General features: G+C 72.8%; 51 protein-coding genes and 2 pseudogenes (2 of these 53 only partly in view). 26 read left to right on the top strand and 27 right to left on the bottom strand.

Translation table 11 applies throughout. The annotated features are described in order from the left end of the window. Positions 1-195: the final stretch of an intradiol ring-cleavage dioxygenase gene (locus tag FDO69_RS09040; protein ID WP_104779210.1), read on the top strand. Its footprint begins 777 nt before the window's first position; the window shows 195 of its 972 coding nt (coding positions 778-972); the start codon falls outside the window, past its left edge; the stop codon is at positions 193-195. A gap of 169 nt (positions 196-364) precedes the next feature. Beyond that, positions 365-1,720 (top strand): MFS transporter, encoded by a 1,356-nt coding sequence (locus FDO69_RS09045; RefSeq protein ID WP_104779211.1) that lies wholly within the window; start codon positions 365-367, stop codon positions 1,718-1,720. A gap of 67 nt (positions 1,721-1,787) precedes the next feature. On the opposite strand, the gene FDO69_RS09050 is transcribed toward FDO69_RS09045, so the two are convergent. After that, positions 1,788-2,666 (bottom strand): hypothetical protein, encoded by an 879-nt coding sequence (locus tag FDO69_RS09050; RefSeq protein ID WP_104779212.1) that lies wholly within the window; start codon positions 2,664-2,666, stop codon positions 1,788-1,790. 154 nt (positions 2,667-2,820) lie between these two features. Here FDO69_RS09050 and FDO69_RS09055 point away from each other — a divergent pair, with 154 nt between their 5' ends. Beyond that, the gene (locus FDO69_RS09055) at positions 2,821-3,240 is read left to right on the top strand and encodes a hypothetical protein (protein ID WP_104779213.1); all 420 of its coding nucleotides are present in this window, start codon (positions 2,821-2,823) and stop codon (positions 3,238-3,240) included. 91 nt (positions 3,241-3,331) lie between these two features. Here FDO69_RS09055 and FDO69_RS09060 read toward each other — a convergent pair whose 3' ends face one another. From FDO69_RS09060 to FDO69_RS09075, 4 genes are all read right to left on the bottom strand, one after another. Next, on the bottom strand, positions 3,332-3,835 hold the full coding sequence (locus FDO69_RS09060) for a hypothetical protein (RefSeq protein ID WP_138430078.1): 504 nt from the start codon (positions 3,833-3,835) through the stop codon (positions 3,332-3,334). A gap of 91 nt (positions 3,836-3,926) precedes the next feature. Further along, positions 3,927-4,292, bottom strand: a complete 366-nt coding sequence (locus FDO69_RS09065; protein WP_104779215.1) for a PH domain-containing protein — start codon at positions 4,290-4,292, stop codon at positions 3,927-3,929. Between the two features lie 164 nt (positions 4,293-4,456). Further along, positions 4,457-6,172, bottom strand: a complete 1,716-nt coding sequence (gene metG / locus FDO69_RS09070; RefSeq protein WP_104779216.1) for a methionine--tRNA ligase — start codon at positions 6,170-6,172, stop codon at positions 4,457-4,459. Positions 6,173-6,319: 147 nt separating this feature from the next. Then, on the bottom strand, positions 6,320-8,362 hold the full coding sequence (locus tag FDO69_RS09075) for a VWA domain-containing protein (RefSeq protein WP_104779217.1): 2,043 nt from the start codon (positions 8,360-8,362) through the stop codon (positions 6,320-6,322). A gap of 279 nt (positions 8,363-8,641) precedes the next feature. On the opposite strand from FDO69_RS09075, the gene FDO69_RS09080 reads away from it, so the two are divergent. Continuing rightward, complete coding sequence (locus FDO69_RS09080) at positions 8,642-10,738, top strand: PhoX family protein (protein ID WP_104779218.1); 2,097 nt, start codon at positions 8,642-8,644, stop codon at positions 10,736-10,738. 154 nt (positions 10,739-10,892) lie between these two features. Here the strand turns inward: FDO69_RS09080 and FDO69_RS09085 are convergent, their stop codons facing one another. Further along, positions 10,893-11,852 (bottom strand): LysR family transcriptional regulator, encoded by a 960-nt coding sequence (locus FDO69_RS09085; protein WP_104779219.1) that lies wholly within the window; start codon positions 11,850-11,852, stop codon positions 10,893-10,895. Between the two features lie 172 nt (positions 11,853-12,024). Between FDO69_RS09085 and snpA the strand changes: the two genes are divergently transcribed. Continuing rightward, on the top strand, positions 12,025-12,708 hold the full coding sequence (gene snpA, locus FDO69_RS09090; protein WP_104779220.1) for a snapalysin: 684 nt from the start codon (positions 12,025-12,027) through the stop codon (positions 12,706-12,708). Between the two features lie 66 nt (positions 12,709-12,774). On the opposite strand, the gene FDO69_RS09095 is transcribed toward snpA, so the two are convergent. Beyond that, on the bottom strand, positions 12,775-13,776 hold the full coding sequence (locus tag FDO69_RS09095) for an endonuclease/exonuclease/phosphatase family protein (protein WP_104779221.1): 1,002 nt from the start codon (positions 13,774-13,776) through the stop codon (positions 12,775-12,777). Positions 13,777-13,819: 43 nt separating this feature from the next. After that, on the bottom strand, positions 13,820-14,629 hold the full coding sequence (locus FDO69_RS09100; protein WP_104779222.1) for an alpha/beta fold hydrolase: 810 nt from the start codon (positions 14,627-14,629) through the stop codon (positions 13,820-13,822). 79 nt (positions 14,630-14,708) lie between these two features. On the opposite strand from FDO69_RS09100, the gene FDO69_RS09105 reads away from it, so the two are divergent. Then, the gene (locus tag FDO69_RS09105; protein WP_104779223.1) at positions 14,709-16,055 is read left to right on the top strand and encodes an aminotransferase-like domain-containing protein; all 1,347 of its coding nucleotides are present in this window, start codon (positions 14,709-14,711) and stop codon (positions 16,053-16,055) included. Here FDO69_RS09105 and FDO69_RS09110 read toward each other — a convergent pair. Beyond that, positions 15,952-16,920, bottom strand: coding sequence for a hypothetical protein (locus FDO69_RS09110; RefSeq protein WP_234387879.1), 969 nt, complete (start codon positions 16,918-16,920; stop codon positions 15,952-15,954). The two genes, FDO69_RS09105 and FDO69_RS09110, sit on opposite strands and share 104 nt — an antisense overlap. A gap of 150 nt (positions 16,921-17,070) precedes the next feature. Then, the gene (locus FDO69_RS09115) at positions 17,071-17,511 is read right to left on the bottom strand and encodes a hypothetical protein (protein WP_104779224.1); all 441 of its coding nucleotides are present in this window, start codon (positions 17,509-17,511) and stop codon (positions 17,071-17,073) included. Between the two features lie 274 nt (positions 17,512-17,785). Here FDO69_RS09115 and FDO69_RS09120 point away from each other — a divergent pair, with 274 nt between their 5' ends. The 4 genes from FDO69_RS09120 to FDO69_RS09135 all read left to right on the top strand — a co-directional run bounded on the left by FDO69_RS09120 (position 17,786) and on the right by FDO69_RS09135 (position 23,255). Next, positions 17,786-18,847 (top strand): hypothetical protein, encoded by a 1,062-nt coding sequence (locus tag FDO69_RS09120; RefSeq protein ID WP_104779225.1) that lies wholly within the window; start codon positions 17,786-17,788, stop codon positions 18,845-18,847. A gap of 124 nt (positions 18,848-18,971) precedes the next feature. After that, positions 18,972-19,307 carry a hypothetical protein gene (locus FDO69_RS09125; RefSeq protein ID WP_234387880.1) on the top strand — a complete coding sequence of 112 codons (336 nt, stop codon included), beginning with the start codon at positions 18,972-18,974 and terminating at the stop codon, positions 19,305-19,307. A 4-nt stretch (positions 19,308-19,311) separates the two neighbouring features. Continuing rightward, positions 19,312-21,843 carry a vWA domain-containing protein gene (locus tag FDO69_RS09130; protein ID WP_104779226.1) on the top strand — a complete coding sequence of 844 codons (2,532 nt, stop codon included), beginning with the start codon at positions 19,312-19,314 and terminating at the stop codon, positions 21,841-21,843. Then, positions 21,843-23,255, top strand: a complete 1,413-nt coding sequence (locus tag FDO69_RS09135; protein WP_104779227.1) for an extracellular solute-binding protein — start codon at positions 21,843-21,845, stop codon at positions 23,253-23,255. The genes FDO69_RS09130 and FDO69_RS09135 overlap by 1 nt, the downstream gene beginning before the upstream one ends. Before the next feature lie 16 nt (positions 23,256-23,271). Here the strand turns inward: FDO69_RS09135 and FDO69_RS09140 are convergent, their stop codons facing one another. From FDO69_RS09140 to FDO69_RS41085, 5 genes are all read right to left on the bottom strand, one after another. Beyond that, a complete protein-coding gene (locus FDO69_RS09140) occupies positions 23,272-26,373 on the bottom strand; it encodes an SAV_2336 N-terminal domain-related protein (RefSeq protein ID WP_104779228.1) in 3,102 nt (1,033 codons plus the stop codon). After that, complete coding sequence (locus tag FDO69_RS09145; RefSeq protein WP_104779229.1) at positions 26,374-27,324, bottom strand: AAA family ATPase; 951 nt, start codon at positions 27,322-27,324, stop codon at positions 26,374-26,376. It lies immediately after the preceding gene. A gap of 8 nt (positions 27,325-27,332) precedes the next feature. After that, positions 27,333-29,441 (bottom strand): VMAP-C domain-containing protein, encoded by a 2,109-nt coding sequence (locus FDO69_RS09150; RefSeq protein ID WP_159030597.1) that lies wholly within the window; start codon positions 29,439-29,441, stop codon positions 27,333-27,335. Between the two features lie 51 nt (positions 29,442-29,492). Then, positions 29,493-29,900, bottom strand: a complete 408-nt coding sequence (locus tag FDO69_RS09155; protein ID WP_104779231.1) for a CU044_2847 family protein — start codon at positions 29,898-29,900, stop codon at positions 29,493-29,495. 106 nt (positions 29,901-30,006) lie between these two features. Next, positions 30,007-30,168: a hypothetical protein gene (locus tag FDO69_RS41085; RefSeq protein WP_167526549.1), complete on the bottom strand. Its 162-nt coding sequence runs from the start codon at positions 30,166-30,168 to the stop codon at positions 30,007-30,009. Positions 30,169-30,296: 128 nt separating this feature from the next. On the opposite strand from FDO69_RS41085, the gene FDO69_RS09160 reads away from it, so the two are divergent. The 3 genes from FDO69_RS09160 to FDO69_RS09170 all read left to right on the top strand — a co-directional run bounded on the left by FDO69_RS09160 (position 30,297) and on the right by FDO69_RS09170 (position 32,911). Beyond that, positions 30,297-31,640 carry a helix-turn-helix domain-containing protein gene (locus FDO69_RS09160; protein ID WP_104779232.1) on the top strand — a complete coding sequence of 448 codons (1,344 nt, stop codon included), beginning with the start codon at positions 30,297-30,299 and terminating at the stop codon, positions 31,638-31,640. Between the two features lie 63 nt (positions 31,641-31,703). Continuing rightward, positions 31,704-31,946, top strand: a complete 243-nt coding sequence (locus FDO69_RS09165) for a hypothetical protein (RefSeq protein WP_104779233.1) — start codon at positions 31,704-31,706, stop codon at positions 31,944-31,946. 167 nt (positions 31,947-32,113) lie between these two features. Further along, positions 32,114-32,911, top strand: a complete 798-nt coding sequence (locus FDO69_RS09170; RefSeq protein WP_104779234.1) for a GAF and ANTAR domain-containing protein — start codon at positions 32,114-32,116, stop codon at positions 32,909-32,911. A 223-nt stretch (positions 32,912-33,134) separates the two neighbouring features. Here the strand turns inward: FDO69_RS09170 and FDO69_RS09175 are convergent, their stop codons facing one another. Then, entirely contained in the window at positions 33,135-33,926 is a 792-nt protein-coding gene (locus FDO69_RS09175; RefSeq protein ID WP_104779235.1) for a hypothetical protein, read from the bottom strand. A 478-nt stretch (positions 33,927-34,404) separates the two neighbouring features. Here FDO69_RS09175 and thrS point away from each other — a divergent pair, with 478 nt between their 5' ends. Next, entirely contained in the window at positions 34,405-35,625 is a 1,221-nt protein-coding gene (thrS, locus tag FDO69_RS09180; protein ID WP_104779236.1) for a threonine--tRNA ligase, read from the top strand. 7 nt (positions 35,626-35,632) lie between these two features. Here thrS and FDO69_RS09185 read toward each other — a convergent pair whose 3' ends face one another. Together FDO69_RS09185 and FDO69_RS41845 are read right to left on the bottom strand one after the other, a co-directional pair. Further along, complete coding sequence (locus tag FDO69_RS09185; RefSeq protein ID WP_104779237.1) at positions 35,633-36,178, bottom strand: pyridoxamine 5'-phosphate oxidase family protein; 546 nt, start codon at positions 36,176-36,178, stop codon at positions 35,633-35,635. 126 nt (positions 36,179-36,304) lie between these two features. Then, positions 36,305-36,541, bottom strand: a pseudogene (locus FDO69_RS41845) (RNA polymerase subunit sigma-24); the annotation flags it as partial. Positions 36,542-36,833: 292 nt separating this feature from the next. On the opposite strand from FDO69_RS41845, the gene FDO69_RS09195 reads away from it, so the two are divergent. Then, positions 36,834-37,808, top strand: coding sequence for a nucleoside hydrolase (locus FDO69_RS09195; protein ID WP_104779238.1), 975 nt, complete (start codon positions 36,834-36,836; stop codon positions 37,806-37,808). 140 nt (positions 37,809-37,948) lie between these two features. Here the strand turns inward: FDO69_RS09195 and FDO69_RS09200 are convergent, their stop codons facing one another. Beyond that, entirely contained in the window at positions 37,949-38,887 is a 939-nt protein-coding gene (locus tag FDO69_RS09200; RefSeq protein WP_104779239.1) for an LAETG motif-containing sortase-dependent surface protein, read from the bottom strand. Positions 38,888-39,194: 307 nt separating this feature from the next. Between FDO69_RS09200 and FDO69_RS09205 the strand changes: the two genes are divergently transcribed. Together FDO69_RS09205 and FDO69_RS09210 are read left to right on the top strand one after the other, a co-directional pair. Continuing rightward, complete coding sequence (locus tag FDO69_RS09205; RefSeq protein WP_104779240.1) at positions 39,195-40,856, top strand: glycoside hydrolase family 13 protein; 1,662 nt, start codon at positions 39,195-39,197, stop codon at positions 40,854-40,856. A 360-nt stretch (positions 40,857-41,216) separates the two neighbouring features. Beyond that, positions 41,217-41,948 carry an Ig-like domain-containing protein gene (locus FDO69_RS09210; RefSeq protein WP_167526550.1) on the top strand — a complete coding sequence of 244 codons (732 nt, stop codon included), beginning with the start codon at positions 41,217-41,219 and terminating at the stop codon, positions 41,946-41,948. Here FDO69_RS09210 and FDO69_RS09215 read toward each other — a convergent pair. Both FDO69_RS09215 and FDO69_RS09220 read right to left on the bottom strand, forming a co-directional pair. Further along, positions 41,942-42,475 carry a hypothetical protein gene (locus FDO69_RS09215; RefSeq protein WP_234387881.1) on the bottom strand — a complete coding sequence of 178 codons (534 nt, stop codon included), beginning with the start codon at positions 42,473-42,475 and terminating at the stop codon, positions 41,942-41,944. The two genes, FDO69_RS09210 and FDO69_RS09215, sit on opposite strands and share 7 nt — an antisense overlap. After that, entirely contained in the window at positions 42,472-42,846 is a 375-nt protein-coding gene (locus FDO69_RS09220) for a DUF6479 family protein (RefSeq protein WP_104779242.1), read from the bottom strand. Before FDO69_RS09220 ends, FDO69_RS09215 begins: the two co-directional genes overlap by 4 nt. A gap of 144 nt (positions 42,847-42,990) precedes the next feature. On the opposite strand from FDO69_RS09220, the gene FDO69_RS09225 reads away from it, so the two are divergent. Next, positions 42,991-43,407: a DUF5994 family protein gene (locus FDO69_RS09225; protein ID WP_104779243.1), complete on the top strand. Its 417-nt coding sequence runs from the start codon at positions 42,991-42,993 to the stop codon at positions 43,405-43,407. Between the two features lie 16 nt (positions 43,408-43,423). Here the strand turns inward: FDO69_RS09225 and FDO69_RS09230 are convergent, their stop codons facing one another. Further along, positions 43,424-43,786, bottom strand: coding sequence for a DUF1304 domain-containing protein (locus FDO69_RS09230; RefSeq protein ID WP_104779244.1), 363 nt, complete (start codon positions 43,784-43,786; stop codon positions 43,424-43,426). Between the two features lie 335 nt (positions 43,787-44,121). Here FDO69_RS09230 and FDO69_RS41095 point away from each other — a divergent pair, with 335 nt between their 5' ends. From FDO69_RS41095 to FDO69_RS09250, 4 genes are all read left to right on the top strand, one after another. Beyond that, positions 44,122-46,050 (top strand): glycine-rich domain-containing protein, encoded by a 1,929-nt coding sequence (locus tag FDO69_RS41095; protein ID WP_159030599.1) that lies wholly within the window; start codon positions 44,122-44,124, stop codon positions 46,048-46,050. A 282-nt stretch (positions 46,051-46,332) separates the two neighbouring features. Then, entirely contained in the window at positions 46,333-46,884 is a 552-nt protein-coding gene (locus FDO69_RS09240) for a tellurite resistance TerB family protein (protein WP_104779248.1), read from the top strand. A gap of 128 nt (positions 46,885-47,012) precedes the next feature. Next, positions 47,013-47,375 carry a DUF952 domain-containing protein gene (locus FDO69_RS09245; protein ID WP_104779249.1) on the top strand — a complete coding sequence of 121 codons (363 nt, stop codon included), beginning with the start codon at positions 47,013-47,015 and terminating at the stop codon, positions 47,373-47,375. A gap of 4 nt (positions 47,376-47,379) precedes the next feature. Further along, positions 47,380-48,054 carry a DUF4328 domain-containing protein gene (locus tag FDO69_RS09250; RefSeq protein WP_104779250.1) on the top strand — a complete coding sequence of 225 codons (675 nt, stop codon included), beginning with the start codon at positions 47,380-47,382 and terminating at the stop codon, positions 48,052-48,054. On the opposite strand, the gene FDO69_RS09255 is transcribed toward FDO69_RS09250, so the two are convergent. Beyond that, positions 48,048-48,899 (bottom strand): putative RNA methyltransferase, encoded by an 852-nt coding sequence (locus tag FDO69_RS09255; RefSeq protein ID WP_104779251.1) that lies wholly within the window; start codon positions 48,897-48,899, stop codon positions 48,048-48,050. The genes FDO69_RS09250 and FDO69_RS09255 overlap by 7 nt on opposite strands. A gap of 312 nt (positions 48,900-49,211) precedes the next feature. On the opposite strand from FDO69_RS09255, the gene FDO69_RS09260 reads away from it, so the two are divergent. Continuing rightward, complete coding sequence (locus FDO69_RS09260; protein WP_104779252.1) at positions 49,212-50,195, top strand: cytochrome c oxidase assembly protein; 984 nt, start codon at positions 49,212-49,214, stop codon at positions 50,193-50,195. A gap of 21 nt (positions 50,196-50,216) precedes the next feature. Here the strand turns inward: FDO69_RS09260 and FDO69_RS09265 are convergent, their stop codons facing one another. Genes FDO69_RS09265 through FDO69_RS09280 form a run of 4 tightly spaced genes read right to left on the bottom strand, consistent with a single transcriptional unit; the run spans position 50,217 to position 52,285 of the window. Further along, positions 50,217-50,744: a hypothetical protein gene (locus FDO69_RS09265; protein ID WP_104779253.1), complete on the bottom strand. Its 528-nt coding sequence runs from the start codon at positions 50,742-50,744 to the stop codon at positions 50,217-50,219. Continuing rightward, positions 50,728-51,219 (bottom strand): RNA polymerase sigma factor, encoded by a 492-nt coding sequence (locus tag FDO69_RS09270; RefSeq protein WP_104779254.1) that lies wholly within the window; start codon positions 51,217-51,219, stop codon positions 50,728-50,730. Before FDO69_RS09270 ends, FDO69_RS09265 begins: the two co-directional genes overlap by 17 nt. After that, positions 51,216-51,884 carry a class F sortase gene (locus FDO69_RS09275; protein ID WP_104779255.1) on the bottom strand — a complete coding sequence of 223 codons (669 nt, stop codon included), beginning with the start codon at positions 51,882-51,884 and terminating at the stop codon, positions 51,216-51,218. The genes FDO69_RS09270 and FDO69_RS09275 overlap by 4 nt, the downstream gene beginning before the upstream one ends. Continuing rightward, complete coding sequence (locus FDO69_RS09280) at positions 51,881-52,285, bottom strand: Tat pathway signal sequence domain protein (RefSeq protein ID WP_104779256.1); 405 nt, start codon at positions 52,283-52,285, stop codon at positions 51,881-51,883. Before FDO69_RS09280 ends, FDO69_RS09275 begins: the two co-directional genes overlap by 4 nt. 224 nt (positions 52,286-52,509) lie before the next feature. Here FDO69_RS09280 and FDO69_RS41850 point away from each other — a divergent pair, with 224 nt between their 5' ends. The 3 genes and pseudogenes from FDO69_RS41850 to FDO69_RS09295 form a co-directional block, all read left to right on the top strand. Beyond that, complete coding sequence (locus tag FDO69_RS41850; protein ID WP_420878496.1) at positions 52,510-54,024, top strand: hypothetical protein; 1,515 nt, start codon at positions 52,510-52,512, stop codon at positions 54,022-54,024. Between the two features lie 93 nt (positions 54,025-54,117). Next, the gene (locus tag FDO69_RS09290) at positions 54,118-55,362 is read left to right on the top strand and encodes an AAA family ATPase (RefSeq protein WP_104779257.1); all 1,245 of its coding nucleotides are present in this window, start codon (positions 54,118-54,120) and stop codon (positions 55,360-55,362) included. Beyond that, positions 55,359-55,807: pseudogene (locus FDO69_RS09295) on the top strand (vWA domain-containing protein) (it continues 921 nt past the right edge of the window). The gene FDO69_RS09290 and the pseudogene FDO69_RS09295 overlap by 4 nt, the downstream one beginning before the upstream one ends.

Genomic DNA, 55,807 nt, shown 5'->3' on the forward strand with positions numbered 1-55,807 from the left:
CTCGACGAGGACACCATCTACCCGGGCAACGGTACCGAGGGCGGGCTGCTGAAGCTGAAGTACAAGAAGGGGGCCATCGCGAAGGGCGTCGTCGCCACGCTCACCATGGGCGTCGACCCCGAGGCGACGCAGGACGGCACGGGGGACTCGGTCCAGCCGGGCACGTCGGCGTCGGCTTCGGCGACCGTGGGCTGACGCGTACTTGTGGGGCGGACGTGAGCAGGCAGGCCCTGACCGTCCGCCCCGCATTCACATACATGGACTTCTGTCCCACCCGTTGACCCGGAAGGCGGGCCTCCCTAAGGTCCCTTCGGAACGCGTACGTGATTGCTGTTCATGTACGTGTACAGCAAGGGAGACAACGATGTCAGACGCCGCGACAGCGATACCCGAGGCCGAGCAACGGGCGGTGCGCAAGTTCCTGCGCCGCATGCTGCCGATCCTGGTCCTGATGCTGCTGGTCAACCAGATGGACCGGACGAACGTGGGCTTCGTCCAGGACGAACTACGGGCCGACGTCGGAGTCAGCGCCACAGCCTACGGACTCGGCGCGGGCCTGTTCTTCATCGGCTACGCGCTGTTCGAAGTGCCGAGCAACATGTGGCTGGAGCGGTTCGGCGCCCGGGTCTGGCTGACCCGCATCATGATCACGTGGGGTCTGGTGATCGTGGCGATGTGCTTCATCCACAACGTGTGGATGTTCTACGGGCTGCGGTTCCTGCTCGGCGTCGCGGAGGCCGGCTTCTTCCCCGGTGTGCTGCTCTACTTCACCCAGTGGCTGCCGGACTCCAGCCGGGGCCGGGCCAGTGCGATCTTCCTGGGCGGCTCGGCGACGGCGTACATCGTGACGGGCCCGATCACGGGCGCGCTTCTCGAACTGCACGGCGCGGGCGGCATCGCGGGCTGGCGCTGGATGTTCGCCCTGGAAGGCGCCTTCTCCATCCTGGTCGGCTTCATCGCCGGGTTCTTCCTGGTCTCCCGCATCCAGGACGCGAAGTGGCTGACGCCGGAGGAGAAGGACGCGCTGAGCGAGGCGGTGGCGCGGGACAGGGAGGTGCGTGACCGTGCCCCGTCGGTGTCGCGCCGGAAGCTGATCTTCCACCCGCAGGTGGCCGTACTGACCTCCGTCTTCTTCGCGATGGCGCTCACCGGCTACGCGATCACGTTCTGGCTGCCGAGTCTGGTGGAGGAGATCGGCGGGCTGTCGCCCTTCCAGGTCGGGCTGCTGTCGGCGATCCCCTGGATCTGCGCGGTGATCGCGATGTACACGACGAGCCACTTCACGGACCGGGCCCCCGACCGCCGCCCCTATCTGGCGATCGCCCTGGTCCTGTCCGCCATCGGCACGTTCCTCGCCACGCTGGGCTCCCCCTGGTTCGGCCTCGCCGCGCTCACCTTGGCGGCGGTGGGCGGCAAGTGCGCGGCCACCCTGTTCTGGCCGATGGCCCAGTCCGGCCTCGACCTGAAGATCGCGGCGCCGGGTCTGGCCCTGGTCAACTCCATAGGAAACCTCGGCGGTTTCGTGTCGCCGACCTTGTTCGGCTACCTGAAGGACACGACGGGGAGTACGAACGGCGGCCTGTACACGCTGTCGGCGGCGTCGATCCTGGCGGTGCTGGGGGTGGCGTTCGTGCGGCACACGCAGCGTGGTGAGCGGACGGGGTCGGGCGGGAAGATCGCGGCGGTGACGGGGAAGCCGGCAGTGGGCGAGGCCCGCTGACCCACCCCGACTCAGGCCTGGGGCCGGCCTCCTGTGGAGGGGGCGGGCCCTTGCCGTTCCCGCCCGATCACGCCTCGGCGAACAGGTCCTCCGCCGTGGTGGCCGTCAGGGAGCGGTCGAACCAGAGGGTGAGGGTGTCGAGGTCGGTGCAGGTGGTGATGCGGTCGCGGGTGTCCTGGGGGATGCCGATGCCGCGTTTCTCCAGGATGCTCAGGATGGATTCGGCCTTGCCCTCGGCCTTGCCCTCCAGGTACGTCTCCTCGAAGAGGGTTCCCCTGCCCGGGAAGTAAGTGGCGACCATCTTCTCCAGCTCTCTCCATGTCTCCAGGACCGGAGTATCCTCCAGTCCGACTTCCAGCCATTCGCACCAGTACTTCGCCGTTGCCTTGTCGAACGACCGCATCCCGCGGGCCAGCAATTCCACTATGGCGGCGGCGTTTGCGCTTTCGCTATGGACGACGGCCGAGAGTGTGGCCAGCGCCGGTTGCCGGGCTACGACGGACTCGTCGGTGATCTCCGGAACGTTGTTGGGGCCCAGCACGAAGGGGCGGGTGCTCTGCGTCGTCCAAGTTCGGACGCTGCACTCGAAGGGTCCGGCAGCCCAGGACGCGGTCGGCCGATTCTTGCAGACGGCGACGAGCAGCACGGGCATGCCGTACTTCGCGTGCAGGTGCGCCACGTAATAGGGCCAGCTGAACCCCTTGTCAGGGGCCGGAGCGGTCTGGGCCTCGACAGCGATGAGGAAGCCGTCTCCCTCGGACGGCTCGACCTTGAGCACCGTATCCACCCGGCGCTCCAGCGGCTTGATCTCCGTGGCGTCGGACGACAGGACCTCGATAATCGCCTTGGCGGGCGGCGGCAGACCCAATGCCTCGAAAACGGGGGTGAGAACCTCCGGATGGTCCTGGAAGATCCGGTGCGAGGTCTCATGGGTTGATGTGACCATGTGTGCAAGCTAGATCCATCGGAGAGGAACGCATCGGGTGAACGAAATGCGTTCACTCTTTCGGGAGTGGCAAAACGATCCATCGTGCGTTCGCAGACCGGCGGCCGATGGAGAAGGTGACCGAAGCTGGGGGCCGAAGGAGAACGGGGGGCGTGTGGACGACCACGAGGACCAGATCCTGGCCGACGAGCTTGCCGCTCTGGCTGCCTCTGTCGGGGCTTGGGGTGGCTTGACTCGTTTCGTGGCCAAGCTGATGAGGAAGAACGTGCACGAGATCGACCTGGTGGTCGCCTTGCCGTTCGAAGACACCGTCGAGCGCGTTGCCCACGTGCTCGAACGAGCAGGGCGAAGGGTCGGCCCCGTGGTTGAACGCGTTAGGGATCAACGGACGATCCGTGTCGTAACCGGAGGTGGCGCCGGCGGCATGAACCCTGTCGTGGTCACCGCACTGGTGACGAAGAGCGGGGCGTCCGACTCGCAGGTCAGGCTCCGTGCTGCTGCCAAAGAGGGCTTGATCAGGCAGCGGGCGGGCGAGCAGACCGCTACCCGGCTTGCGGCGTTGCTGGACACTTAGACCGTGGCGTGGATTGCCGGCTGCCGACGCGCGCATCGTCGCTGCGAACGCAAGCCCGAACACTCCGCGAATCCACGAATCGGATGCTCAGTCAGGTATCGGTTCCTAACGCCCGCCGTGCGGCGACCTGGAACGCGACCTCCAGGGGCTTCTTGGCCTCGAACCCAGCCATGAAGTGCCGGTCGTGCTCCGCGAGACTCCCAGTACCCTGCTGGATCGCGGCTTGAATCCAGATGCCAGTCGCCAGCTCCCAATGCCTCAGAGCTTCTCGCAAATCCTCAGCGGCCGCAGCCACAGTATGCGGGCCGGCCATGGTGACTGCCGCTGACGCGGCACTGAACTGAGTCCAGGCGTCGTGCACGCTGCGGCGGGCACTTGCCCAGTCTTCGACACCGCTTTCGCCGTGAAGTAGATCGGACGCCTTCCAGGCGGCATTGGAAAGTTGCTTCGCGCAGGTGACAAAGCCTGTATAGGTCTCGCGGCGCAAATCCGCGAGCCAACGCCTCTCCTCTGCGCGATGCTGAGCATCGAGACTCCGGAGCTGCGTGCTCAGGGTGAGCAGTCCTCCGCCTACACCGCCGGCAGCACCGATCACTGCACCAAGTATCGCTGCAACGCTGGCATCCACTCGGCACGCCCTCTCCGCCTTCGATGGCAAGACGAGGTCTTACCCAGGACTGACGCCTCTACCTCGCCACGAACTGGGTCAGGATCGCCTGGACCTCGTAGATGTCGACGCCCTTGGTGAAGGTCTTCTCGATGGGGGTCGGGGTGCCGGAGATCCAGATCTTCAACTCGGCGTCCAGGTCGAACGTGCCCGCCGTCTCCACCGAGAAGTGGGTGATGCTGCGGTACGGGACCGAGTGGTACTCGACCTTCTTGCCGGTGATGCCCTGCTTGTCGATCAGGATCAGGCGGCGGTCCGTGAAGAGGATGGTGTCGCGGATCAGCAGGAACGCGGCGTGCACCTGCTCGCCGTGGCCGAGGAGGCGGGCGTAGTCCTGCTGGGCCGACTGCGGATTCACGGTGTGCGCGTTGCCGAACAGTGCCATGGTGTCCCCCCGTTTGGTTGTCCGGACCGTTCGGTCGGCCGGATGCCTTGCTCAATCCTACGAACAGAGGCCCTCGTAGGGCGATGAGCCTGGGGACGAGCCGGTCGGAGAAACACGTCCGCCCCCAGGAGGAGATCCCCCTAGGGGCGGGTGCGGGGCGGGAGTTACGCCGACTCGCCGCCGAAGCGCTCCTTGTACGACTCCAGGTCCTCGTCCGTGAGCTTGGCGAACAGCACCGGCGGGATGGTGAAGGGGGTGCCGGCCGGGACGGAGGTGAGGGAGCGGGCCTCGTCCGCTGTGGCCCAGGTCGCCGTGTCGTTCTCCAGGGAGAACGCCTCGCGCATCTTCTTCGCCGACGTCGGGATGAACGGCTCGGAGACCACCGCGTAGAGGTGGATCAGGTTCATCGCCGTACGCAGGGTCAGCGCGGCGCCCTCCGGGTTGGTCTTGATCTCCAGCCAGGGGGCCTTCTCCTCCAGGTAGGAGTTGCCTGCCGACCACAGGGCGCGCAGCGCGGCCGCCGCCTTGCGGAACTGGATGGCCTCCATCTGGGCCTCGTACTCCGCGAGCAGGCGGGCGATCTCGTCGCCCAGCTTCGCCTCCGCCTCGCCGGGCTCGGCGCCCGCCGGGACCTCCTCGCCGAAGCGCTTCTTGGAGAAGGACAGGACGCGGTTGACGAAGTTGCCGAGGGTGTCGGCCAGGTCCTTGTTCACCGTGGCCGTGAAGTGCTCCCAGGTGAAGGACGAGTCGTCCGACTCCGGGGCGTTCGCCATCATGAAGTAACGCCAGTAGTCGGCGGGCAGGATGTCGAGGGCGTCGTGCGTGAAGACGCCACGGCGCTGGGACGTGGAGAACTTGCCGCCGTAGTAGTTCAGCCAGTTGAAGGCCTTGATGACGTCGACCTTCTTCCACGGGGCGCGGGTGCCCAGCAGGGTCGCCGGGAACATCACGCTGTGGAAGGGGACGTTGTCCTTGCCCATGAACTGCGTGTAGTGGACGTCGGCGTCCGACTCCCACCACCAGGAGCGCCAGTCGCGGTTGGCCGGGTCCTGGTCCGCCCACTCCTTCGTGGCACCGATGTACTCGATCGGGGCGTCGAACCAGACGTAGAAGACCTTGCCCTCCGCGGCGAGGTCCGGCCAGGTGTCGGCCGGGACCGGGACGCCCCAGTCCAGGTCGCGAGTGATCGCGCGGTCGTGCAGGCCCTCCGTGAGCCACTTGCGGGCGATGGAGGAGGCGAGGACGGGCCAGTTGTCCGCCCGCTCGTCGACCCACGCCTCGACCTCGCCGGCCAGCACCGACTGCAGGAGGAACAGGTGCTTGGTCTCGCGGACCTCCAGGTCGCTGCTGCCGCTGATCGCCGAGCGGGCGTCGATCAGGTCCGTCGGGTCCAGGACGCGCGTGCAGTTCTCGCACTGGTCGCCGCGGGCCTTGTCGTAGCCGCAGTGCGGGCAGGTGCCGATGATGTAGCGGTCGGGCAGGAAGCGGTCGTCGGCGTTCGAGTACACCTGGCGGATCGAACGCTCCTCGATGAAGCCGTTCGCTTTCAGCTCGCGGGCGATCTCCTGCGTGATCTCGTGGTTCTGCGGGGAGGAGCTGCGGCCGAAGTAGTCGAAGGCCAGGCTGAAGCCGTCGTAGATCGCCTTCTGCTGGTGGTGCGCCTCGGTGCAGAACGCGTCCACCGGCACGCCCTGCTCCTTGGCGGCCAGCTCCGCGGGGGTGCCGTGCTCGTCCGTCGCGCAGATGTAGAGGACCTCGTGGCCCCGCTGGCGCAGGTAACGGGAGTAGACGTCCGCCGGGAGCATGGACCCCACCATGTTGCCCAGGTGCTTGATCCCGTTGATGTACGGAAGGGCGCTGGTGATGAGGTGTCGAGCCATCGCGGGCTGCTCCCAAGTCGCTACGTGGAGTGACGATCTCGTGGTCTCGGTCGTCTACGGAACCTTGAAATCGTAGCTGACACGGGTACGCCGCCCGCCTCCCGTTTTACGGGGTGGGAAGCGGGCGGCGTCGTGAGCGGTGGACGGCTACGGGCGCCAGTTCGCCAGTACGCCCTCGTAGAGCTCCGTGTCCGTGAGCTCACGGGGGGTTTCGCCGGCGAGGAAGTGGGACGTGTTGGGGGTCTTGAGCTTGCGGAGGTAGTCGAAGGCCTTGTTCTCCGGGTCTCCGAAGGCGACGAAGGAGAAGAAGACGGCGGGGTGGGTCTTGGCGGCGTCGGTGAGGGCCTGGGTGGCGGGGGTCTTCGCGTCCGGGGCACCGTCGGTCTGGAAGATCACCAGGGCGGGGGTGGTGGATTCCGCCGTCTTGTCGTGGTGGGCGAGGACCGCTTCCACTGCCGCGTGGTAGCTGGTGCGGCCCATGCGGCCGAAGCTCGCGTGCAGGTCGTCGATCTTGTTCTCGTGCTCGGTGAGGGTGATCTCGCCGGTGCCGTCGAGTTCGGTGGAGAAGAAGACGACCGGGACGGTTGCCTCGGGGTCGAGGTGGGCCGCGAGGGCGAGGGTCTGCTCGGCGAGGGCCTGGGCGGAGCCGTCCTTGTAGTACGGGCGCATGGAGGCGGAGCGGTCGAGGACGAGGTAGACCTTGGCGCGGGTGCCGGTGAGGTTGTTCTTCTCGAGGGTGGTGATGGCGGCCTTGTAGGCGGTGGTGAGGCCGGGGGCGTGCTTCTTGAGGGCGGTGAGGGTGAGGGCGGGGCCGGCCTCGGCTGCGGCCTCGCCTGCGGCTTCGGCCGTGTTCTTCTTCCCACCCGCACCACCCGTGCTGCTTTCGTCGCCGGGTGCGGGTGGCCCCTGCGGGGCGGTGTCGCCGTCGGCGGCCGCGGATTCGGGGGCCTTCTCGGACTTCGTCCCCTGATCGGCCTTGGCCGCGGACCCGGCCGCCTTCGTCTTGGCCTTCGGCGCGGCCTTCCGCGTGGCCTTGGGCTCGGCCTTCGGCTTCGCGTCGGCTGTGGGCTCGGCCTTCGGCTTGGCGTCGGCTGTGGGCTCGGGCTCGGCCTTCGGCTTGGCGTCGGCTGTGGGCTCGGGCTCGGCCTTCGGCTTGGCGTCGGCTGTGGGCTCGGGCTCGGCCTTCGGCTTCGCCTCGGCTGTGGGCTCGGGCTTGGGCGTCGGCTCAGCCTTGGCCGTCGGCTCGGGCTCGGGCGTCGGCTCAGCCTTGGCCGTCGGCTCGGGCTTCGGCTCCGCGGGGGTCTCTGCCTGCGGCTCGGGCTTGGCTTCCGCCTTCGTGTCAGCCTCCGCCGCTGCGTCGGACTCGGTCGTCGTCTTCGCGTCGGTCGTCGTCTTCGCGTCGGTCGTCGCCGCGGGCTCGGACTGCGCCTCGTCCGCGGGGCTGCTCTCAGGCTTCTCCGGCGTCGTCGACTCCGGCTCCTCGGCCGTCGCCGGGGCGGCTGCAGCCTGCTTCGGCTCCGACTTCTCCGCCGTGGCCTCGTCCGTCACCGCAGGCTCCTCGGCGACGGGCGTCTGCGCGGAAGCAGCCTCCGCATCTGCGGCCTTCTTGGCCACGGGCGGCTCCGCCACGGCCTTCTGCGCCGCCTCCGGTTCCTCGACAGCAGTCGGCTCTGCGACAACCGCCGGTTCCTCAGTAGCGGCCGGCTTCTCAGCAGCCGCCTTCTCAGCAACAGCAGCCTTCTCAGCCGCCGCCGGTTCCTCAGTAGCGGTCGGCTTCTCAGCAGCCGCCTTCTCAGCCCCCGCCGATTCCTCAGCCCCCGTCGGCTCCCCCGCGTCCGGCCGCTCCGGCGCAGTGGTCTGCTCCCCCTCCGTCGAGCGTGTCGGCCTCGGGACCGCCACGTTGTCGAAGGCCGCCGAGACGAGGTCGTGTTCCCCGGAGTCCGACGTGCGGGGCTCGGGGACGCTTGCCGAAGGCGTGGGGTTCGGTTCCTTGGAGGGGGACGGGACCTTCGGGTCCGGGGCGGGGGGCGCCGGTGCGAGGGTGGCGTCGCGGCCGGTGTCCTCGCTGGTCAGGCCCTCGGTCCCGCCGGTCTCACCGGCGGCCGCCGTACGCGCCGCACCCTCCGCCTCGGCGGTTTGTGTCTTGCGGGATCGTCCGAACGCGTTCCGCAACCGAGTGAGAATGCCCATGTGCGCGCAACCCTTCGCGTGAGTTGAAGCCCGTCAATCCCTGGCCAGGACGGACACGTAAGGTTAGCGGCCCTCCTGCGTGATCTTGGGCAGGGTCTGTCGTCCCAGGTCCACCCTGTCAAGAGCGCATCCGGCCGGTGCAGGTGTCGCCGGGCTGAATCGCCGCAACACCCGTACGGCAGCCGGGGGTTCATTCGTTGTTCACCAGGGCGCCCGGCCACCGCACGTATGTACCCCTACGGTCACGCTGAAACCAAGGGCATCCCAGGGGAGAGTAAAGTGCGCAAGCTGCTGCCGTTGATCGGAACTCCGTCCGGTTCGCACCCCGGCGGCCGGTCCGCCATGACCTGTCGCTTCCGATGTGGTGACGCCTGCTTCCACGAGGTGCCCAACACCAGCTCCAACGAGTACGTCGGCGACGTGATCGCCGGTGCGATCGACCGCCGGTCGATGATGCGTGCCGCGGCCGTGGTGACCGTGGCCGCCGCCGGAGCGGGTGCCGCCGGTCTCGCGCGCGCTCCGCAGGCCGCCGCCTCCCCGGCTGCCGGCGCCCCGTCCGCCGCTGCCGCGTCCGACGTCGCCCGGCGCAAGCACAAGGGTGCGCGCGGGCTGCGCTTCGCGCCCGTCGCGCCCAACACCGCCGACACGGTCACCGTGCCGGAGGGATACCGGCAGAACGTCGTCATCCGCTGGGGCGAGCCCATCCTGCGCGGCGCGCCCGCCTTCGACCCGGAGAAGCAGACCGCCAAGGCCCAGGCCGGGCAGTTCGGGTACAACTGCGACTTCCTCGCCCTGCTGCCGCTGCCCGGGGAGCCCGGCCGGCAGCTGCTCGTCGCCAATCACGAGTACACCGACGAGATCCTGATGTTCCGCGGGTACGACGCCGCCCGTCCGACCCGGGAGCAGGTCGAGGTCGCCTGGGCCGCGCACGGGCTGTCCGCCGTCGTCGTCGAGGGGGACCGGAAGACGGGCAAGCTCACCCCCGTCCCCCGGCACCGGCTGAACCGGCGCGTCACCGCCACCACCGAGTTCCGGCTCACCGGTCCCGTCGCCGGTTCCGAGCTCGTGAAGACCTCCGCCGACCCGACCGGCACCAAGGTGCTCGGCACGCTCAACAACTGCTCGGGCGGTGTCACCCCGTGGGGCACGACCCTGCACGGCGAGGAGAACTTCAACCAGTACTTCGCCAACAGCGGCCGGGCGACCGACAAGCGGTACGGCATCGGCACTGGGGCGAGCGAGCGGAAGTGGGAGAGGTTCGACAAGCGGTTCGACGTCGCCCAGGAGCCGAACGAGGTGCACCGGTTCGGGTACGTCGTGGAGTTCGATCCGTACGATCCCGAGTCCACGCCTCGTAAGCACACCGCTCTCGGGCGGTTCAAGCACGAGGCGGCGACCGTGCGGCTCACGCAGGACGGCCGTCCCGTCGTGTACTCCGGTGACGACGAGCGGTTCGACTACTTCTACAAGTTCGTCGGCAGCAAGCGGATGCGCCACGGCTCCTCCCGGGCCGTCCGCGAGCACAACCTCTCCCTGCTCGACGAGGGCACGCTGTACGTCGCCAAGCTCACCGGTGACTCCCCGGCGATCGAGATCGACGGCACGGGCAAGCTGCCCGGCGACGACGAGTTCGACGGGAGCGGTGAATGGATCCCGCTGGCCACCGCCACCGCGAAGGGTGCCGTCTCGCACGTGGAGGGGATGAGTGCCGAGGAGGTGTTCGTCTTCACGCGGCTCGCCGGTGACAAGGTCGGCGCCACCAAGATGGACCGGCCCGAGGACATCGAGCCCAACCCGGTGACCGGCAAGGTGTACGTCGCCCTGACCAACAACACCAACCGGGGCGTCGGCTCGAACGCCACGGCGGACGAGGCCAACCCGCGCAACGCCAACAAGCACGGGCACGTGCTGGAGCTCACCGAGCGGTGGAACCGGCCCGAGAGCACCCGGTTCGCCTGGTCGCTGTTCCTCGTCGCCGGTGACCCGGACGACCCGGCGACCTACTTCGCCGGGTTCCCGAAGGACGCCGTCAGCCAGATCTCCTGCCCGGACAACGTGGCCTTCGACCCGTACGGCAACCTGTGGATCTCCACCGACGGTGCCCAGCTCGGCTCGCACGACGGCCTGTTCGGTGTGGCGACCCGGGGTGAGCGGCGCGGCGAGCTCAAGCAGTTCCTGACCGTGCCGAAGGGTGCCGAGACCTGCGGGCCGATCATCCAGGACCGGCGCGTCCTGGTCTCCGTGCAGCACCCGGGCGAGATCGACGGCGCGTCCGTGGAGAAGCCGGCCAGCACCTGGCCCGACGGGCCCGGGACGTACGTCCGGCCGGCGGTCGTGGCCGTCTGGCGTGCCGACGGGCGCGACATCGGCGTCTGAGTCACCTGGCAGCAGTCATCCGTCCGAGCTGCTTGGCAGCAGCCGATCGTTCGAGCTGCTTGGCAGCAGCCCATCGTCGGAGCCGCCCGGCAGCAGCGGTTCGTCCGAGCCGCCCGGCAGCAGCGGTTCGTCCGAGCCGCCCGGCAGCAGCCGTTCACGGAAGGGCTGGGCTCGGGGGTCTGAGAGGGCCCCCGGGTTCCGGCCGTTCCCGCGCCGGCCACTCCCGGTAGGCCGGTGCCTGCCGGGCCACCTCCCCGTACGCCTCCTCCAGCGCGGGGTAGACACCGTCCAGGACGGTCTCCGTGCGGGCCGCGGCGAGCAGCCGCACGCCGAGCGGGTCGCCCTTCAGGCGGCGTACCGCCATGTCGGGGCGCGGGGTGCGGGTGGGCTGGCAGACGGTGACGACCTCGCCGGTCGCGACCATGGCGTCGGCCGTGTGGTAGTCGCCGTGCAGGACGTGCGGGCTGACGCGGGCGTCGCGGAACATCCGCTGGACGGCGTCCCATTCGCCGTCGACCGTGGGGTCGATCATCCAGCGGTCGCCGGCCAGGTCGGCCAGCTCGACCTCCTGCTTCACGGCTGCCGGATGGTCGACGGGCAGGGACACGCACTGCGGTTCGCGTTCCACCAGGACGCGCAGCCGGAGCTCCGCGGGGATGCGCAGCGGGCAACCCTCCACCTCGTGCACGAAGGCGACGTCGAGCTGGCCGTCGGCGACCATGCGGAGCAGGGCGTTGGGGGAGACGTTCATGTGGAGGCTGGGGTTTCGGCCGTGGGCGCGCAGTCGGCGCAGCCAGCCCGCGAGGGCCTTGCTCGCCGTCGAGCCGATGCGGAGCCCGGTGCCGCCGGACGCCGCCGCCCTCGCCTCGGTGACCAGCAGGTGCAGGTCGGCCATCAGCGGCCGGGCCCGGCTGAGGACCAGGCGGCCCAGCGGGGTGGGGCGGCAGCCGGTGTGGGAGCGCAGGAAGAGCGGTCCGCCCAGCTCCTGCTCGATACGGCGCAGTTGAGTGCTCAACGACGGCTGGGCGACGCCCAGCTGCCGGGCGGCACGGTGCAGACTGCCGGTGTCGGCTATGGCGCACAGCGCGCGGAGGTGCCTCACCTCGAGCTCCATGCTCTGTGAGGCTAAAGCGGAATCGCGGCGTTAACCAGCCACATAATCCATCGCTAAACCAGGTGAATTGGGCAGCCGATAGTCCCGTCCTATCCCTGGTTGCCATCATCACAGGCGCCGCACAGGCATCGAGACTCGCCGGTGAGACTCAACCCCACCCAAGGAGTCCTCGATGCGAAAGTCCCTGTCCTCCCTGGCGGTTCTCGGTCTCGGCCTCACGATGGCCGGACTCGGAACGGCTGCCCCCGCCGCGGCGTCCCCGGTCGCGGAGTCCCACGCCGGGTTCGTCGCCAAGTCGTCCGCGTCCGCGTCCGCCGCCGCCGCCGACTCCGACGCGAGCAGAGCCTTCTTCCAGGCGGTCCTGAAGTCCGTCGCCGAGAAGCGCGCCGCGAACCCGAGTGCCACCGCGGCCGTCACCGTCGTCTACGACGCCTCCCGCGCGCCGACGTTCAGTGCCCAGATAGCGCGCAGCACCCAGATATGGAACAGCTCGGTGTCGAACGTGAAGCTCCAGTCGGGCTCCGCTTCGGCGGCCGACTTCAGCTACCGGGAGGGCAACGACTCCCGCGGCTCGTACGCCTCCACGGACGGCCACGGCAGCGGCTACATCTTCCTGGACTACCGGCAGAACCAGCAGTACGACTCCACGCGGGTCACCGCCCACGAGACGGGTCACGTCCTCGGTCTTCCCGACCACTACTCGGGCCCGTGCAGTGAGCTGATGTCCGGCGGCGGGCCCGGCCCGTCCTGCACCAACGCGATCCCGAACGCGACCGAGCGGTCCCGCGTCAACCGGCTGTGGGCCAACGGCTTCGCGGCGGCGATGGACAAGGCCCTGGAGAAGTCGGCCCGTTGAGACCCCATGCGGATGCGGCCGCCCTGCCACGAGGGGCGGCCGCATTCGTGTGCGCCCACGTTCCGGTCAGCGGCGCTCGTGGAGCGTGAGGTCCGTGACGACGGCCCGGTGGTCGGTGTCGGCCAGGTCCAGGATGCGGGTGCGGCTCGCGCCGAAGTCCTCGGACACCAGGACGTGGTCGATCTGCGCGCCGAACGTGGGGGCCGTCCGGGCCGGCCAGGTGGCCGTGCGGTCGGCGCCGTCCAGGCGGGAGGCGTCGCGCAGGCCGGTGTCGAGGATGCGGCGGAAGGCCGCGTGGTCCTGGGAGGCGTTGAAGTCACCGGCCAGGACCAGAGGGGTGCCCGGGTCGGCGCCGGCCGCCTGGCGCAGGGCGCCGAGCTCCCGGCGCCAGAGGTCCACCTGGCCGGGCAGCGGCGGCATGGGGTGGGCGAGCTGGAGGCGTACGGCGTGCCCGTCGACGTCGGCGACCGCCCCGGGCATGCCCATCGTGCCGGGCACGCCCGCGGTGGGCCGGAGCGGGAAGCGGCTGAGGATGACGGAGCCTTCGGAGCCGCCGCCCTCCACGGCCCGGCGGTGCGGGTAGTCCTGGGAGAGGTCCCGCTTCAGCAGCTCGTCGCACGCGTAGTCGCACTCCTCCACGAAGACCACGTCCGGTTTCTCACGGCGTACGGCGGCGACGAGGGAGCCGGTGCCCTGGCCGAACTCGACGTTGGAGGTCAGCACGCGCAGGTCGGCGACCGGGCGGCCCGAGGGGTCGTCGACCTTGCCGTACGGCTCGACGTACCAGGCCAGCAGGCCGAGCAGGACCACGCCCCAGAGCGTGCCGAGCCACCAGCGGGACAGCAGCGTGAGCAGCAGTCCCACGGCGGTGGGGACGAGCAGCCAGGGGAGGAAGGCGAGGAGCTGCGGGACGGGCGTCGTGCCGTCGCCGTCGGCGGCCCGGAAACCGGCGACCACGCTCACTCCGGCGAACAGCAGACCGGCGCACCGGGCGCCCAGCCGCCGCCCGGGCGGACGGTGCTCGCGCCCGTCGTCCCTGGCGGTCCACTCGGCAGCGGCGGTGTCCAAGGCCCGGCCTTCCGTTCGCGGGGTGGGATGCCCGAATCCTCCCTCAAAGACGGGGTGGGGCGGAGGAAGGTTGCCGGGCGTCGACCCGGGCCAGGAATTTCTCCAGCGCGTGATCGAACACGTCCGGGCGTTCCAGGTTCGGCATGTGTGCCGCGCCTTCGATGATGTGCAGCTCCGAGTCCGGGAGGGCCGCGTGCATCGCCCGGGCGCCGGAGACCGGCGTGAAGGTGTCGTCGGCCCCCACCACGACCAGGGCCGGGACGCGGACGCGCGGCAGCAGGGCGGTGTAGTCGGGGCGGCGGGCCCGGGCGCGCAGGGCCGCGGCGGCGCCCTCGGGGGCGGTGGCGGTCATCATGGCGTGGACGTGTGCCTTGACCTCGGCGGACGCGTACGGGGCGACCATCCGCTCCAGGACCTCGTCGGCGTAGCCTCGCATGCCCTCGGCGAGGAGGCGGTCCGCCATGGCGCTGCGGGTGCGCACGCCCTCGGGGGTCTCCGCCGCCGGGAAGGTGTCCGCGAGGACCAGGCCGCGGACGCGCTCGGGGAACAGCCGGTAGCAGTCCATGGCGATCTGTCCGCCCATCGACAGGCCCGCGAGCACGAACGACTCCACCTTCAGCTCGTCCAGCAGGGCCTCGACGTCCCGGGCGAAGTCCGAGAAGTCGGTGACGGCCGGGGTGGTCGGTGAGGCGCCGTAGCCGCGCAGGTCGGGGGCGATGACGCGGCGGGTACCCGGGAACCTGTCGAGTTGCGGGGCCCACATCGTGCGGTCGAAGGGGTGGCCGTGGACGAGGACCAGGGGCAGCCGATGCGTATCGGGGCCTTTGTCCTCGTATGCGAGGAAGGGTGCCATGGCGTCGACCCTAGGGCGCCCAACTACTCGGTGCAATAAGATCTTTGCTCTCGGTGCAATCCAAGGGGGAGACCGGCCGATGAGTGACTACCGGCGCATCGCCGACCGCATCGCCGACGACATCGCCACCGGACGCCTGCGGCCGGGCCAACGGCTGCCGCCGCAGCGGGCGTTCGCACGGCGGCGGGGCGTCGCCCCGTCGACGGCCGGGCGGGTCTACGGCGAACTCGTGCGGCGCGGGCTGGTCGTCGGGGAGGTCGGGCGCGGCACCTTCGTACGGGCCGCACCGGCCGGGCCGGCGGGGCAGGCGCTCATCGAACCCGCCCCGGCCGCCGCACCCGTCAACCTGGAGCTCAACTACCCCGTCGCGCCCGGCCAGCCGGAGCTGCTCGCCCCCGTGCTCGCGCCGCTGCTGCGCCCCGACGTGCTGGCCGAGGCGCTTTTACCGGCGGCCGCCACCGGCACCGCGGCCGCCCGGGAGGCCGCGGCCACGGTGCTCACCACCCCGGGCTGGCGCCCCGCCCCGGAGCGGCTGCTGTTCACCGGCAACGCCCGGCAGGCCATCGCCGCCGTGCTGGCCTCGCTGGTCCGGCCGGGCGGCCGGGTCGGGGTGGAGCAGCTGACGTATCCGCTGGTCAAGGAGATCGCGGCGCGGCTCGGCATCACCCTCGTGCCGCTGGCCGGGGACGCGGCCGGGCTGCTCCCGGAGGCCGTCGCCGCCGCACACCGCACGGCGCCGCTGTCCGCCCTCTACCTACAGCCGACGCTGCACAACCCGACGTCCCGGACCACCGGCAGGCCGCGGCTGCTGCAACTCGCCCAGCTGCTCCACGACCTGAACCTGCCCGTCGTGGAGGACCGCATCTGGTCCTTCCTGAGGGAGCCCGGTGATCCGCTCGCCGTGCACGCCCCGGCCCTCACCCACGTCGTCGACGGGCTCTCCAAGCGGGTCGCCCCGGGGCTCACCGTCGGGTTCCTCGTGGTGCCGCCCCACCGGGTCGCCGCCGTGGCCGACGCCGTGCGCTCGGGCGGCTGGAGCGCGGGGCGGTTCGCGCTGGAGGCGGCCGTGCGGTGGGCCGGCGAGGGGACGGTGACGCGGCTGGTGGCGGCCAAGCGGGCGGACGCGGCACGGCGGCAGCTGATCCTCGCCGAGGAACTCGCGGGCTTCGCCGTCCGGTCCGACCCGGCCTCCTGCTTCGCCTGGTGGGAGCTGCCCGCCCCGTGGCGCGCCGACACCTTCACGGCCGCCGCCGCCGCGCACGGCATCGCCGTCACGCCCGGCCCCGCCTTCGCCGTCGCCCCCGGGCACACGCCCGACGCCGTCAGGCTCGGGCTCGCGTCGGCTCCGGAACCGGATCTGCGCCGGGCGCTGCGGACCCTCGCGCATGTCGCCGCGCGGCGAGCCGGGGACCGTACCGGCCCGTGACCCAGGCACCGGCCGCCACCGCCAGACCCAGCACGCACAGCAGCCAGGACACCGTGCGCAGGGTGGCCGTGAGGGCGTCGTAGACGGCCCCCGCGGCCGGGCGGTGCAGGGCGTCGGGCAGGTCGGCGAGGGTGAGGCGGCGGCCGATCGCGACGGCGAGGACCAGCAGCGCGCCGCCCAGGGCGGTACCCAGCCCGAGGGCGGTGACCGCGCGGCGGCGGCACGCGGCGACGGCGATCCCGGCGACCGCGAGGACGGCGGCGGCGAGCGGCAGCCAGAAGGCGGCGGTGTCCAGCACGTGGTACCCCTTGCGCAGTCGGTCCGCGTCGTCCGCCGGGAGCACCGGGATCCGCGTGTGCGTGACCGGGATGCGGTGGGCGAACGGCACGTGTTCTTCGGCGAGTCGCTGTTTGAACCGGGCGATGACGGGAGCGGGGTCGACGGTGACCGGGGCGCCGCCGGCGCCGTCGTCGCGCAGGGAGCGCAGCACCGCGTCGTGCACGGCCCGGTTCGCCGCGTCCCAGGCCGCGCGATACGCCTCGGTGCGGGTGAAGGAGCGCGCCGCGTCGTGCACGAACGGTCCGACCGCCCCGCGCAGCGGGCCGGTGTCGACTTGGCGCCCGAGCTCCCGCAGGACACCGTCCCCGACGGCGTCCGCGACCGCGAGCCGCACGTCCGGGTCCACGGCGAGCGGCGCCATCGTCCGGACGTAGCGGCCGGTGTCGGTGAGCCCGTGGGCCGCCCAGGACGCGAGCGTTCCGAGGGGCACGAGCAGGCACGCGAGGACCAGCAGAACGGCCGACAGGACGTTCCGCGGTCGTGGGGGCGCCTTCCCGGCCAGGGGCGCCCGAAAGCGTTCGGACACCCTTCCAGGCAAGCCGCCCCGGGCCGCTCCCGCGAGCGATGTGACGCCGTCCGGCCGCCCGTCTGCCGCGCTACAGCCCGCCCCACCTGCGAGAAAACGCTTCGGGGGAGCCCGTCGGCGGGCTCCCCCGAACGAGTGTCCCGAGCCTGTTCAGCCGATGGGCCGGCCTGCGGCGTCCTCGTGCGTGTAGTAGCGGTAGAACATCATCGCGAGGACCCCGGCCCCCACCACCAGCCCCAGGCCGCTGGAGCTGTACACGGACGCACCGGTCTGGTTGTAGAGGAAGCCGACCGCGCAGCCCGTGAAGACGAACCAGCACGCCGCGTGCAGTTCGCGGGGCAGCCGCGGGGCCAGCTGCCACACGGCGGCGAACAGCACGGCGAACACGAGCGCCGTGACGAAGCCGAACAGCAGGTTCCAGCCGGTGACGGGCCCGCCATGACGCTGGTTGGCCGCGGCCCAGAAGCCGTAGATCAGCCCGAGGACGACGGGCAGCGCCACCTTCGCGACGGCGTGGGTGCGCGTACCGAAGACATCGGGCCTGCGACGTTGCGTGATCATCTTGCGTGAGGCGGGTGCCGCGTGAGCCATGACAGCTCTCCTCTCTGTCCCACCCCCTGGAACCAGGGCACACCGGCGCACTGCCCCTGGCAAGTCGGCGGAGCGAACCGGAGTGGGGATGGGGCCGGTGCGGGCCCGTGTTCCGCCGGGCGCAAGCCCCCGATGGACGGGGATGCGGCCGGTGGGGCTTCGTGTTCCGCCGGGCAGAAGCCCCCGAAGGCGGACGTTTGCGGTCCTGGGGCTCACCTCCGCAGCCGCAGCGGTTACCGTGCTGAGGTACGTGATCGACACAGGGGGTGGGGCGATGCCCGGAACCGTGCTGCTGCTGGCGGCCTCGCCGGTGGGCAAGGGGCGTCTGGTGGACGCCGCCTCCGTGCTCCCCGTCCTCGCCGCCGTGGCGCCCGCCGTGCTGTCCGGCACCGACACCGCCAACGTCGTCGAACTCGCCGACCCGCTGGAGCCGCAGGCCGTCCTCACCCGGCTGCGCGCCGCCGCCGCGGCCCCGGGCCCCCTCACCGTGTACGTCACCGGCCAGCTCCAGCTCGACCGCCGCCAGCACCTGCCGCACCTCGCGCTGGCCCGCACCACCCCCTCCACCGCCCGCTACACGGCCTTCCCCTGGCACTGGTTCCGGGAGGAACTGCGGCTCAGGCCCGCCGGCGCCACCACCCTCCTGCTCGACCTGCACGCCGACGCCGAGACCTGGGAGCTGCTGCGCAGCACCCCGCTGGACTCGGGGCGGGGCAACGCCGTCCACGGGCGTATCGCGCCGCCGCCGTCCAGACGCAACGTCGCCCAGCCGTCGTACATGAAGGCCGTCGCGACGATCCTGCGCAGCGGGTTCCGGCCCCCGGTCGAGCAGTTGCACCAGCAGGCCCTGACCCGGACAGCGGCGGAGCGCGCGGGCACGGACCTGGTGCTGAGCACGCCCGGCCCCACGGGCGGGGATCCGCACGCCGCCATCACCGCCGCCGTCCAGTCCGGCCGGCACGCCGACGCCGACGCGCTCGCCGCCCGGCACGAGCAGGCCGCCGTCACCGCCCAAGGGCCCGCGTCCGAGGAAGCCCTGCACTGGGCCGAAGTACGGGCCGATCTCGCGATGTTCGCCGGGGACGCGGCCCGCAGCTGCCGCACCTGGCTGATGATCGCCGCCGCCCGCCTGAACGCCGGGCAGGCCGCGGACGCCCCCGCGGTCGAGGCCGCCGTGGACCGGGCGCACCACCAGTGGGGCCAGGTCCGCGACCCCGCCCCCGCCCGCGAACTGGGCGCCGCGCTCGCCGCGTTGCGCGGGCGGGTGCCCGGGCGGCGCGAAGGGGCGCTGGATCATGTGCAGCGGCAGCTGAGGCAGTTGCAGACCCAGGGCTGAGCCGTGCGCGCCGTGTGGCCCTGGCGTGAAGGGGGCGTGCAATCGCTTGCGCGGGTCACGTCACGGGTCTGCCGCCAGGGCCTGACCCGGTGTCATGATGTGGGGCATGACAGAGGGGGACGAAGTGGCTGTCTTAGGCGTACGCGTCCGGCTGGGCGCCGGCGGGACCGTGGACGATGTCAGAGCCCTGAAGACGTGGCTGGAGCGGGAAGAGCCGCTCGCGGAACTGCTCTCCGAAGAGAAGCTGAGCATCGAGGCGCAGACCAGCACCGACGGGACCAAGGGGCGGCTGGGGCCCGACCTCGAACTGGTACTGAAACTGCTCGGTGATGTCGTCACGCTCGCGGCGCTGACCGAGTACACCACCCGCGCGGTGAAGACCTGGACGAACAACCGCCGAAGGCTCCAGAACGGGGATCCCGAGCCACAGATCCGCACGCTGGACACCGACGGGGAGTAGGCCGGTGAGCCGCTTCGACCCGCGCGGCGAAGTGAACCGGGCGCTGCTGGCCGCTGTGTCCGAGTACGACCACACGGCACCACATCCCCAGGGCGTCACCGGCCAGCTCCCCGCCGTGCGGCACAACCGGACGACGCTCGAGGACGCGCTGCACCGGAGCGCCGTGTTCGGTGCGCACGAGGTGCGGGCCCTGGCCTCGCCGACCCCGGACGAGTTCACGGGGGCGCTCCGCCGCGCCTGCCAGGAGGCCCGGGGGCTGCTGCTGGTCTACTTCGCCGGGCACGCCGTCACCTCCACCTCCGGCAACGAGCTGCACCTCCAGATGCGTACCGCCCGCGTCCTCACGGGCGACGGGCTGCCCGGCTCGGTGACGTTCAGCGAGGTGCTCGGCGAGCTCGTCGAGAGCCGCGCCCAGCAGGTGGTGGTGATCCTCGACTGCTGCTACGCGGGCAACGCCGCGGAGATCTGGCACCGCTTCGACGATCCGAAGCGCAAGAAGCACAAGATCCTGCTGCTGATGAGCGTGCAGCCCAACCGCTGCATCCTGGGCGGGGACGCGGAGGTCGCCACGCCGTTCACACGCGAGGTGGTGCGGGTCCTCGACGCGGGCGGGGAGGTGTGGCTCTCCGAGCTGTACGCCGCGGTGAAGGAGCGGATGGACGCCGCGAAGTACAAGGCGGAGGCCGACGACTCGCAGCGACCTCAGGCACTGGCGCCCCCGTGGGACCCGGACGCGGACGTGTTGCTGGCGGCAGGACCGGTGGACCCGCACGACGACACCGAGGACACGCCCGGCTGGTTCTCCTGGCTCCGGCGCCCGTTCGCCCGTGTCAGGGAGTCCATCGGCCTGTTCGGTCGCACCGTTGTGGCGCTTGTGCTGGCGTTCGTCGCGATCGGTGCCACCGGTTACGGAGTCGTGGTCCTGACCGGGGGATCCGGCCCCTGCGAACCGACCCTGGAGCTGAGGGTCCTCACCGACCCCGACCTGGAGCCTGCGATGCGGGCGGCCGCGGACGCCTACTTCGCCTCGGACGCCAACACCACGGAAGACGGCTGCCCGCGCAGCGGCGTCACCGTCTACAGCGCCGGTGCCGCTCATGTGGTGACCGCGCTGGGCGAGCACTCCGACCCCTGGCAGCAGCCGAGGGAGGACGTCAACCCGCAGCGCGACATCGGCCCGCAGCCGGACGTGTGGATCCCCGCCACCCGCGCGGACGTCGACCGGGCCACCGACGCGCAGGTGGAACGCGTCTTCGCCCGGCTGGAGCCGGACGACGGGCCGCTCGCGTACTCACCGGTCGTGCTGGCCGTCCCGGAGAGTCTCGACGCCGACCTCCCGCCCACCGGGCGGTCGCTGCCGGAGCTGGTCAGGACCCTGAAGGATTCGGACGGCACGGCGCAAGTGCGCAGGCCCGACCCCGAGTTCAGCGACTCGGCGCTGCTGGCGACGGTGGGGCTGTACGGCGACGGGGCCGATGTGCGCGGAGCCGAGGGGCTGATCAGCCGGGCGGGACGGCCCGAGCCCTCGGCCGTCAGGCTGCTGTGCACGCTGCCCGCGGACGACGCCGCGGACGACCGCAGCGCGGTCCTGGTCCCGGAGTTCCTGCTCAGGAGCGGCGTCGGCTGCCACTCGGTCACGCGCGCCGAGCGCACGGCCGTCTACCCCGACGACGTGCCCGGTCTGGAACCGACGTTCGTGCGGGTGCGCTGGGAGGGCGGCGACCGGGACGTCCAGGCGCGGGACGACAGGGTGGACCGGTTCCGCGACTGGCTGGCGGGGAAGGACGGCCGGGAGGTGCTCGGCCGGCAGGGATTCAGGTCCGCGACGGGCGAACGGGAGCTGCTCGCGGGGAAGGCGGCCGACCACGGGCTGACCGATTCCGTTCCGCCGGCGGACCCCGCCGACGCGACACAGATGGACAGGACACTGGAGCGGTACGGCAACGCGCACGGACCCGGCCGCGTCCTGTACCTCCTCGACAGTTCCGGTTCGATGGCCGGGCTGTGGGACGGCCCCAGCGGCGGCCCCGGCATCCTCAAACAGACCCTGACGGGGCTCGGCAGGGGGGACGAGTACGGGGTGTGGGCGGTGCACGGGGTCAAGGGCCCCACGCACACCGACCTGCTGGACTTCGGCAGGCACTCCCGCAAGGAGGCGGAAAAGGCACTCGGGACCGGCAGGGGAGGCGCCGAGGTGCGGGCCGCGGAAGCCGATCCGCGCGCCGCCCTGCTGGATGCCCTGGCGTTCATGCGGGAGCGCGGCGCCGGCGACGAGCGGCCGCAGCTGATCGTGTACCTCACCGACGGCGAGGACGACAACCGCCTGGCCGGCGACCGCCTCCGCGAGGTGGAGGACCGGGCACGCGAGTCGGGCGTGCCCGTGGTCATGGTGATGCTGAAGAGCGGGGGCTGCGACCGGGACCGCCCGGGCACGCGCGTCGCGCAGGCCACGCAGGGCCGCTGCCTGGACGCCGGGGACGACCTCGTGCCCGCGCTGCGCGACGAGGTCGCCCGCACCGGAACGGGGGAGGAATGATGGCCCGACGACTGCCGGCCGCCGTACTCGCGTTGCCGTCCCTGCTGGCCCTGCTGTTCCTGACCGCCTGCACCGGCGGTGACGCGGGGGAAGAGCCGCCGGACGCCGACAACCGCCGCCGGATCGTGGTGGCCAGCGGGCAGGACGTGACCGGCAAGAACGGCATCCGCCAGCAGCTCATCGACGTCTGGAACGCCGAGGAGGGCCCGCAGGGCTTCGAGGCCCGGCTGGTGGAACTGCCCGGTTCCGCCGACCAGCAGCGCAGCCAGCTGCTCGGCGCCCTCCAGTCCGGCAGCGCCCGGTACGACGTGGTGAACCTGGACGTGACCTGGGTTCCGGAGTTCGCCGACGCGGGCCTGATCCGCCCGCTGACCGACGCGGCGGTCAGGTCCCCGGACGACATCATCCCGTCCGTGGACAGAACGTCGTACTGGAAGGGCAAGCGGTACGCGGTCCCGTTCAACAGCGACGCCGGCCTGCTGTACTACCGCAAGGACCATCTGCGGGAGGCCGGTGTCTCCCGGACCGACCTCAGTGACGGGGTCACCTGGGACGAACTGCGGGACCAGATCGACGCCGTCAAAGGGCACTTCGGCCCCCAGGGCCACGAGGGCTGGGCCACCCAGCTCGCCCCGTACGAGGGCCGTACGGTCAACGCGATCGAGGCGTTCACCTCGGCCGTGCCCGGACTCCGGCTGACCGACGACGACGGCGAGTACGCGGCGACCGTGGAACAGCTCACGGCGGGCGTGGCCGAACTGCGTGCGCGCACGAGCCCGCCGTACACCTTCGACGAGGCCTCCGAGTCCCGCGAGGCCGAGTCGCTCAGTGCCTTCGCGGAGGGCCGCACCACCTTCCTGCGGCACTGGCCCTACGTCTACCCCACCCTGCACGAGACCTATGGAAAGAACCTGGGGGTGACCCGGCTGCCCGGCAAGGCGGTCCTCGGCGGGCAGAACCTGGCCGTCACCTCCTCCACGTCCGAGCAGCGGGCCGCGAAGGCGGCGGAACTGATCGCGTTCCTGACCGACCCGGACAGCGAACGCTGCCTGCTGCGCGCCGGGTTCGCCGCGACCCGCGTCTCCGCCTACCAGGAACCCGGCACCGCTCCCGCGTGCCGGCATGCCCCGGCGTACGCCGAGACACCCTCGGCGTCGCCCACCGGCGAGGGTACGGTCCGCCTGCCCCCCGACCGGATCGCCGACGGTGTCAGCTTCTCCCGCGACATCCTGCTCCCGTCCCTCCGCGAGGGCGTGCACCGCCCACGCACTCCGCTGTACGGGGCGGTGACACACACCCTCATCACCGAACTGGACGCCCTGTACGGCCCGAGCCCGCGTGAGGGCAGGCCGGGCGACGCGGAGATCGCGAAGAGCCTTGACGAGGCGCTGAGGAAAGTTCTGCCCGGTTGAATCCGTAGAGGCGGGCTCAGGGGCGTCTGAAGGACTGGGCGACCAGTGCCGTCAGGTCGTAGTAGGCCTCGCGGAGGTCGTCGCCCAGTCGGTCCAGGTCCGCTTCGCCCGCGTTGGCCAGGTAGGCGCTGTAGGGGATGGCCACGACGGCCCGGCAGAGATGGCGCAGCTCCGGGGGCCGGCTCATGATGCCGCTTTCCGGGGACCGCCCCTTCGACTCCACGATGATGCTGCGTGACAGCAGTTCCTTGTAGCCGAGTCCCAGCAGGCGGCTGAACCACTCTGCCTGGGCTCCCGCCGACAGGTTCGACAAGGATTCCACGACGAGGACGAGTTGATCGGCCTGGCTCAGCACGGCGTGCTTGCCCGCGTCCAGTTCGGCGGAGTGGGAATCGGTGATCAGGACGTCGTAGTGCTGCGCCAGGGCGTCACAGATCCGCTTCACCTGCTCCGGCGGCGGCGGCGTGGGCTGGCCCAGCAGATCGGTCAGGACGTCCGCTCCCGACTCCATGCTGGACAAGTAGGGATCCAGGGCGGCGCGACGACCGCTCAGCTGGTCGAGTCTGAGGGCGAGTGCGGTCATGCCCCGGCCCCTGTTGCGGTTCACCCTGAAGCCCAGGGTGCCGCGCCCGGGGTCGGCGTCCACCACGAGGGTCCGTCCTCGCCGCTCGTCGGCGAAGACCGTGGCGAGGAGCGCTGCGGTGGTGCTCGTGCCGGAGGCACCCGGCACACCGAGGACGGCGATCCTGCTGCAGGAGGCGACCGGGCCACGGATGAGGCTCGCCCTGGTCGGCCGGTCCAGGGCTGTGATGAGCCGTCCGTCGTCCCCTTGCATGCCCAAGCGGGCGGACAAGACCTCCGCCAACTGCCCCGCGGTGATCGGAATGTCCGAACGGTCCGGGTCGCATACCTCCAGCAGGGCCCTCAGGTCGTCGAGATCGACCTCGGGTGCGAACGCGGTGAGTGCGTCGACCAACAGGGCCAGGGCCGCGATGTCCGTGCCGGCCCCGGGCCTTCCCTCGTGCGACGACCAGAACCAGTCCGTCAGCATCACCGTCCTTCCCAGACACCGGACGCTGGTGGCGGTGAGGTTTCCGTGGATCAGGTCCGCGCGATGACTGGCGTCGACGGCCTCGCACAGGTGCCAGGCCAGCTCAAGGGCGGCGTCCGCCTCGAGGTCACCCCGGTCGAGCACCGTGGCCAGGGACTCGGCGGGGATGCCGTCCGGCGAGTGGGGCGGGACCTCGGCGACCCAGGGCGGAGTGTCGTGCAGGTTGAAGCTGAGGAGCCGGGGGGCGTATCGGCCGGCCATGCGCCGCAGAGCGCGCTCCTCGGTGGCCAGGAACGCGGCGTGCTCCCGGTCCGCCGTGAGGACGACGACCTCCGTGCCGCTGGGATCCCGGCCCAGGAACTTCTCGCACGGCCCGCCGTCGACGCCTCTGGCATGCAGGGTGTAGGGACCGATGCGCCACCGGTCACCCGCCCGAAGCGGTCGCCAGACGCTGCCCATGCGCCGCTCCAGGCTGCCGACGCCGAAGCGCGCGGCCAGCCGGGGGCCGATGGCCGCGAAAGCCCGGGTCGAGGACGGGATGCGCTCCTTGCCCTCGGGGTGGGCGAGCCAGGCCGGGAAGTCGGGCGACCGGCCCGCCAGTTGTGCCAGGCGGGCGCTAACCGTCCTGCCGGTGCCCACGACGTCCGCCAGGGGAACGGCGTTGAGCAGGACGTCCCCGATGTCGCTGTCGAAGTCGAAGAGCTGGTGCTGCGGCAGCAGACACTCGCCGGGCGGGGTGGGAAGCGGACGCAGCAGCCCGCCCAGGAACACCTCGGCCAGATGCGGGACACCGGCCCAGGGAATGGCCGCCTGCACCAGTCGCATGACGGGCAGGGAGAGCGGGGCGACACCGGCCAGATGCGCTGCGAGCCGGTAGGCCTCCGGTGTCGCCGCGGCGTGGAAGCGCCGCAGTCGGGGAAGTCCGGTGTCCGCTGGCTGGGGCCGCACCGACCGGGGCGCGGACAGCAGCGGCAGGGTGGTGGATGCGGCCGGGGAGGACACCAGCCGGACCCAGGCGGAGAGTGCGGCCGGTGCGGGTTCCAGCACCGGCACGGGGACCCCACGGAAGGACATGACGTCCGGCGGGAGAACCGGGTCGGTGACGATCAACTCGCTGTTGGCCGCCCCTCGCCGCCCACTGGTCACCCGCCAGCGCTGGGCACGCAGCGCCGAACCGCCCCACATGCGGGGAGGCAGCGCGTGCACGACCGCGGTCGGGCCGCACCGTGCCCAGTCGCTCAGGACGCCGTGCATGCGGCCCTCTCGCCAGGCCCTACCGACACCGTCGCTCACGAGGAGGACCAGGGTCCGGCCCGTGGGGTCGGCGACCAGGTGCGTCGGCATCCGGTTCACATCGTCCGAGAAGGGCCGTCCACGCAGGAACACCTCGTCGCCCCGGGTGTGCAGCCCGTAGGCACGCACCGTGCGGAAGGCGCCCGCCCGGCGCAGCAGAGCGTGGAGTTCGGTGGCCAGCCGTTGCCACAGCAGCATGGAGATGCCGTCGTCGACGACGAAGGCGAGGTCGAGCCAGCGTTCCGGGGCCGGTCGCAGCACCACGTCGGGCAGCCCGGTCTCCGCCAGGGCGTGCACGGTGGCCTCCTCGTCGAAGTGATAGCGCGTCGTGCTGGGGCGGGACTGCTTGAGGGGTCTGAGGACGCGGCCGATGAGCAATTCGTCGGCTAGGGCCTTCGCTTCGGGGACCCGCAGCGGCATCGCCCGTGCCTCGTCGGTCTGGAGCGGCGTGACCGGCTGCGGGACCTCCGGATCGGGGGAGGCGGGGACGGCGTCGGGTTCCGTGCGTGTCTTCGGGAGGGCTGCGCCGAACAGACCGGACCGGCTCCCGGGCGCCGTGCGTGGGTCGTGCCTGTCCGACACGGCCGGGGTGCACGGCACGACATCCGCCGCGGGCGCGGTGTCCCGCTGCAGGGGCAGGTCGTCCGGTGAGCCGGTCAGCCGTCGCGCCAGCCACAGAGCGTCGAGCAGTTCCTCCTGGGAGAGGCTGACCCCGCAGTCGGCGAGCACGTCCAGCGCGAGCCGGAGCCCGTGTCCCGCGGCGTCCCCGGGCACTCAGATCGTCCCGCCGAGCCGGTGCACCACGGCTTCCAGCAGCCCGTCCGCCTCGAGGTCTACTCCGCCGGCGCGCAGAAACACCGCGTTGAGCAGCTGATCCGTGGCGAGGCCGCCGCGCTGCCGGCGGCTCAGGAAGTCCTGAAGCAGATCGTCGACGCCGGACACCGCCTCCTCGCCCAGGTGGGCAGCGACGATCTCCCGAAGGCGTTCGCTGTCCGGAGGGGGCAGTTCGAGCCGTACACACCTGCGCAGGAAGGCGGGCGGGAAGTCACGTTCCCCGTTACTGGTGATCACCACGACGGGGAATTCATGACACCTGACCCGCCCGCGGACCACCGTGACCTGCGTCTCGGCGTCAGCGGACAGGACCTCCACGACGGACTGGTCCTCGGGCAGCCTGGCCAGTTCGGGAATCTCGTACTCGCCTTCCTCGAAGACCGTCAGCAGGTCGTTGGGGAGGTCGACGTCACCTTTGTCCAGTTCGTCGACGAGCAGGACACGAGGCCGCAGCCGGGGCACCAGCGCAGTACCGAGCGGGCCGAGCCGTACGAAGGTGCCGATCGGCGGCTCCTCGCGTTCCTGATCCCGGGTCAGGGCCGTCTCGCGCAGACGGCCCACGGCGTCGTAGCGGTAGAGGGCCTCGCTGACGGTGGAACGGCTGTTGACGGGCCAGTGCAAAACCTCCCCGAGCTGAAGCTCGTGCGCGATGGCGCGGGCCAGCGACGACTTGCCGGTGCCGGGCTGGCCGGTGACGAGCAGCGGGCGGCGCAGGTGCAACGCGGCACTGACGACGTCGGCGTGCCCGGGGGAGATCAGATAGGGAGAGGCGCTCGTATCCGACCGCGGGCGGTCCCCGAAACGGCGCCAGGGCGGGGCGGGCGGAAGGCTGTCGATGCCCCGGGGGACACCGTCACCCCTGAAGAGCCGCCAGGATGCGTCGGATGTCATACGAGCTCCTACGAGGGGTCGACGAGATAGAGGTCTTCGGGCAGCGGGCCCTGGTCATCGGACCAGGCGAGTACGGGCCGTCCGACGTGCACGGCCGGTTCGTTCCAGATGCCTCGGCGGTACTCACGCACCGCGTGGGGCAGCCCTGCGGGGGGAATGCCGGCGAGCAGGTTCTCGGCGTGAACCCAGTCCTTCTCGCCCCGTCCGAACAGCACCACGGGCATGCCTGCGGCGAGGCAGTACTGCACGACGACCTCACGGAACGCAGGCTCGACCGCTCCGACCAGTGCCCCCACGGCGTCCATGTCGCCCGCGAAGCGGCCGTAGACCTCGTCGAGGCTGGTGACCGAGGCCTCGATGCGCACCAGCGCACCTCGGTGCAGGCGTCTCTTCCGCTCGCGGAGGAACTCCGCGTCACTGCCCTGCTCGATCAGTTCCGGGCACGAGAACACGACAGGAAAGTCCACGCCCAGGGCCCGCTCGGTGTTCAGCGGACCCGGGGCTTTCCACCAATGGGGGTCCATGTCCAGGTCCGCACGGTCCAGCAGCAGTTCCACGATGGGCAGTGTGCCGGTCCGCCACAGCAACGAGGCAGCGGTGAAGATCCTCGCTGCTGTCCCGGCAGTGTCCCGGACCTCCTCTTCGTCGACCCGCACGCGCTGCCATCCAGCCGTCTCACGTCGCCACATACGCAGGGTGAAACGGCAGGTGTCCCCCTCACCGTCGACGCGCTTCAGGCGCACGAGAAGCCGGGGTGCGTGGCGGTTCGGCGCCCGTAGCCGGCACGCCTGCTCCTTGGCCAGCGCCAGCCGCTCCTCCAGCGCCGCTCGGTGTCCCTGGGTGCGCCGGACGACCTTGGCACACCAGCCGACCAGGTCGGCGGCGGCAGCATCGGGTGCCACGGATGCGACATGGAGGACGAAGCAGACGAGGGCGGGCAGCAGCGGGCTGTGAGGGCGCTCGGCCGCGGGAGCACGGCGGCTGCGTTCCAACTGGTCGAGCAGCGCCTCCAGAGACCCCGGTGCGGCATTCGAATCCAGCCAGGCCTCGTCGGTGAGCAGGGCGGTGGGGAGCTCGATGTCGGGGAGGGCATCCAGGACGAGGGCGGGAACAGTGGCGGTGATCTCGTGCGGCAGCGACTCCAGCAGAGTGGTCAGCCGGTTCCGCTCGGCGTGGGTGAGCAGCGTGCAGTGCTCGATACGGGCACCCACGTCCAGGAGTTCCGCCACGGCGCCGGGTTTGGCCGCGTACAGCACGTCGGTGAGCTCGGCCAGGGCGCGAGGGTAGGTGAGCAGGACGCGCGCGAACTCCTCCACGGACGGTGCGGAACGGTCACGAGGATGGTTCAGTCCGGTCCTCTTGGCGACCTCCCGACCGCACTTGGCCAGTTCTTTGTTGCTGTCCACCTTCCGGTTCAGGATGTCCGCCAGGTCGAAGGCCTCGCTCGAGGTATCGCGTTCGTCCGCGTCGTGGGGAGCGTCCAGCAGATGCGCGGCGCCGGCGGCGGCGAGTTCCTCGCGGACGCGCTGGGTGGGCAGACACCAACTGCGGCGGCGGACTTGGTCGGGGTGGTGGGCCCGTTCCTCGTCGCCCTTGAGCTGCGCCACGACCATGCCGACGACGGCCCGATCCTCGTCGAACCAGACCGGGCCCCCGCTGTAACCGTGCTGGATGGTCGCGCCGGTGTCGCTGCTGTCCACGACAGCGAAGGCGAGCTCCGGGTCGACCGCCACCACCCTGCTCCGGGCCAGGGAGAACTCGGCTCGCCCCGCCGGATGCCAGGCACAGACGGGCAGGCCTTCGGCGACCGGCCGCCACGGGGGCGGCAGGAGGTTCGGTGGTAAGCCGTGCAGCAGTTCGAGTACGGCCAGATCGCCCTTCCAGTGCAGCTTCGTCCGCTCACGCACGGGTACCCAGACGACGACCCGGGCGTCCTCCCAGTGTCCGCCGACGCGCACACGCAGGACGGCCTCCCTCCCGGGGTGGGCCGCTTCGTACTTGTCCGTCCTGCCCAGAGCCAGATTGACGACGTGCGCGGCGGTGAGCACCCGGCTGCCGGGCAGCAGAACGCCCGCGCCGACGCTGCCTCGCTCCCCAGCACGCGGAAAGACGGACACGGTCGCCGGACGGGACGGGCCCGGCGCGGAGAACCACGGCAAGAGAGGGCCCTAGACGGCGGGGTCCGGGACGGGCCGCCAGGTCGCCGATACCTTCAGACTGCTCGCGCTGTTGACGCCCACGATGCCGAGTTTCAGGTCCTGCCCGAGCTGCAGGCCGAACTCGACGCTGAACTCCTGCGGCGGGTCGTTCACCGACGTGACGGTGGCATGGACCTCCCGCAGCAGTGGCCCGAGTGGGCTCAGCGCGCGGCGCATGGTACCGCCGGCCAAGACCCGTGCGGCATCGCTGAACCGTCCGACCGGCTCCGAGCTCCGCATGCCGTCCGGTACTTCCTCGTACTCCTCCTGCTCCTCCGTGCCGGCTGCCCGGCCGTCGGCCGGGGGCTCCCCGACCGGCGACAGCTCCAGGCGTATGACCGTGCTGTCGTCCAGCAACAACTCCGCGTACTGAGTCATGGGTCACAGTGTGCCCAGGACGCATCGGACAGGAGACCTGTTTCGAGATCTCCGGTCCGTGTTCGATTACCTGACCACGGGCGGAGGTGAAGGAAGCCCCGCCAACTCAGCCGTAGCGCTGATCCACCGGATGTGTTGCGTGGGTGGCCGGCGCCTCCGACGCTTTCGCCGGGCCCGCGTTCGCCGCGAGCAGCAGGGTCGCCACCGCGACGAGGGCGGCGGTGAAGCCTCGGGCGTACCGCTCGGCGGTGCGTGTGCGGCTCGGCACGGCGACCTCGCAACAGGGGCGGTGACTACGGCGGCAACGTGTTAAGCAGGTTCGACAATCCCGCTTAACACTCCGTTTAACCTAGGGGCAGTTCCGGTCGAACGGCAAGAGCCACAGGGGGAGTTGGCGTGGGGGAGCGTGACGATCCGGGGACCATCGGGCGCCGGGTGCAGCGGTTGCGTGTGGAACGCGGACTGACGCAGCGGCAGTTGGCGGAACCCGTGTACACACCGGCCTACGTCTCCACCCTCGAGTCGGGCCGGGTACGGCCCTCCGACGACGCCCTGCGGCATCTCGCGGAGCGGCTCGGCGTGGCCTTCGACGAGCTCGCCGGCGGGCACTCGGCCCGGCTCGTCACCGGGCTGCGGCTGCGGCTCACCGAAGCCCAGCGGACCCTGGCCGACGGCGAGGCCGAGGCGGCCGCCGAGCAGTACGCCGAGCTGCTCTCCGAGGCCGAGACGCACGGCCTGACGGCCGAGCGGTCCGCCGCCCTGCTCGGACTCGGCGAGTGCGCTCTGGAGACCGGTGAACTCGTCGACGGCCGGCAGTACTTCGAGCGGGCCGAGACGTGCCTGGCCGGCGCACCCCTGCCCGCCCGGGTCCCGGCCCTGCGCGGCCGGGCCGTCGCGCACTACCTCGCCGGGGAACTCCGGTACGCCGTCTACCTGCTGGAGACCACCCTCGACGAACTGAACCGCGGCGGCCTGCACGACCCGGACGCCCTGCTGCTGCTCTACGCCAGCGCCATCGGCCCGTACATGGACATGGGCGCCCACGCCCGCGCCGCCCAGGCCGCCGAGCTCGCCCTGGCCCTCGCCCCGCAGTCCGGCGACCCCGCCCTGGTCGCCCGCATGCACCGCTCCGTCGCCCGCACCCTGGTCGCCGAGGGCCGCCTCGCCGAGGCGGACGCCTCCTTGGCCAAGGCCGCCGAGCTGTACCGGGGCCTGCAGATCCGCACCGAGCTCGCCAACTGCCACTGGATGCGCGGCTACGTCTACGCCCAGGACGGCCGGCTGGAACGCGCCGAGGAGGAACTGCGGCAGGCCCTCGGCATGCTGTCGGCCCAGCGCGCCGCCCTCTACAGCAGCCAGGTCACCGTCGAGCTGGCCGACGTGCTCCACCGGCGCGGCCGGTCCGACGAGGCGGCGGCCCTGCTCCACGACGTCCTCGGGCACCTGTCCCCCGAGCGCGGCGCCGTCCACTCCGCCGCCGCGCACCGGCTGCTCGGCATCATCGCCGAGGACGCCCGCCGCACCGAGGACGCCGAGGAGCACTACGTGCGTGCCCTGAGCCTGCTGGAGCGGGCCGGCGCCGCCGGTGACCTGGCCGACCTGTGCCGGCTGCTGGGCGACCTGCTGCGCAGGACCGGGCGGGTGGAGGCTGCCCTGGACGCCTACCGGACCGGCCTCGGCCACCGCACCGCCCCCGGCACCACCACCCTCGGACCCGCCCCCGCACAGCCTCCTTTGTGAGGCCGTCACCGGAAGGGCCGCGCTGCTCGCCGCCCACAGGTCACCGTCACCACTCCACAGGGCATGGTCACCACTCCACAGGGCACGGTCACCACCCCGCAGGGCATGGTCACCACTCCACAGGTCACGGTCACCACCCCGCAGGGCATGGTCACCACTCCACAGGTCACGGTCACCACCCCGCAGGGCACGGTCACCACCCCACAGGCCGACGGCGGGTGCCGCAGCCGGGCGACCCGTGCGAAAGCGCTGAGGCCGCGCGCCGACGCCTCCGCGCAGGTGTTTTGCCCCACCCGCAACGGGTAGTCGGGGCACGGTTCCGAGTGGGCCGGGCCCGGTGCGCGGCGGGCACCGGGCACAGTCGACCGACCGGCCGCACGGCGGCCCCGCGGGGCGGTCGCACCCGGGCCGCCCCTGCCGTGGCCCGCCCCGGAAACCGTCGACGGTGCAAGCCGCGGTGATCGAAGGAGGCGGTGGTCGTGCGGCCCAGGGACGATCCCCGAGACGCTCCCGGCGGCGACCCGGGCCCCGGCCGCGCCGGGGGCGGTGGCCCGGACCCGGACGGTGCCCGGGCCGCCGACGCGATCGCCAGGGGCGTGCGGGGTGCCGAGCCGGGAGAGGTGCCGGGGCGGCTGTGCGAGGTGGCGGTGGAACTGCTGCCGGTGATCGGCGCGAGCGTGTCACTGCGCAGCGAGGGCATGCCCGTGCAGCTGAGCGCGAGCAGCGCGCAGGCCGCGCACCTGGCGCAGATCCAGGCGACGCTGGGCGACGGCCCCTGCCAGAGCGCGCTGGAGGACGGCGCGCCCGTCCTCGCCTGCGATCTGACCACGGGCCGGGACGCCGGACGCTGGCCGGTCTTCGCCCAGCAGGCGACGGAGGCCGGGGTGCGGGCGGTGTACGCGGTGCCGCTGGGCAGCGGCGCGATGTGCGTGGGCACGCTCGATCTGTACCGCGACCGCCCGGGCGGGCTCACCGACCGCCAGCTGCACACGGCCCGGGTCGTGGCCGGTGTCATGACCGTGGCCCTGATGGCACTGCCGCACGGCGACGAGCCCGATCCCGATACGCAGGACGGGGACGACTGGCTGAGCGGGCTGGCCACCGACCACGACGACATCTACCAGGCCGTCGGCATGATCATGGCGCAGCTCGGCGTGGGCGCGGACGACGCGCTCGCGCGGCTGCGGGCGGACGCCTTCGCGCACGGGCGTACGGCCGTGGACGTGGCACGGGACGTGATCGCCCACCGCACCCGATTCGACCGGCACTGAACGCGAAGCAGTACGGCGTCGGAGGAGGAGCGCGGCGTCGGAGGAGGAGCGCGGCGTCGGAGGAGGGGCACGGCGTCGCAGGAGGGTACGGCGTCGGAGGAGGAGCGCGGCGTCGCAGGAGGGTACGGCGTCGGAGGAGGAGCGCGGCGTCGCAGGAGGGTACGGCGTCGGAGGAGGAGCGCGGCGTCGCAGGAAGGTACGGCGTCGGAGGAAGAGCGCGGCGTCAGATCTGTGCCCGGCCCTGTTTCCTGATCTCGTTCAGGCGTTGCGCCCCGAGCTGTGCTGTCTGCTGGGTGACCTCCGCGTACACCTCGTCCAGGCCGGCGTTGGTGAGGGTGATCGCCTCCTCGCCGACGCGGACGGCGGCGAGGTCCATGATGAGATACGTCAGCTCCCCCTCCTCCGTCTCGCCGGCCAGCATGACCCGCAGCGCCTGCCGGGCATCCCCCACCGGCGGCAGCGGCAGGTCACGGATTTCCACGCTCTGGACGCCGCCGCGGGCGGTCGCGGCCGTGAACTCGCCGCACCTGCCGGGCAGCGACCTCATCCAGTCCAGCGCGCGGTCCACGTCCGCCGGGGGATGGGCGGCGACCCGGTAGCGCAGCTGGGCGTCGGTGTCACCGTCGTCGAGCGCGGACGTCGCCTGCGGGCCCTTCGGGGTGCCGAAGGGCTCCTCCGTGTAGAGGACGTCCAGCAGCCGCTGGCACTCCTGGTCCTTCGTGGTCGCCTTGAGCAGCCCGTCCCGCCAGGTCCGCGCGCCCCGGGACGGCGTCCACGGCTCCCCCAGATCGGCCTCGGTGACCAGCGCAGCCCGGGCCTGCGCCTCGGTGAGGGCCGCTCCGGAACCGGACGGCTGCCCGACGGCGGGGGACGCGCCGGATGCGGATGCGGACGGGGAGGCGGAGAACCACCGGGGCCGCGGCTCGCCGTCGACGGCGCAGCCGGCCGTGGCCAGCAGGGCGGTCACGGACAGCGTGGAGGCGAGGAGGGCACGGGTGGCCGCGGGATGGGTCATCGGGGTGCCTCCTGCGGGGGCTCGAGGAGGCGCCTCGGGGCGGGGCCTCTCTCCAAGATCGGGTGCGTGCTCCTACGGCACCACCGCGGCCGTCCGGCCACCAGCGATACGAGCCGTCCGGGTGAGCGGACCCGGACACCGGCGGCACCCTCGCGGGCCGTCCGGGATGCCGAGGTACTCCGTGTCGCGGCCCGTGCGTCGGTGGCCCCGCGGACCCCCGGGATGCCGACGCCCTCCGACTCCCGGGGCGGAGCCGCCGTGGGACGCGGGGCGGCCCGCCCGAAAAACCGTCGCCCCGCCCCCGGCGCCCCTGTTACGGTCACGCCCATGCAGCGCGCCCAGTCGTATTCGTCCGCCACGACGACGCCGGAGAGTGTCCCGGCGCGCTGACAGCTGACCCAGATGTCCGAAGCCCCGGGGCGAGTGCCCCGGGGCTTCGCCGCGTGGTGCTCGCCTTCCCACCGCGAGGAGTCACACCATGCACGACCACCGCCGACTCGGCCGTGAACTGGACCTGTTCGACACCGATCCGCTCATGGGCGCGGGGCTGCCGTACTGGCTGCCCGACGGCGCGATCGTGCGGCACACCCTGGAGGAGTACGTCCGCGACGCGGAACGCCGGGCCGGCTACCGGCACGTGTACTCGCCCGTCCTCGGCAAACGCGAGCTGTACGAGATCTCCGGGCACTGGGACCACTACGGCGACGACATGTTCCCGCCGATGGACGTGGGCGCCGAGCAGGTCCTGCTGCGCCCCAGCCTGTGCCCCCACCACGCCCTGATCTACCGCTCCCGCTCCCACAGCTACCGCGAACTACCCTTGCGTATGGCCGAGTTGGGCGGCATGTACCGCTCGGAGCTGTCCGGCGTCCTCGGCGGTCTGACCCGGGTGCGGGCCATCACCCTCAACGACGCGCACATCTTCTGCACCCTGGAGCAGGCCGTCCAGGAGGCCCGGGCCGCACTGGAGCTGATCGGCCGCGCCTACGCCGACCTGGGCATCCGCGCGGCCCGGTACCGGCTGTCCCTGCCGGGAGAGGGCGGCAAGTACGTGGCCGACCCGGAGCTGTGGCGGCGTGCCACCGCCCTGCTGAGGGAGGTCCTGGACGGCTCCGGCATCGCGTACGAGGCGGCCGAGGGCGAGGCGGCCTTCTACGGCCCCAAGATCGACGTGCAGATCACCGACCCGGCCGGCCGGGAGGCCACCCTGTCCACCGTGCAGATCGACTTCCACCAGCCCGAACGCTTCGACCTGCACTACATCGGCCCCGACGGGGCGAAGCACCGCCCGGTCATGGTGCACCGCAGCGTCATCGGCAGCGTGGAGCGCGCCGTCGCGCACCTCGTCGAGGAGCACGGCGGGGCCTTCCCGCCGTGGCTGGCGCCGGTGCAACTGGCCGTCCTGCCGGTCGGGGAGGACCAGTTCGGCGCCGCGGACGCGCTGGCCGCACGCGCCCGGGAGCTCGGTCTGCGCGCCGAGGTCGCCGGCCCCGAGCAGGGCACCCTGGCCGCCCGGATCCGTGCGGCCCGGCTGGTGCCGTACCAGGCGGTGATCGGCGGGCGGGAGGCCGCCGCCGGCCTCGTGGCCGCGCGCCTGCGCGACGGCCGCCGGCTCGACGCCCTCCCCGCCGCCGAGCTGCTGCGGCGGATCGGCGAGCGCGTCGCGGCCCGCGGCACCGGTCTGTGGGACCTGCCGTAGGACGGGCTCAGAACGTCCACCGCGTGTGGCTGTAGACCCCGTTGTCGCGGCCGAAACCGTAAGCCGTGCCCGGGGCCACCGCGAACACGACGACCTCGCCGCTGCGGAACGCGTCCCCGATGCCGTGGAACGTGCCCTCGGGGGAGGTGATGTGCGGCCCGTACTTCGTCTCGTACGCCGTGATCACCTCCTCCAGCAGCGTGCGGTCGCCGACCGGTTCGGCCGTGCCCTCGACCACGAGGTCGAGCCCGTCGGTGAGGGAGTTCGCCCCGGTCGTCAGCGCGCAGTGCGCGTCGTGCGCGAGGTTCTTCGCCTTCTGCTCGGTGCGGCCGGTGGAGAAGTAGAGCACGCCGTCGTGCCAGGCGGCGATGCAGGGCGTGACGTGCAGCCGGCCGTCGGGCCGCACGGTGGACACCCAGAAGATCTCGGCGGTCTCCAACCGCCCCTGTGCCTCGGCCCATGCGGTGGCGGTGACCTCCGAGGCACCCGGGCGTGGATGGAGGGCGGAGCTGTAGCGGGCGTCGAGCTCGGTCGTCGGCTGCTGTGCGGGCATGGCGGGACTCCTTCGTCGTCTCCTGCCCGTAACGACCGGCCGACGGGTCCGCAATCATCGGCGCGTCCGTTCGTGTGGCCGGGCGGCACCGGGTCAGTCCGCCGTCCGAGGCCGGAGCTTGTGTGTGGGGGGAGGGGAAGACGTCGTGCAGGACGAACGCGCCGCGTTCGGCGGGGGCATCGACGTGAGCACGACGAGGAAGGCCATGGCGACCGACTCGTCGAGGGTGACCCGGTCCGGGGGGTCGGCCGGGGTGCCGTCACCGACCCACTCCGTACGGCCGGGCAGCGGCTCCGGGATCCACTGGCCGACGTACCGCTCCCGCGGGGCCCGGGCCGAGCCGAGCAGGTCCAGGCAGATCCGGCCGGGCGGGGCGGGAGCCCGGAGCGGGCCGTCGTCCGGACTGTGAGGTCGTCGTCACGGCAGCCCGGAGCGGGCCGTCGTCCGGACTGCGAGGTCGCCGTCACGGCAGCCCGGAGCGGGCCGTCGTCCGGACCGTGGGTCGTCGTCACGGCAGCCCGGAGCGGGCCGTCGTCCGGACCGTGGGGTCGCCGTCACGGCAGCCCGGAGCGGGCCGTCGCCCAGGCCGTAAGGTCGCTGCCACGGGGCCGGTGCCGCGGCACCGGCCCGCGAAGCCACTGGAAGGAGTCCCGCCGTGACGGACGGCCAGCGCATCCCGGTGATCATCGACTGCGACACCGGCGTCGACGACGCCCTCGCCCTGCTGTTCGCCGTACGGCACCCCGCGCTCGACGTGCGGGCGATCACCTGCGTGGCCGGGAACACGGACGTCGACGGCGTCGTACGCAACACCCTGACCGTGCTGGAGCAGGCCGGCGCCCCCGACATCCCCGTCGCCCGGGGCGCCGAACGGCCGCTGATCGAGGCTCCCCGCTCGGCTCAGCACGTGCACGGGCACGACGGCATGGGCGACCTGGGCCTGCCGGAACCGACCCGCAGGCCCGCCGACGTCGACGCGGTGACACTGCTGCGGCGCGAGATCCTCGCCTCCCCGCGCCCGGTCACCCTCATCCCCACGGCCCCCCTCACCAACATCGCGCTGCTGCTGCGCACGCATCCGGAGGTGGTCCGGGGCATCGAGCGGATCGTCTTCATGGGCGGCGCGGCGGCCGTCGGCAACGCCACCCCCGTCGCGGAGTTCAACGTCTGGCACGACCCGGAGGCGGCCGCGATCCTGCTCACCGCCGGGGTGCCGATCACGATGTACGGGCTGGACGTGTTCACGCGGGTCGTGGTGCCGGCGGCGGACGTGCGGAGGCTGAGCGGGAGCGGCGAGCCCGGGGCGCGGCTGGCCGGACAGCTGCTCGCCCATCGCCCTGCCCATCCGGACAGCCGCCCCGACGACCCCTCGGAGACGGCCGGTGGTCTCGGTGACGCGGGTGCGGTGTGCGCGGTCGCCGACCCGGAGGGCCTGACGACCCGCCGCCTCCCGGTGGACGTGTCCCTCGCGCCCGGACCGACGCGCGGCATGACGATCGTGGACCGCAGGCCCCGGCCGGGCGAGTCGGAACTCCACGAGGGCACGCGCGAACAGCCACTGGTCGACGTCGGGTTGGACGTGGACGTGGAGCGCTACGTGAAGCTGTACCTGGCGACTGTCGAGGCCTGAGAACGCGAGGCCTGAGAACGCGAGGCCTGAGAACGCGAGAGAGGACGACGCGAAGCATGACAAAGCCCGAAGCATGACAACGCCCGAGGTGTCGTCGCCGCCGGACGACGGCACCTCGGGCGTCTGCGGGGTCTCGCGTGCTACGCGCCGCGCTTGGCCGCGCGGCGGCGGGTCACGACGACGAGGGCCGCGCCGCCCGCCAGCAGGGCCGCCGCACCGAGGGCGATCGGGCCGGTGCTGCTGTCGGCGCCGGTCTCGGCGAGGTCGCCGCCACCGCCGTTCGGCTTGGGCGCGACGGGCGTCGACTCGGAGGCGCTCGGGGTGGGCGTGTCCGTGCCGGAGGACGGCGGCGTCGAGGGCTCGGCCGGCTCGGACGGCGACGCCGGAGGCGTGGTCTCCTCGGCCGGCTCGGAGGGGCTCGCGGGCGGCGTGGAGGCGGGCGGCTCGGTCTCCGCCGGCGGCGGGGTGGTGGTGCAGTCCTTCGTGCCGCCGTTCCAGGCCGCGATCAGCTTGTCCTTGATGACCGGGCGGTCCGGGCCCTTGGGCAGCTCGCCGTGCTCGAAGCCGTCCTTCGCGTCCAGCTTGCCGTCGAACTTCACCGCGCCGCGGTAGAGGTCGATCTGCCCGAAGCAGCCCTTGTCCGGGATGGCGATGTCGAGCGAGTCGGTGCCGCCCTGCTTGACCGTCACCGAGTCGAAGTCGACGAACACCTGCTCGCCGGAGGTCGCGAACGTCGCGCCGTGGGCGAGGTAGGAGGCGAGGGAGGCCGTGCAGGTGGCCGCGTCCCCGGCGGCGCGGACCGTGATGTGGACCTTGCCGTCCTCGCTCGGCTTCAGGTTCTGGTCGTCGACCTTGACCGAGTCGTAGAAGTTGGTGCCGTCGAGCGAGAACTGGCAGCGATCGGTGCCGGTCTCCGTGCCCGCGCCCGTGCCGGGCTTGTAGCTGCCGCCGGACGACCAGCCGTCTCCGCCGGGCGCGCCGTGCGCGAACGCGGTCGTGGCGGAGGCGGCGCAGAGGGCGAGGGCGGCGGCGCTCGTCCCCAGCAGGCGTCGCGCGGTGACACGTCTCGCTATGGACATGCGTATCCCATTTCTTGGCGTGTGCCGAACCCGGATGACGGCATGCGGGCAGCGCGCGGCTGCCGTGCCGCACCGGGGAGTGAGTGGTCTGAGAAACACTGGGCCCATTGGTCACATGTGCCTCAGTGGCCCCATGGTGGCGGCGCCGCAGCACACTGTCAACCTGCGATTTTGCAAAGGAAGTTGCGCCACCATCACACTTCCGTCACAGCAGGAATGGATCACTCCGATCAACGCGATGGTTCTTTTTTCCGGCATTCTGGACAGATTCAATGGTGTCGCCCGTATGCCCTGAGAAGGAGACCGCGTGACCGATCGCTCGACCCTCGACCTGTCGTCCCGGGACCCCGACTGGTGGCGCCAGGCCGTCGTCTACCAGATCTACCCCCGCAGCTTCGCCGACGCCGACGGCGACGGACTCGGTGACCTGCGCGGCATCACCCGCCGCCTCGGTCACCTCGCCGCCCTGGGCGTGGACGCCCTGTGGCTGAGCCCCTTCTACCCGTCCGAGCTCGCCGACGGCGGCTACGACGTCGCCGACCCCCGGGGCGTCGACCCGCGCCTGGGCACCCTCGACGACTTCGACGCCCTGGTGGCCGAGGCGCACCGCCTCGGTCTGAAGGTCATCGTCGACATCGTGCCCAACCACTCCTCACACCGGCACGCGTGGTTCGAGGAGGCCCTGGCCGCGGGGCCCGGCTCGGCCGCCCGCGACCGCTACGTCTTCCGCGACGGCCGCGGCGAGCACGGCGAACTCCCGCCCAGCGACTGGCAGTCCGTCTTCGGCGGCAGCGCCTGGAAACGGGTGCCCGACGGCCAGTGGTACCTGCACCTGTTCGCCCCCGAGCAGCCCGACCTCAACTGGGAGAACCAGGAGGTCCGCGCCGACCACCGCACCACCCTGCGCTTCTGGTCGGACCGCGGGGTCGACGGATTCCGCGTCGACGTCGCCCACGCCCTCGTCAAGGACCTGAGCGAACCGCTGCGCGACCTCGGCCGGGTCGAGCTGAGCCACGAGGAGGCCCTCACCGCGATGCCGCCCGGCACGCACCCCTTCTACGACCGCGACGACGTGCACGAGATCTACCGCGACTGGCGCAAGATCCTCGACGCCTACAGCCCGCCCCGCATGGCCGTCGCCGAGGCGTGGGTGCCCGGCGCCCGGCGTGCGCTGTACGCCCGCCCGGACGAGCTGGGCCAGGCCTTCAACTTCGAGTACCTGCAAGCCGGATGGGACGCGCAGGAGCTGAAGCAGGTCATCACCGACTCGCTCGCCACCGCCCGGGCGGCGGGCGCCTCGGCCACCTGGGTGCTGTCCAACCACGACGTCGTACGCCATGCCTCCCGTCTGACGCTGCCACCCGGCACCGACCTCAACGCCTGGCTCCTGGCCGGCGGCCACGCCCCCGCCGTCGACGAGGCGGCCGGGCTGCGCCGGGCCCGGGCGGCCACGCTGCTGATGCTGGCGCTGCCCGGCTCGGCCTACGTCTACCAGGGTGAGGAGCTCGGCCTGCCCGAGGTCGCCGACCTGCCCACCGAGGTGCTCCAGGACCCGATCTGGGAGCAGACGGGCCACGTCCGCAAGGGCCGCGACGGCTGCCGGGTGCCGCTGCCGTGGACGACGACCGGTCCGTCGTACGGCTTCGGGCCCGGCGGTGCCTGGCTGCCGCAGCCGCCCGGCTTCGCGGCCTACGCCGTAGAGGCCCAGGACGGGGTCGAGGGCTCCACCCTGGAGCTGTACCGCACGGCCCTCAGGCTGCGACGCAAACTCCTCGACGGGGAGGAGCTGACCTGGGCGGACGATGTCCCGCAGGGCGTGCTCCGGTTCGACCGCTGCGAGGGGTGGCGCTGCGTCGCGAACCTGTCCGGAGCGGCGGTCGAGATGCCGGCGGGTGAGGTGCTGCTGAGCAGCGCGCCCCTGGAGGACGGGCGGCTCGGGCCGGACACGACGGTGTGGCTCGGGCGGTGAGGGCTCGGCCGTAGGGCCGTAGGGCTGTAGTTCCGGAGGGCCGTAGCGCCGTAGCGCCGTAGGGCTGTAGGGCTGTAGGGCTGTAGGGCGTCGTTCGGCTGCTGGCCTCGTCGTGGCTGGTCGCGCAGTTCCCCGCGCCCCTGGGGTTGTGGCGGGGGTGGTGCGTTCGTGACGCCGTCGTCGTGGCTGGTGGCGCGGTCCCCCGCGCCCCTGAGGGGCGCGGGGAAACCGGTGTGGCCTTCAGGGGCGCGGGGGAACTCGCGTGGCCCAGTAATGCGTGCCCTGGGAGGGGGTGCCCGGGAGCATGGGCGGCGGAGTGTCTTTTTGGAGGCCGTGCACGGACAGGGAGTCCCGCCCGCGATGAACAGGTACAGCAGGACAGCAGCCGTGGCGGGGGCCCTGGTCGCGGGAGCGCTCGTGTGTCCCGCCACGCCCGTGGCGGCCCGGGACGACGGCGGGCTGTGGGGTGCCGCGATCATCGCACCCGGGCGGGAGGGCATCGTCGAGGTCGTGGGCGTCGGGGAGGTCTTCGAGGGGGCGGTGCTGACGCTGACCGCGCCCCTGGGCGCGCGGGTGACCGGCACGCCGCTCGACGCTTCGGGATACCGCGGCTCGGTCGCCGCCGGCGGGCGCAGCGCGACGTACACCGTGACCGGCGCCGCGGCCGGACGGGACCGGGTGTTCCCCTTCGTGCTGGCCGTGCCCGCGGATGCCGTTCCGGGGACCCGGCTGCGGGACTGCTCCCTGCGGTTCACCGACGCGCGGGGGGTGCCGCGGGCCGTCGGGCGGTGTGCCGTGACCGTGGGCCTGGCCGGGCCGGTTCTGAGACGCCCGCTGTCCGGCGTACCGCTGTCCGCCCGGCCGAAGATCTCCGGCACCGCTCACCCGGGCGCCGAGGTCACCGTCCGTGACAAGGACGACCGGGAGGCCTGCCGGACGACGGCGGCCCCCGACGGCACCTGGGCGTGCACCCCGGGCGCGGCCTTCCCGGCCGGTGCCAACCGGCTGCAGGCGGTTGCCGCCCTGAACGGGGTGAGTGCGATAAGCGAGCAGGTGGACATCGTGGTCGCCCCGGCCGGCGAGGATCAGTAGCGGACCGCCCGGGCGACCTCGGTCCGGACCTCACCGGACAGGTCGTGGGTGCTGCGGGCGGTGGCCGTGGCGGAGTGGCCGGCCTGCACGTGGTCCACCGTGACGATGACCGTGTCGACCAGCTGCCCCGCTCCGTCCCGGAAGTCGACCTGGACGGCGAAGGACCGGGTCGAGTCGTCGGTGTTGCGGGCGGTGACCTCCGTGCGGACCCGGCCGTCGGAGCCGGCGACGGGCGGACCGGTCTTCACGTCGGCCTTGACGTCGATGCCGTCCTGGATGTCGTCGAGGCGCCGCTGGGCCTCGGCCGTGGCGGACTCCACCGCCTCGGAGGCCTCCGAGGCGATCGACCCCACGGCGGACTCCGCCTTGCTCGCGGTGTCCGAGGGGGTGTTGTAGCCGCTGCAGCCCGCGAGCACGGCGGACAGGCCCAGCGCCAGGGCCGCCCCGCCCGTCGCCCAGCGCCTGTGGTGGCGGGCGGACGTGCCGCCTCCCCGGGGGCCGCCGGCGCCCGGGCCTCGCGGCGTCATGTGCGTCCGAGCCCGCCGCCGCCGAACGATCCGCTGGATCCGGGCGACCAGCGGCGCGGTGTCTGGTCCTTGCCGGTCCTGGTGCTCGCACGGTGGAGCTCATGGGGCATGAGCCGCTGACCGTCGCGTGTCACGACCGGCACGTCGTCGGGCTCCCGCATCTCCCGGGTCTCGCGGACCGGCCCGCCCTCCGGGACGTGCGGCTGCTCCTCCGGAGCGGGGTGGTGGGTGTCCTTGTCCATGACCTGCATCCCGACCCGCACGGCCCAGATCAGCGCGCAGGCCACGATCAGCCCGCCCACGAAGGCGATGGTCACGGCGACCGCGTGATCTGACGACGCCGCCAGTTCTGCATACGTAGCCGTATTCATGCCCCAAGTATCGCCGACGGAATGCGATAAAGCGCCCGGAATGTCCTACCGCCCCGCGGAGTACGGTGGAGTACGGAGGGTGTGCCGCAACCAGTGGCCGCACCGGTCTCCCGACCATCCCCCGGTCCGCAGCAGGAGCCCCCGATGACCTCCGCCTCCTCCCCCTCGCCGTCACCGCTCCCCGCACCGCGGGAAGTCCGGCTGCGGCTCGCCGACCCGACGCGCTACGGCCGTACGGCACGGCGTATCGACGGCGCGTGGTGGCCCCGGTCGGACGACCTGGCCGAGGAGCTGACCGGACTGCTGGGTGTGCTGCCGCGCGCCTGGGGTCGGATCAGCAGCGTCCTGGTGCACGGGGACACCTGGCCGGACTGCCCGGCGCAGATGGTCGTCGCCGGGCAGACGGTGCACGTCGGTCACAACGACTCGCCCTCGGCACCGCACACCGTCTGCCTGGTCGCGCCCGGCCGGGGGCGCTACGACCTGCTGGTGGTGCCGCCCGCGACGGCAGAGGCGGAGGCCGGCCGGCTGATGGAGCGGGCCGTCACCCAGGACGCGTGACGCTCTGCCCTGCCGCTCAGTGCGCCAGCAGCACCAGGGCCAGGGCGACCAGCGCCGGGACGGTCTGCACGAAGAGGATCTTCCGGCTGGAGGTCGCGGCGCCGTAGAGCCCGGCGATCGCCACGCACACCAGGAAGAACACCGAGACCTGGAAGCCCACCGGGTCGGACGCCACCGCGCCCCACACCAGACCGGCGGCGAGGAAGCCGTTGTAGAGGCCCTGGTTGGCCGCCAGGGCCTTCGTCCCTTCGGCGAACTCGGCACTGGTGCCGAAGGCCGCCCGGGCCCTCGGCGTGGTCCACAGGAACATTTCCAGCACCAGGATGTAGGCGTGGAGCGCGGCAAGGGCCAGCACCGCGAGCGTGGCGACGGTCGACATGCGCTCATCATCACAGGCCCGCCCGGCCCGTCCTCCTTCGGCCCTCCCGGGAGGCGGCACGGGGCCCCGGGTGGCAGATTACGGCCCAGGAGGCCGGGTCCGGCCGTCGCGTCCCCGCGTGTGCCGCTCGGGAGCCGGACCCGGCCTTCCCCATGAGGCGTACGCCCCCGCCCCGCTGCTTCCTGTCCGGAATCAACCATTCTCGTTGACCAGGAGGCTCGGGTTTGATCAGCTGTCCCACCAGTCCTGTTCGATTCTGATCGAGCAGTTCATGGCTCCCTGGGGGGGAGCTGGTGACGAGTGGGGGAGTTTTCTTGATGCATCACGGTCCCGCCGTGCCACGCCGCGCCGGATTCCGGCTCGGCGCCGCGGCCCTGACCTTCGCGGCGCTGGCCGCCGGCACCGCCCTGGCCGGCGCGCCCGCCAGGGCGGTGCCGGCCGCGACGGCCGCGGGCAGCCCGACCCTCGCCGGGAAGGCGTGCACGCCGACGGAGGGCTTCTCCGGCTGCCGCCTCTTCGTCCCGACGGACGCCAGGCAGGACTTCAAGGTGCCGTCCGGGGTGACGGGCCTGGACTTACGGGCCTGGGGAGAGGGCGGCACCGGCAACTCCATGGCCCACGGCGGTGCGGGCGGTTTCGTCGCCGGCACCCTGAAGGTCACCCCTGGCGAGGTGCTGAGCCTCGCCGTCGGCGGACCGGGGTTCGGTGACGCCCTCGCCGGCAAGGCCGGCAGCAGGGGCGCCGAGCGGGGCGGCAACAGCAGCGCCATCCGCACGAGCGGCGGCTCGGCGCTGGTCGTCGCCGGCGGCGGTGGCGGCGCGGGCGGCGACATCGCCCATGGCCAGGCCGGTACCGCAGGGGGCGAGAACGGCCAGGACGGCACCGAGAAGGACCGCGGCGGCAAGGGCGCCACCGGCGCGAAGGGCGGTGCGGGCACCGGCAACGGCGCCGCGGGCGCCGACCACGCCAAGGGCGGTGCCGGCGGCGCCGGCGGTGCGGGCCGTTACGGCGGTGGCGGCGGCGGTGCCGGATACGCGGGCGGCGGTGGCGGCACGGGTGCCGAGACCGGCTCGTCCACCGGCAACGACCCGACCACGGGCAGCGGTGGCGGCGGCTCCAGCTACGCCGAGCCGGCCCGGGTGGACGACGCCCGGCTCGTCGTCGGCGACGCGTACACGGCGCCGGAGAAGAAGGACCCGTTCTGGGCCTCCGCCGGCAACCCGATCGACTCGGGCGTGGCCGAGGGCGGCGTCAACGCGCCCGGCGGCCCCGGCCGGATCGTCCTGCAGTGGCGGCAGTCCCCCGGCACGGACCGGCTGATCCAGGTGTCCGGCACCGACGCCACGACCAACCCGGGCACCGACGTCGAGCCGCTGGCCGTGGTGGCCCGGGACAAGGACGGCAAGCCGGTCGCCGACACCTCGGTGACCTTCACCGTCGAGGACCCCGACGGTCTGAAGCCGTTCTTCTACCTCACCGGCGGTCCGGACGGCGACGAGGCCGTCGTGGCGACCGACGCCCAGGGCCGTGCGCAGACCCCGTGGATCGGCCTGGGCAGCCGCAAGGAGGGCTCGTTCACCGTCCGGGCGAAGACGCAGGGCGCGACGACGGCCCTCACCGTGCGGGTCAAGGCGTCCCCGTACACCGTGAGCCGCGCCGGCGGCAACGAGCAGAAGGCCGAGCAGGGACAGGACTTCGCCGACGCGCTGCTCGCCCGGGTGGTCAAGTCGGGCGCGACCGTACCGGCCGGCACCGAGGTGGAGTTCCGCGTCGAGGACACCGGCGAGGACGCTCCCCGCTTCGAGGGCGAGGACCGGGTCGTCCGCGTGAAGACCGACGACTCCGGCGTCGCGACGGCCCCGGCCCTGACCGCCGGTGAGGGCACGGGCACGTACACCGTGGCCGCGTCGGTGGGTGACGCCATGACGCAATTCGCGGTCGAGGTCGTCCCTGGTGACGGTTCACCGGAGCCCGGGCCCGGCGACGAGTCCGGCTCCCCGTCGGCGAGCCCCACGGCCGACCCGAGCCCCTCCGCCGAGCCGAGCCCGTCGAGCAGCACCGCCACCTCCGGCACGACCGGCGGTGACGGCACCTCGACCACGGGCGGCGGCACGTCCACCGCCCTCGACGGCGGCAGCCTCGCCTCCACCGGCGCAGGCGGCATGGGCCTCCTCCTCGCGGCGGCAGCGGCCCTGGCCGCGGTGGGCTTCGCGGCCTTCCGCCTCGCCCCGCGCCTGAAGCCGCGCTCCCGCGACGGCGCCTGACACCGCGGCCCGGCGCAATCGCCTGACACCGCGGCCCGGCGCAATCGCCTGACACCGCGGCGCCGCGACATCGCCTGACAGCGCGGCGCCGCGACGACGTCTGACAGCGCGTCACCGCGACGGCCCGCACCCGGTCACCGGGTGCGGGCCGTTTGCTGTTCCTGCGCCGCCCGGCGCCGTCTTTCGTTTTGCGGAACCTTTGCCCGTGGGCCGGGCGTTGGACGGATGTGCGCGCGTGAGCAGGTGCGCCAGGTGATGCCGACTAGTACCGAGGTGACGTCAATGGCAGTGTGGGACCGGCTCAAGGACCAGGCCAAGGCTCTCCAGCAGGGTCAGGGCGCGCGGGGCGCGACGACCGGTGGGCACAGCGGCGGGACGAGGTCCGGCGGTGGCGGCAAGGCCCAGCTGGTCGGCCTGCTGAAGACGCAGCTCGGTTCGCTGAAGAACGAGTTGAAGAGCGGCGCGTACCGGGACGCGAGCATGGCGATGTGCGCCCTGGTCGCGGCGGCCGACGGGCATGTGGACCCGGCCGAGCGCCAGCAGGTCGAGTCCATGATCCTCAGTAACGACGTGCTGCAGAACTTCCCGCCGGAGCAGCTGCGGCAGCGGTTCAACAAGCACGTGGACCAGCTGACCGCCAACTTCCAGCTCGGGAAGGCGGAGGTGATGCAGGAGGTCGCCAAGGCCGCCAAGAAGCCCACCGAGGCCAGGGCCGTGATCCAGACGGGCATCGTCATCGCCGGTTCCGACGGCGACTTCTCCCAGGCCGAGCAGATGGTCCTGCGCGAGGCCTGCGCGACGCTGGGCGTGTCCCCGGCCGAGTTCCAGCTCTGATCAGCGAGCGGGGGCGCGGCTCCTGTCCACCGTGACGGGATCACGCCCCTGCCCCCCGCGGAGGCGCCCCGGCGCACCGTGGCCGCCCTGGGGCTCCCGGGGCGGCCGTCGCCGTCTATAACGGGGCCATGATCTATCACGTCGTACCGCGCACCGTCTGGACCACCGCCACCGGCGAGACGTACGCGCCGGCCTCCCTCGCCGAGGAGGGCTTCGTGCACTGCTCCCCGGACGAGGCGACCACGCTGGCCGTCGTCGACGCCTTCTACCGGGACGCGCCCGGACCCCTGCTGGTGCTCGCCCTCGACGAGGCGCGGCTCACCGCCAGGGTCGAGTGGGAGGCGGCCGCCCCCGCCCCGCCGCCCGGCGTCTTTGGTGACGTCCTGTTCCCGCACGTCTTCGGCCCCCTCGACCGGGAAGCCGTAGACCACGTCCTGGAAGTGCGGTTCGACGGGGAGGGCCGGGCGGCGGAGTTGCGTGCGGCAGGATGACGGGGTGATCGAACAGAAGTCCTCCCCCTCCGACCCCCCGCCCAGCCTGCGCCCCGTCCGGGGATCGGCCCGCTGCGCCGTCGCAGCCCTCGCCCTCGCCGGAGCCGCCTGGGTGGCCCGGGCGGTGTGGGAGATCCGGCTCGCCGTCGCGGGCGAGCCGGAGTCCGGCCCGCTCGACCAGGGCGGCGGCGTGCACCGTCCGCTGAACGCCCTGGAGAACTCCTACCACCTTGTCTCCTCCGTGGGCGCCGCCGTCACGGCCGTCTGCGCGATCGTGTTCCTGTACTGGCTGGACCAGGTGCGGGACAACGCCAAGGCGCTCTCGGGCGCGGCCCCGCGCTACGTCTACATCTGGCTCTGGCTGGGCTGGATCGTGCCCGTGGTGAACCTGTGGATACCCCGGGGCGTCGTCGCGGACGTCCACCGCTCGGTCTTCCCCGAGCGGCGGCTGCCGGCCGTCGTGAACTGGTGGTGGGGCCTGTGGCTGCTCGGTCTGGCCGGCGGCGTGGGGATCTTCTACGCCGACGACACGGACGAGGTCATCGCCCGTGCCTACCACGGCGTCACGCCCCTGCTCGCCGCCGACCTGGTGATCGTGGCCGCGGCCGGGGCGGCGGCCCTCATGGTCCACACGCTCACGACGGCACAGCAGGAGCAGATCGCCGCCAAGGGCTACTGAGGGGCCCGCAGCGGCCGGAACACCGACACGGCGAACGAGGCCGTCACCGACACCGGCGCCCCCAACCGGTCGACGCGGTCGCCCAGTTGCGCGGCGGTGAGGTGATGCGCCGTCGGACTCATGCCCACCAGGCCGGTGACGTCCTCGGCCGTGAGCCTCATGGCGTACTCCAGCGGCTCGGTGCGATCGAGCCGGAAGCGGGCGTCCAGGGACCGGCGCAGACGCTCCTCCTTCCTCGGGTCGATCGCCAGCAGCCCGACCGGCTCGCGCAGTTCACGCAGGTGACGGCCGGTGGGCGTGACGACGAGCAGCGCGCCGTCCGGGCCGAGGACGCGGTGGAACTCGGGCCCGTTGCGGGGTGCGAAAACGTTGAGTACGAGGTCGGCGCCGCCGGTGCGCACCGGCCACGGCTGCCACACGTCCCAGCGGGCGGCCTCGGCGCGGGCGTGCGCGCGGGCCGCCGCGCGCAGGGCGGGAACGGAACTGTCCAGCCCCAGACCCAGCGCCCGGGGGAGGGCGTCCAGGACCGCGGCGAGGTAGTGGCCGGTGCCCGCCCCGGCGTCCAGCACGGTGGCGTCGGGCGGGGCCAGTTCCGAGGCGAGGCGCGCGAGGGTGCGGGCGAGCGGGCCGTAGTGCCCGGCGCCCAGGAACGCCGCGCGGCTGCGGACCATGTCGGGGGAGTCGGCGCTCGGGGCCCGCCGGTGGCCGGTCAGCAGGCTGACGTATCCGTGGCGGGCGATGTCGAAGGTGTGCCGGCCCGCGCACCGCAGGGCTCCGGCGGTGTGTTCGAGGGCGGCGGGGCACAGCGGGCAGGTCAGGACGGACAGAAGACGTTCGCAAGGCAAGGGATGCTCCTCGGAACGCGGTGGCCGCGGCGGGGCGGCGCATCGCGTGCGGGCGGCGGACGGTGGGGCGTCGGCGCCCGCCGTCCGGCCGGCGTGGACCGGCAGCAGAGGGCGGGCGCGCCGAGGACGGCGACGTGATCGGCTCACGCCGCCGTCCACACCGCGGCGTCAGAGGAAGCAGTGCGGCAGAGCGTTGTTGGCAAGTGCCATACGGCCAGGCTACCCGGGGCCCGCGTACGTCATGACGAGCCGCCGTGCACGCTCGCCCACCCTGCCGCCTGCCCCCTGAACTTCGGCGGCTATCGTCCGCTCGTGAGCGAACTGTCGGCTGTGTACCTGCCGGAAGCGACCACCGGACGGCTGCTGGGATCGTGGCAGCCGGACGTGCCCGCCCTGCTGCTCGTCGCCGTGCTGGGCGGGCTCTACGGCTGGGGCGTCGCCCGGGTGCGCGGGCGGGGCGGGGCCTGGCCGCCGGCGCGGCTCGCCGCGTTCGTGCTGCTCGGTCTGGGTACGATCGCCGTGGCCACGATGTCCGGCCTCGCCGTCTACGACCGTGAACTGTTCTGGCCGGCCGCCGTGCAGAACGTCGGACTCGACCTGCTCGCGCCGCTGGGTCTCGCCCTGGGCGACCCGCTGCGGCTCGCGGTGGAGGCGCTGCCGGAGGGCGGCGCGCACCGGCTGCGGCGGGCGCTGACCGGCCGGCTGGTCAGGCTGCTGACGTTCCCCCTCGTCAGCACGGCGCTGGTGCTCGCCACCGAGCTGACCCTCTATTTCACGCCGTACTTCGCCACCGCGCTGCGCGTGGGCTGGCTGCACGAGCTGATGTACCTCCATCTGCTGGCGGCCGGCTGCCTGTTCGTCCTGCCGGTGCTGTCCCGCGAGCAGGCCCTGCCCGACTGGTGCACCCACCCCGTCCGGGCGGCCCTGGTCTTCCTGGACGGGGTCGTGGACGCGGTGCCGGGGCTGGTGGTCATGACGCACGGCACCCTGATCGCGGGCGCCTGGTACCTGCACCACGCGCCGCCCTGGTCCCCCGACGTGCTCCACGACCAGCAGCTCGGCGGTGGCGCCATGCTGGGCATCGCCGAACTGGTCTCGGTGCCCTTCCTGCTGGTGGTCCTCGCACAGTGGGTGCGGGCCGAGCGCGCCCGGACGGTCGTACTGGACCGGTGTCTCGACAGCGAACTCGTGCCCACGGCCACCGCGGAGGGACCTGCCGAACTGGTCCGGCCCTGGTGGGAGACCGAAGCGGGCGAGGTGGCGGAGCGGATGCGACGGCAGCAGCCGGGTAGCTGACCCGGGCCCCGCCGGTGCCGGTCAGCGGCTCCCGTACGCCGTCTGTCGGTCCGTGCCCGGGCCGGCCGCCGACGGGACGGGGCTTATCGAGGTGGGGGTGGCCGACGGGGTGTGGCGGGACGGCTCCGTACGGGCGGGGGTCTCCTCGGGGGCGGGGGTGCCGGGCCTGGTCGTGCGGGGGTCGCCGGTGTCCGGGGACGAGGGCCGGGAGCGGGAAGCGGACGGCGACGCTGCGGGGGTGGGGGGCGCCGAGTCGGTGGCCGGCGCCGGCTTCGTGGTGGGCGGGGCCATCGGGACCGTCGGGGTCGTGGGGCGCTCGGGCGCGGTGTGGCGCAGGGGGAGCGCGATGAGGGCCGCCGCGACGCAGCACAGGCCCGCCCCGGCCGCGCCGCGCAGCAGGCGGCGACGGGTCGCACGGCGGCGGATCGCCTCGTACTGGCCGGCGGGAGCACCCAGGTAGTCGGGGGAGGAGGGGCGCAGGATCACGGCGAGCTGGTCGTCGGGGGCGTACTCCGGCTCACCCGGGTCGCCGTCAAGGCGTGTGGTCAAGGCTTCTCCTCAGGTGGACGCGGAGCAGTTCCCGGGCCGCGTGCAGATCGGCCTTGACGGTGCCTTCCTTGCGCCCGGTCAGTGCGGACACCTCCCGGATCGGCATGTCAGCGTAGTAGTGGAGGAGGATCGGGACGCGCAGTCGTTCCGGCAGCGACTGCACGAGCAGCCGCACGGACGGGTCGGCCTGCTCTTCGGGCGGACGTACGGCGGCTTCCGAGGTGACGCGGTGCAGGGCCCGGCGCTCGCGCTCCAGTTTGCGCCAGTGGTCCCGGACCAGGTTGGCCGCGGTGACGTAGAGGAACCCGCGCGGTTCCGCCACGGACGTCCAGCGGGCCCAGAGCCGGGTGAACGCCTCCGAGGCGATCTCGTGGGCCGTTCCGTCGTCGTCGACGAGCCGGCGGCACCAGCCGGCCAGGCGCGGGTAGAGGGCGGCGAACAGCTCGGACGCCGCCTTCTCGCTGGACCGTTTCAACGCTCTCCAGGGGTGGGTAAGTTCGCGCCGCTCAGCGCCGCGAACACGATCACGTTGTCCGCGTAGCCGTCGCCGGTCCGCGTCCCGCCGCAGGTGATCAGCCGCAGCTCGGGGCGGCCCACGTTCCCGTAGACGTCGTCCGCCGGGAAGTCGGTTTTCGGGACGGTCCGTACGGCCGTGACGGCGAACTGTGCCGTCGTGCCGTTCTCCAGGCGCGCCTCGATCCGGTCGCCCCGGTGCAGCCGGGCGAGGTGACGGAAGACGCCGTCACCGTACGGGCCGACCGTGACATGGCCGAGGAGCACCGACGGGCCGGTCTCACCGGGGGTCGGCGAGTGCCGGTACCAGCCCGCCCGGTCGTGGTCCGTGACCGGCGGCACCTGCACCGTGCCGTCGGCCGCCAGGCCGAGCCGGATGACCGGGGTGTCGACGCCGATCACCGGGATCAGGAGCCGGACCGGAACCGAACGGGCCAGGGGGCGTGCGCTGTCGGCGGGCACCGGGCCGGCGGTGGTCCTCGGCCGGCGCGCGGTGGGGTCGTGACCGGCGGTGTCGGCGGTGCCGGGGCCGGTGGTCCGGTGGCCGGTGGTTCCGTGGCCCCCGCACGCCGTCAGCAGGGACGCCAGCGCCCCGGCCGCGAAGGCGCGCCTGGAGAACGGGCTCACGCCCCGGTCGCCCGGCGGCGGCGCACGACGAAGACGGTGCCGCCGCCCAGCGCCAGCACCGCGGCGGCGCCCGCGCCGATCGCCGTGCCGCCCGTCCCCGAGTCCTGGGACGCCGTCACACCGGTGTCGGGCGCGCCGCTCGGCCGGACGGAGACCTGGCCGCCGGCGGGCGCCCGGGTCGGCTCACCCTGGGACGGAGCCCGGGTCGGCTCGCCCTTGCCCGGCGCACGGGTCGGCTCGGGTGTCCGGGTCGGTTCGGTGCTCTCCTTGGGCTGGGTGGAAGGCGAGGCGGCCGACGGGACGGGGCTCGGGGTCGTCGCCCCGTCCGCGAAAGCGGGCCCCGTGCCCAGCAGTACGGCGGTGCCCGCGAGGGCCAGGGCGCTGAGGACAGTTCGGCGCATGGAAACGCACTCCTTCGTCGTCCGCCCGACGGTCGGCGGGCTGGGTGACAGATCGTGCGGAGAGACGAGGCGGCGGCCCGGTGGGTTGTAAAGAGATGGCAAAGTCGTCGCGGTGGCTCCGAAATACTCGGCTGCGCGCGGGAGTCGGGGCCGCTAGCATCCGACGCGATGACGACTCACTCCATGAACAGATTGGGGGACCCGTCCGCGCAAGGTGAGTGCTGATGCTCACCGACCTCGCGAACGGGAACCTCCCGCCTTCCGTCCGGCCGTCTTCCTCTCGGCCGTCTTCCTCTCGGCCGCTTTCCTTCTGGCCGCGCGTGCGCGAGTTCGCCGTGCCGCCCTCCATGATCGAGACCGCGACGGCGCGCCGCCGTGCCGGTGACTGGGCCGGTGCCTGCGCCGCCGCGAACATCGATGTCGACCTCCAGCCCCGTCTCCTCGCGCGGCGCCACGGCAGGGAGTTCGCCGCGCTGCTCCGCGCCGACCTCCGCCATCTCGCCCCCGACCTGCTGCGCTGGCACATGCCCAGGATCGCCCCCGACGGGCTGCTGCGGCCGGGCCTGACCCTCACCCTGGCCCGCTACGGCACGGGTGCGGAAGTGCTGCACCTCGTGGCACGGACGCCCCCTGCCTGGGCGGACGCCGGACAGCGGATCAGCCTCGCCCTGTGGGACGCCTCCCGCCGGCACGAGACCGACCGACGGCATCCCCACCCCCGCCCCAGCCGGCGCTTCCGGCTCGACCTGCACCGCCACCTGTGGGACGCGCGCCGGGCCGGTGAGCTGCGGGCGCGCTCCGGCGAGGGCGGTCCCGCCCCGGAAACCGCCGGCTCGCTGCGCTCCGTGCCGCTGCCTTCCGTGCCGTTGCCTTCCGTGCCGTTGCCTGAAGTGCTGTTGCCTGACGTGCCCTTGCCTGCCGGGCCGCTGCCTGACGTGCCCTTGCATGACGGGCCGCTGCCCGCAGGCCCCTTGGCCGACGGGAAGCGGTGTGCCGTCGACCGGTGGGCGGCCGAGGCGGCGATCCTGCTGCGGGCCGAGGGCCGGTCCGGCGGCAGGGTCGGCGTACGGCTCGGGGCACGGCACCGCGTCGTCCTCGACCTGGCCGACGGCGGTGAGCAGATCACCATGGCGTACGTGCGCGCCCCCGACTCCTCGCTGCCCGTGCTGCCCGACGCGGCGACCTGGGTGCTGCCCGACCTCGAGCTGCTGAGGGCCGGGGCGATCGACACCGGGCGCCTGCATCCGCTGATCGCCTCGGCGTTGGGGGCGCAGCGGTCCGCGACCTCCCGGGCGCCGGAGCGGGCCGGTGATCCACGGGTGGTGGAATGCCGGGGCGCCCGGCACCGGATCGGCCTGGTGGACGGCGTCCTGGTCGCCCTCGACCACGATCCGGCCGAGGTGCGGCGGGAGGAACTGCTCGCCGCCTTCGGCGGACCGCCGCTGCCCTGTCTGCGGGCCGTCGACGAGGCACACCGCCGGCCCGACTGCCTTCCCGGCGTCCGTGAACGCCTCCACCACGGCGACATCGCCGGGGCGCTCGACGCGGTCGAGAGCCTGCTCGGCCCCGAGGCGGTGCTGCGCGACGGCCCGCTGCGGGACGTGCTGGAGAGGGCCGCGCGGCGGCGCATCGCCCACGGGCTGTTCCGGGCGGGACTGGAAGGTCCCTCGCCCGGCAGCCTGCGCCCCTGGGACCGCCGCCGCTCCCGCGACGCCGGCCCGCACCCACGCCACATGTGACGCGACCCCGACCCGACCGGGGGCCGACCGCTGTGCCCCCGAACCTTCTTCGTCCCACCGAGACGGCTCACCACCGGCAACTGGTGATCACACATGCGCACTCACACCTCGTCCCTGCCCGACACCGCCGACCAGCTCGACGTGGCCGGCGACCTGCTGGCCCTGCTGCGCCGCACCACGACCGAACCCCGCCCCGACACCCAACTGGAGGCCCTCACCCTGGCCGTGGCCGCCGACCTGCCTGTGCTGCTGTGGGGCGAGCCGGGCATCGGCAAGACCGCGGCCCTGACCCAGCTCGCCACGGCCCTGGACCTGCCGCTGACCACGGTCATCGCCAGCGTGCACGAGCCGTCCGACTTCTCGGGTCTGCCGATCGTCGGCGACGACCCGGCCGAGCAGGGCGTGCCGTTGGCCCCGCCGGACTGGGCCGTACGCCTCGTGCGGGCCGGTCGGGGGCTGCTGTTCCTCGACGAACTGTCCACCGCGCCGCCCGCCGTGCAGGCCGCTCTGCTCCGGCTGGTGCTGGAGCGGCGGATCGGCGCGCTGCGGCTGCCGCCGGGCGTGCGGATCGTGGCCGCCGCCAACCCGCGTTCCTCGGCCGCCGACGGCTGGGAGCTGAGTCCGCCGCTCGCCAACCGCTTCGTCCATCTGCAGTGGACGCACGACACGGACGTCGTCGTCCGCGGCCTCGGCGGGACCTGGCCGCGGGCGACCCTGCCCCGGCTCGATGCGGGGAAGCTGCCGGAGGCCGTGGAGTTCGCCCGCCGTGCGGTGTGCGGGCTGCTGGCCGCCCGTCCCGCACTCGCGCACCGGCTGCCCAGCGGAGAGGTGCGCCGGGGCGGGCCCTGGCCGTCCCCGCGCAGCTGGGAGATGACGCTGCATCTGATCGCCTTCGCGACCGCGGCCGGCTCCTCCCGTGACGTCCTCTCCCTGCTCGTCAGGGGCACGGTCGGGGACGGGCCCGGGCTCGAACTGCTGGCGAGCCTGGACCGGATGGACCTCCCGGACCCCGAGACGCTGCTGGCCGACCCGGCCGGGGCGGTGCTGCCCGAACGCGGGGATCTGCGGCAGGCCGCGCTGGACGGGGTCGTGGCGGCGGTACGCAACCGCCCGGAACGGGCCCGTTGGGACGCCGCCTGGACACTCCTGGTCAAGGCCCTGGAGACCGGCCCCCCGGACGTGGTGGTCGTCCCCGCCACCACGCTCGCCGCCCTGCGCCGCGACGACTGGGACGTCCCGGCGTCGATCGAGCGTCTGGCCGCGGTGGTGTCCCTGTCCCAACGGGCGGACCGCAGCACGGCAGCGGTCGCCGCGGCGGCGGCGAAGGCGGGCCGATGACGACGGACACCGCACCCGGAGCGGGTCCCGGTCCCGCGCCCGAGCCCGTGCCAGGGGCCGCTCGCGAGTCCGCCCCCGAGTCCGCGTCCGCAGCCCTCGACCGGGACAAGCTGTTCACGGCGCGTCTGCACGCCGCCCGCGTTCGTCCCTACCTCGCGACCGCCCTGTTCGCCCTGCACGTCGTCGCGTCGCGGCGGGTGCCCACCATGGGCGTCGACCGGTACTGGCGGTGCTACGTGTCGCCGGGGTTCGTGGACCGTACGCCCGTCGAGGAGCTGGCGGGCGTGTGGGTGCACGAGGTGTCGCACCTCCTGCGCGACCACCACGGGCGCAGCGACCGCGTCGCCAAGGAGCGGGGCCTGCACGGCCGGGGGGAGCGGCTGCGGATGAACATCGCCGCGGACTTCGAGATCAACGACGACGTCTACGGCGACGGCCTGGCCCG

It is taken from the genome of Streptomyces tibetensis (assembly GCF_007655005.1).
Taxonomy (GTDB): Bacteria; Actinomycetota; Actinomycetes; order Streptomycetales; family Streptomycetaceae; genus Streptomyces; species Streptomyces tibetensis.

What these genes read in the sequence shown, in the direction of transcription:
- FDO69_RS09210 (WP_167526550.1), top strand. Translation starts at nt 41,217, where the DNA reads ATGAACAGGTACAGCAGGACAGCAGCCGTGGCGGGGGCCCTGGTCGCG.
- FDO69_RS09045 (WP_104779211.1), top strand. Translation starts at nt 365, where the DNA reads ATGTCAGACGCCGCGACAGCGATACCCGAGGCCGAGCAACGGGCGGTG.
- FDO69_RS09135 (WP_104779227.1), top strand. Translation starts at nt 21,843, where the DNA reads ATGGCCCGACGACTGCCGGCCGCCGTACTCGCGTTGCCGTCCCTGCTG.
- metG (WP_104779216.1), bottom strand. Translation starts at nt 6,172, where the DNA reads ATGGCTCGACACCTCATCACCAGCGCCCTTCCGTACATCAACGGGATC.
- FDO69_RS09220 (WP_104779242.1), bottom strand. Translation starts at nt 42,846, where the DNA reads ATGAATACGGCTACGTATGCAGAACTGGCGGCGTCGTCAGATCACGCG.
- thrS (WP_104779236.1), top strand. Translation starts at nt 34,405, where the DNA reads ATGCACGACCACCGCCGACTCGGCCGTGAACTGGACCTGTTCGACACC.
- FDO69_RS09185 (WP_104779237.1), bottom strand. Translation starts at nt 36,178, where the DNA reads ATGCCCGCACAGCAGCCGACGACCGAGCTCGACGCCCGCTACAGCTCC.
- FDO69_RS09050 (WP_104779212.1), bottom strand. Translation starts at nt 2,666, where the DNA reads ATGGTCACATCAACCCATGAGACCTCGCACCGGATCTTCCAGGACCAT.
- FDO69_RS09075 (WP_104779217.1), bottom strand. Translation starts at nt 8,362, where the DNA reads ATGGGCATTCTCACTCGGTTGCGGAACGCGTTCGGACGATCCCGCAAG.
- FDO69_RS09085 (WP_104779219.1), bottom strand. Translation starts at nt 11,852, where the DNA reads ATGGAGCTCGAGGTGAGGCACCTCCGCGCGCTGTGCGCCATAGCCGAC.
- FDO69_RS09245 (WP_104779249.1), top strand. Translation starts at nt 47,013, where the DNA reads ATGATCTATCACGTCGTACCGCGCACCGTCTGGACCACCGCCACCGGC.
- FDO69_RS09115 (WP_104779224.1), bottom strand. Translation starts at nt 17,511, where the DNA reads ATGGCTCACGCGGCACCCGCCTCACGCAAGATGATCACGCAACGTCGC.
- FDO69_RS09100 (WP_104779222.1), bottom strand. Translation starts at nt 14,629, where the DNA reads ATGGCACCCTTCCTCGCATACGAGGACAAAGGCCCCGATACGCATCGG.
- FDO69_RS09120 (WP_104779225.1), top strand. Translation starts at nt 17,786, where the DNA reads ATGCCCGGAACCGTGCTGCTGCTGGCGGCCTCGCCGGTGGGCAAGGGG.
- FDO69_RS09215 (WP_234387881.1), bottom strand. Translation starts at nt 42,475, where the DNA reads ATGACGCCGCGAGGCCCGGGCGCCGGCGGCCCCCGGGGAGGCGGCACG.
- FDO69_RS09065 (WP_104779215.1), bottom strand. Translation starts at nt 4,292, where the DNA reads ATGGCACTGTTCGGCAACGCGCACACCGTGAATCCGCAGTCGGCCCAG.
- FDO69_RS09175 (WP_104779235.1), bottom strand. Translation starts at nt 33,926, where the DNA reads ATGACCCATCCCGCGGCCACCCGTGCCCTCCTCGCCTCCACGCTGTCC.
- FDO69_RS41850 (WP_420878496.1), top strand. Translation starts at nt 52,510, where the DNA reads ATGCTCACCGACCTCGCGAACGGGAACCTCCCGCCTTCCGTCCGGCCG.
- FDO69_RS09105 (WP_104779223.1), top strand. Translation starts at nt 14,709, where the DNA reads ATGAGTGACTACCGGCGCATCGCCGACCGCATCGCCGACGACATCGCC.
- snpA (WP_104779220.1), top strand. Translation starts at nt 12,025, where the DNA reads ATGCGAAAGTCCCTGTCCTCCCTGGCGGTTCTCGGTCTCGGCCTCACG.
- FDO69_RS09230 (WP_104779244.1), bottom strand. Translation starts at nt 43,786, where the DNA reads ATGTCGACCGTCGCCACGCTCGCGGTGCTGGCCCTTGCCGCGCTCCAC.
- FDO69_RS09240 (WP_104779248.1), top strand. Translation starts at nt 46,333, where the DNA reads ATGGCAGTGTGGGACCGGCTCAAGGACCAGGCCAAGGCTCTCCAGCAG.
- FDO69_RS09200 (WP_104779239.1), bottom strand. Translation starts at nt 38,887, where the DNA reads ATGTCCATAGCGAGACGTGTCACCGCGCGACGCCTGCTGGGGACGAGC.
- FDO69_RS09290 (WP_104779257.1), top strand. Translation starts at nt 54,118, where the DNA reads ATGCGCACTCACACCTCGTCCCTGCCCGACACCGCCGACCAGCTCGAC.
- FDO69_RS09165 (WP_104779233.1), top strand. Translation starts at nt 31,704, where the DNA reads ATGGTCACCACTCCACAGGGCACGGTCACCACCCCGCAGGGCATGGTC.
- FDO69_RS09280 (WP_104779256.1), bottom strand. Translation starts at nt 52,285, where the DNA reads ATGCGCCGAACTGTCCTCAGCGCCCTGGCCCTCGCGGGCACCGCCGTA.
- FDO69_RS09145 (WP_104779229.1), bottom strand. Translation starts at nt 27,324, where the DNA reads ATGACATCCGACGCATCCTGGCGGCTCTTCAGGGGTGACGGTGTCCCC.
- FDO69_RS09155 (WP_104779231.1), bottom strand. Translation starts at nt 29,900, where the DNA reads ATGACTCAGTACGCGGAGTTGTTGCTGGACGACAGCACGGTCATACGC.
- FDO69_RS09225 (WP_104779243.1), top strand. Translation starts at nt 42,991, where the DNA reads ATGACCTCCGCCTCCTCCCCCTCGCCGTCACCGCTCCCCGCACCGCGG.